59 protein-coding genes and 1 tRNA gene (1 of these 60 running past the window's edge) are annotated in these 54,575 nt (G+C 64.5%); 28 read left to right on the plus strand and 32 right to left on the minus strand.

Features of this window, described 5'->3' with window-relative positions:
* From ACFSUD_RS12020 to ACFSUD_RS12060, 9 genes are all read right to left on the minus strand, one after another.
* Positions 1-181, minus strand: a 181-nt coding sequence (locus tag ACFSUD_RS12020; protein ID WP_386374737.1) for a transposase, incomplete at its 3' end; no start/stop codon positions are given.
* A 175-nt stretch (positions 182-356) separates the two neighbouring features.
* Positions 357-446: transfer RNA gene (locus ACFSUD_RS12025), tRNA-Ser, on the minus strand.
* 256 nt (positions 447-702) lie between these two features.
* Positions 703-1,848: an iron-containing alcohol dehydrogenase gene (locus ACFSUD_RS12030; RefSeq protein WP_386374739.1), complete on the minus strand. Its 1,146-nt coding sequence runs from the start codon at positions 1,846-1,848 to the stop codon at positions 703-705.
* A gap of 4 nt (positions 1,849-1,852) precedes the next feature.
* Entirely contained in the window at positions 1,853-3,229 is a 1,377-nt protein-coding gene (locus ACFSUD_RS12035; protein WP_386374741.1) for an aldehyde dehydrogenase family protein, read from the minus strand.
* A complete protein-coding gene (locus ACFSUD_RS12040; protein WP_386374743.1) occupies positions 3,229-4,593 on the minus strand; it encodes a glutamine synthetase family protein in 1,365 nt (454 codons plus the stop codon). The genes ACFSUD_RS12035 and ACFSUD_RS12040 overlap by 1 nt, the downstream gene beginning before the upstream one ends.
* Before the next feature lie 57 nt (positions 4,594-4,650).
* On the minus strand, positions 4,651-5,688 hold the full coding sequence (locus ACFSUD_RS12045; protein WP_386374745.1) for a TRAP transporter substrate-binding protein: 1,038 nt from the start codon (positions 5,686-5,688) through the stop codon (positions 4,651-4,653).
* Between the two features lie 52 nt (positions 5,689-5,740).
* Positions 5,741-7,066 (minus strand): TRAP transporter large permease, encoded by a 1,326-nt coding sequence (locus ACFSUD_RS12050; RefSeq protein ID WP_386374747.1) that lies wholly within the window; start codon positions 7,064-7,066, stop codon positions 5,741-5,743.
* Complete coding sequence (locus ACFSUD_RS12055; RefSeq protein ID WP_386374749.1) at positions 7,066-7,635, minus strand: TRAP transporter small permease subunit; 570 nt, start codon at positions 7,633-7,635, stop codon at positions 7,066-7,068. Before ACFSUD_RS12055 ends, ACFSUD_RS12050 begins: the two co-directional genes overlap by 1 nt.
* The gene (locus ACFSUD_RS12060) at positions 7,628-8,386 is read right to left on the minus strand and encodes an N-formylglutamate amidohydrolase (protein WP_386374751.1); all 759 of its coding nucleotides are present in this window, start codon (positions 8,384-8,386) and stop codon (positions 7,628-7,630) included. Before ACFSUD_RS12060 ends, ACFSUD_RS12055 begins: the two co-directional genes overlap by 8 nt.
* A 124-nt stretch (positions 8,387-8,510) precedes the next feature.
* Between ACFSUD_RS12060 and ACFSUD_RS12065 the strand changes: the two genes are divergently transcribed.
* On the plus strand, positions 8,511-9,386 hold the full coding sequence (locus tag ACFSUD_RS12065) for a MurR/RpiR family transcriptional regulator (protein ID WP_386374753.1): 876 nt from the start codon (positions 8,511-8,513) through the stop codon (positions 9,384-9,386).
* A gap of 258 nt (positions 9,387-9,644) precedes the next feature.
* Positions 9,645-9,920, plus strand: a complete 276-nt coding sequence (locus ACFSUD_RS12070) for a hypothetical protein (protein ID WP_386374755.1) — start codon at positions 9,645-9,647, stop codon at positions 9,918-9,920.
* 71 nt (positions 9,921-9,991) lie between these two features.
* On the opposite strand, the gene ychF is transcribed toward ACFSUD_RS12070, so the two are convergent.
* Together ychF and ACFSUD_RS12080 are read right to left on the minus strand one after the other, a co-directional pair.
* Complete coding sequence (gene ychF, locus ACFSUD_RS12075) at positions 9,992-11,089, minus strand: redox-regulated ATPase YchF (RefSeq protein ID WP_386374756.1); 1,098 nt, start codon at positions 11,087-11,089, stop codon at positions 9,992-9,994.
* Between the two features lie 82 nt (positions 11,090-11,171).
* The gene (locus ACFSUD_RS12080) at positions 11,172-11,363 is read right to left on the minus strand and encodes a hypothetical protein (protein ID WP_386374758.1); all 192 of its coding nucleotides are present in this window, start codon (positions 11,361-11,363) and stop codon (positions 11,172-11,174) included.
* A gap of 180 nt (positions 11,364-11,543) precedes the next feature.
* Here ACFSUD_RS12080 and trpA point away from each other — a divergent pair, with 180 nt between their 5' ends.
* The 6 genes from trpA (at position 11,544) to ACFSUD_RS12110 (ending at position 16,305) form a co-directional block, all read left to right on the plus strand.
* Positions 11,544-12,335: a tryptophan synthase subunit alpha gene (trpA, locus tag ACFSUD_RS12085; protein WP_386374760.1), complete on the plus strand. Its 792-nt coding sequence runs from the start codon at positions 11,544-11,546 to the stop codon at positions 12,333-12,335.
* Positions 12,336-12,395: 60 nt separating this feature from the next.
* On the plus strand, positions 12,396-13,562 hold the full coding sequence (locus ACFSUD_RS12090; protein WP_386374762.1) for an alpha-hydroxy acid oxidase: 1,167 nt from the start codon (positions 12,396-12,398) through the stop codon (positions 13,560-13,562).
* Between the two features lie 19 nt (positions 13,563-13,581).
* Entirely contained in the window at positions 13,582-14,208 is a 627-nt protein-coding gene (locus ACFSUD_RS12095) for a hypothetical protein (protein ID WP_386374764.1), read from the plus strand.
* Positions 14,209-14,334: 126 nt separating this feature from the next.
* A complete protein-coding gene (locus tag ACFSUD_RS12100) occupies positions 14,335-14,994 on the plus strand; it encodes a 50S ribosomal protein L25/general stress protein Ctc (protein ID WP_386374766.1) in 660 nt (219 codons plus the stop codon).
* A 109-nt stretch (positions 14,995-15,103) separates the two neighbouring features.
* Positions 15,104-15,814 carry an aminoacyl-tRNA hydrolase gene (gene pth / locus ACFSUD_RS12105; protein ID WP_386374768.1) on the plus strand — a complete coding sequence of 237 codons (711 nt, stop codon included), beginning with the start codon at positions 15,104-15,106 and terminating at the stop codon, positions 15,812-15,814.
* An 86-nt stretch (positions 15,815-15,900) separates the two neighbouring features.
* A complete protein-coding gene (locus tag ACFSUD_RS12110; protein ID WP_386374770.1) occupies positions 15,901-16,305 on the plus strand; it encodes a DUF2237 family protein in 405 nt (134 codons plus the stop codon).
* Positions 16,306-16,393: 88 nt separating this feature from the next.
* On the opposite strand, the gene trpB is transcribed toward ACFSUD_RS12110, so the two are convergent.
* Together trpB and ACFSUD_RS12120 are read right to left on the minus strand one after the other, a co-directional pair.
* Positions 16,394-17,626: a tryptophan synthase subunit beta gene (gene trpB / locus ACFSUD_RS12115; RefSeq protein ID WP_386374772.1), complete on the minus strand. Its 1,233-nt coding sequence runs from the start codon at positions 17,624-17,626 to the stop codon at positions 16,394-16,396.
* A gap of 109 nt (positions 17,627-17,735) precedes the next feature.
* Entirely contained in the window at positions 17,736-19,763 is a 2,028-nt protein-coding gene (locus ACFSUD_RS12120; protein ID WP_386374774.1) for an AsmA family protein, read from the minus strand.
* Between the two features lie 65 nt (positions 19,764-19,828).
* Between ACFSUD_RS12120 and rimO the strand changes: the two genes are divergently transcribed.
* From rimO to trhA, 3 genes are all read left to right on the plus strand, one after another.
* Positions 19,829-21,205 carry a 30S ribosomal protein S12 methylthiotransferase RimO gene (rimO, locus tag ACFSUD_RS12125; RefSeq protein ID WP_386374776.1) on the plus strand — a complete coding sequence of 459 codons (1,377 nt, stop codon included), beginning with the start codon at positions 19,829-19,831 and terminating at the stop codon, positions 21,203-21,205.
* Positions 21,206-21,325: 120 nt separating this feature from the next.
* Positions 21,326-21,673: a hypothetical protein gene (locus tag ACFSUD_RS12130; RefSeq protein ID WP_386374778.1), complete on the plus strand. Its 348-nt coding sequence runs from the start codon at positions 21,326-21,328 to the stop codon at positions 21,671-21,673.
* Between the two features lie 216 nt (positions 21,674-21,889).
* The gene (gene trhA, locus ACFSUD_RS12135) at positions 21,890-22,540 is read left to right on the plus strand and encodes a PAQR family membrane homeostasis protein TrhA (protein ID WP_386374780.1); all 651 of its coding nucleotides are present in this window, start codon (positions 21,890-21,892) and stop codon (positions 22,538-22,540) included.
* A 19-nt stretch (positions 22,541-22,559) separates the two neighbouring features.
* Here trhA and ACFSUD_RS12140 read toward each other — a convergent pair whose 3' ends face one another.
* On the minus strand, positions 22,560-22,928 hold the full coding sequence (locus ACFSUD_RS12140) for a YigZ family protein (protein WP_386374782.1): 369 nt from the start codon (positions 22,926-22,928) through the stop codon (positions 22,560-22,562).
* Between the two features lie 4 nt (positions 22,929-22,932).
* The gene (locus ACFSUD_RS12145; protein ID WP_386374997.1) at positions 22,933-23,676 is read right to left on the minus strand and encodes a M48 family metalloprotease; all 744 of its coding nucleotides are present in this window, start codon (positions 23,674-23,676) and stop codon (positions 22,933-22,935) included.
* 246 nt (positions 23,677-23,922) lie between these two features.
* Here ACFSUD_RS12145 and ACFSUD_RS12150 point away from each other — a divergent pair, with 246 nt between their 5' ends.
* The 12 genes from ACFSUD_RS12150 (at position 23,923) to ACFSUD_RS12205 (ending at position 34,039) form a co-directional block, all read left to right on the plus strand.
* On the plus strand, positions 23,923-24,153 hold the full coding sequence (locus ACFSUD_RS12150) for a hypothetical protein (RefSeq protein ID WP_386374784.1): 231 nt from the start codon (positions 23,923-23,925) through the stop codon (positions 24,151-24,153).
* 32 nt (positions 24,154-24,185) lie between these two features.
* Positions 24,186-25,064, plus strand: a complete 879-nt coding sequence (locus tag ACFSUD_RS12155; RefSeq protein WP_386374786.1) for a branched-chain amino acid aminotransferase — start codon at positions 24,186-24,188, stop codon at positions 25,062-25,064.
* 138 nt (positions 25,065-25,202) lie between these two features.
* Positions 25,203-25,661 (plus strand): universal stress protein, encoded by a 459-nt coding sequence (locus ACFSUD_RS12160; protein ID WP_386374788.1) that lies wholly within the window; start codon positions 25,203-25,205, stop codon positions 25,659-25,661.
* A gap of 141 nt (positions 25,662-25,802) precedes the next feature.
* Positions 25,803-26,363, plus strand: a complete 561-nt coding sequence (locus tag ACFSUD_RS12165) for a NifU family protein (protein ID WP_386374790.1) — start codon at positions 25,803-25,805, stop codon at positions 26,361-26,363.
* Positions 26,356-26,967, plus strand: coding sequence for a tRNA (adenosine(37)-N6)-threonylcarbamoyltransferase complex dimerization subunit type 1 TsaB (gene tsaB / locus ACFSUD_RS12170; protein WP_386374792.1), 612 nt, complete (start codon positions 26,356-26,358; stop codon positions 26,965-26,967). The genes ACFSUD_RS12165 and tsaB overlap by 8 nt, the downstream gene beginning before the upstream one ends.
* Positions 26,964-27,419, plus strand: coding sequence for a GNAT family N-acetyltransferase (locus tag ACFSUD_RS12175; RefSeq protein ID WP_386374794.1), 456 nt, complete (start codon positions 26,964-26,966; stop codon positions 27,417-27,419). Before tsaB ends, ACFSUD_RS12175 begins: the two co-directional genes overlap by 4 nt.
* A 112-nt stretch (positions 27,420-27,531) precedes the next feature.
* On the plus strand, positions 27,532-28,527 hold the full coding sequence (locus tag ACFSUD_RS12180) for a BMP family lipoprotein (RefSeq protein ID WP_386374796.1): 996 nt from the start codon (positions 27,532-27,534) through the stop codon (positions 28,525-28,527).
* 2 nt (positions 28,528-28,529) lie between these two features.
* The gene (locus ACFSUD_RS12185) at positions 28,530-30,158 is read left to right on the plus strand and encodes an ABC transporter ATP-binding protein (protein ID WP_386374798.1); all 1,629 of its coding nucleotides are present in this window, start codon (positions 28,530-28,532) and stop codon (positions 30,156-30,158) included.
* Between the two features lie 3 nt (positions 30,159-30,161).
* Entirely contained in the window at positions 30,162-31,292 is a 1,131-nt protein-coding gene (locus ACFSUD_RS12190; protein ID WP_386374800.1) for an ABC transporter permease, read from the plus strand.
* Complete coding sequence (locus ACFSUD_RS12195) at positions 31,292-32,260, plus strand: ABC transporter permease (protein ID WP_386374802.1); 969 nt, start codon at positions 31,292-31,294, stop codon at positions 32,258-32,260. The genes ACFSUD_RS12190 and ACFSUD_RS12195 overlap by 1 nt, the downstream gene beginning before the upstream one ends.
* A gap of 85 nt (positions 32,261-32,345) precedes the next feature.
* Positions 32,346-33,260, plus strand: coding sequence for a sulfite exporter TauE/SafE family protein (locus ACFSUD_RS12200; RefSeq protein WP_386374804.1), 915 nt, complete (start codon positions 32,346-32,348; stop codon positions 33,258-33,260).
* Positions 33,260-34,039 (plus strand): TIGR02186 family protein, encoded by a 780-nt coding sequence (locus tag ACFSUD_RS12205; protein ID WP_386374806.1) that lies wholly within the window; start codon positions 33,260-33,262, stop codon positions 34,037-34,039. Before ACFSUD_RS12200 ends, ACFSUD_RS12205 begins: the two co-directional genes overlap by 1 nt.
* 64 nt (positions 34,040-34,103) lie before the next feature.
* On the opposite strand, the gene ACFSUD_RS12210 is transcribed toward ACFSUD_RS12205, so the two are convergent.
* From ACFSUD_RS12210 to ACFSUD_RS12220, 3 genes are all read right to left on the minus strand, one after another.
* Positions 34,104-34,802: an SDR family oxidoreductase gene (locus ACFSUD_RS12210; RefSeq protein ID WP_386374808.1), complete on the minus strand. Its 699-nt coding sequence runs from the start codon at positions 34,800-34,802 to the stop codon at positions 34,104-34,106.
* On the minus strand, positions 34,799-36,349 hold the full coding sequence (locus tag ACFSUD_RS12215) for an ATP-dependent DNA helicase (RefSeq protein WP_386374810.1): 1,551 nt from the start codon (positions 36,347-36,349) through the stop codon (positions 34,799-34,801). Before ACFSUD_RS12215 ends, ACFSUD_RS12210 begins: the two co-directional genes overlap by 4 nt.
* Positions 36,350-36,500: 151 nt before the next feature.
* Complete coding sequence (locus ACFSUD_RS12220; protein WP_386374812.1) at positions 36,501-37,220, minus strand: helix-turn-helix transcriptional regulator; 720 nt, start codon at positions 37,218-37,220, stop codon at positions 36,501-36,503.
* Between ACFSUD_RS12220 and ACFSUD_RS12225 the strand changes: the two genes are divergently transcribed.
* Positions 37,219-37,380: a hypothetical protein gene (locus tag ACFSUD_RS12225; protein ID WP_386374814.1), complete on the plus strand. Its 162-nt coding sequence runs from the start codon at positions 37,219-37,221 to the stop codon at positions 37,378-37,380. The two genes, ACFSUD_RS12220 and ACFSUD_RS12225, sit on opposite strands and share 2 nt — an antisense overlap.
* A 208-nt stretch (positions 37,381-37,588) precedes the next feature.
* Here ACFSUD_RS12225 and ccrA read toward each other — a convergent pair whose 3' ends face one another.
* The gene (ccrA, locus tag ACFSUD_RS12230) at positions 37,589-38,869 is read right to left on the minus strand and encodes a crotonyl-CoA carboxylase/reductase (protein WP_386374816.1); all 1,281 of its coding nucleotides are present in this window, start codon (positions 38,867-38,869) and stop codon (positions 37,589-37,591) included.
* Between the two features lie 121 nt (positions 38,870-38,990).
* The gene (locus ACFSUD_RS12235) at positions 38,991-40,385 is read right to left on the minus strand and encodes a 1-acyl-sn-glycerol-3-phosphate acyltransferase (RefSeq protein WP_386374818.1); all 1,395 of its coding nucleotides are present in this window, start codon (positions 40,383-40,385) and stop codon (positions 38,991-38,993) included.
* 222 nt (positions 40,386-40,607) lie between these two features.
* Here ACFSUD_RS12235 and ACFSUD_RS12240 point away from each other — a divergent pair, with 222 nt between their 5' ends.
* From ACFSUD_RS12240 to deoD, 3 genes are all read left to right on the plus strand, one after another.
* Complete coding sequence (locus tag ACFSUD_RS12240) at positions 40,608-42,575, plus strand: methylmalonyl-CoA mutase family protein (RefSeq protein WP_386374821.1); 1,968 nt, start codon at positions 40,608-40,610, stop codon at positions 42,573-42,575.
* A 93-nt stretch (positions 42,576-42,668) separates the two neighbouring features.
* The gene (locus tag ACFSUD_RS12245) at positions 42,669-43,007 is read left to right on the plus strand and encodes an H-NS histone family protein (RefSeq protein ID WP_386374998.1); all 339 of its coding nucleotides are present in this window, start codon (positions 42,669-42,671) and stop codon (positions 43,005-43,007) included.
* Positions 43,008-43,255: 248 nt separating this feature from the next.
* Positions 43,256-43,966, plus strand: a complete 711-nt coding sequence (gene deoD, locus ACFSUD_RS12250) for a purine-nucleoside phosphorylase (RefSeq protein WP_386374822.1) — start codon at positions 43,256-43,258, stop codon at positions 43,964-43,966.
* Between the two features lie 12 nt (positions 43,967-43,978).
* Here the strand turns inward: deoD and ACFSUD_RS12255 are convergent, their stop codons facing one another.
* From ACFSUD_RS12255 to ACFSUD_RS12310, 12 genes are all read right to left on the minus strand, one after another.
* Positions 43,979-44,821, minus strand: coding sequence for an urea carboxylase-associated family protein (locus ACFSUD_RS12255; RefSeq protein WP_386374824.1), 843 nt, complete (start codon positions 44,819-44,821; stop codon positions 43,979-43,981).
* A 61-nt stretch (positions 44,822-44,882) separates the two neighbouring features.
* A complete protein-coding gene (locus ACFSUD_RS12260) occupies positions 44,883-45,101 on the minus strand; it encodes a hypothetical protein (protein WP_386374826.1) in 219 nt (72 codons plus the stop codon).
* A gap of 75 nt (positions 45,102-45,176) precedes the next feature.
* On the minus strand, positions 45,177-45,956 hold the full coding sequence (locus tag ACFSUD_RS12265) for a succinate dehydrogenase iron-sulfur subunit (RefSeq protein ID WP_386374828.1): 780 nt from the start codon (positions 45,954-45,956) through the stop codon (positions 45,177-45,179).
* Between the two features lie 73 nt (positions 45,957-46,029).
* On the minus strand, positions 46,030-46,890 hold the full coding sequence (locus ACFSUD_RS12270; protein ID WP_386374830.1) for an FkbM family methyltransferase: 861 nt from the start codon (positions 46,888-46,890) through the stop codon (positions 46,030-46,032).
* A gap of 4 nt (positions 46,891-46,894) precedes the next feature.
* Complete coding sequence (locus ACFSUD_RS12275; protein WP_386374832.1) at positions 46,895-47,224, minus strand: hypothetical protein; 330 nt, start codon at positions 47,222-47,224, stop codon at positions 46,895-46,897.
* A gap of 3 nt (positions 47,225-47,227) precedes the next feature.
* Positions 47,228-49,033, minus strand: a complete 1,806-nt coding sequence (gene sdhA, locus ACFSUD_RS12280) for a succinate dehydrogenase flavoprotein subunit (RefSeq protein ID WP_386374834.1) — start codon at positions 49,031-49,033, stop codon at positions 47,228-47,230.
* Positions 49,034-49,086: 53 nt separating this feature from the next.
* Positions 49,087-49,458 (minus strand): succinate dehydrogenase, hydrophobic membrane anchor protein, encoded by a 372-nt coding sequence (sdhD, locus tag ACFSUD_RS12285; RefSeq protein WP_386374836.1) that lies wholly within the window; start codon positions 49,456-49,458, stop codon positions 49,087-49,089.
* A 10-nt stretch (positions 49,459-49,468) separates the two neighbouring features.
* Complete coding sequence (gene sdhC, locus ACFSUD_RS12290) at positions 49,469-49,852, minus strand: succinate dehydrogenase, cytochrome b556 subunit (RefSeq protein WP_386374838.1); 384 nt, start codon at positions 49,850-49,852, stop codon at positions 49,469-49,471.
* A gap of 160 nt (positions 49,853-50,012) precedes the next feature.
* A complete protein-coding gene (locus ACFSUD_RS12295; RefSeq protein WP_386374840.1) occupies positions 50,013-50,675 on the minus strand; it encodes a DUF1194 domain-containing protein in 663 nt (220 codons plus the stop codon).
* 155 nt (positions 50,676-50,830) lie between these two features.
* Positions 50,831-51,793, minus strand: a complete 963-nt coding sequence (gene mdh, locus ACFSUD_RS12300) for a malate dehydrogenase (protein ID WP_386374842.1) — start codon at positions 51,791-51,793, stop codon at positions 50,831-50,833.
* Between the two features lie 154 nt (positions 51,794-51,947).
* Positions 51,948-53,024: a PRC-barrel domain-containing protein gene (locus tag ACFSUD_RS12305; RefSeq protein ID WP_386374844.1), complete on the minus strand. Its 1,077-nt coding sequence runs from the start codon at positions 53,022-53,024 to the stop codon at positions 51,948-51,950.
* A 203-nt stretch (positions 53,025-53,227) separates the two neighbouring features.
* A complete protein-coding gene (locus ACFSUD_RS12310) occupies positions 53,228-53,563 on the minus strand; it encodes a hypothetical protein (RefSeq protein WP_386374845.1) in 336 nt (111 codons plus the stop codon).
* A 178-nt stretch (positions 53,564-53,741) separates the two neighbouring features.
* Here ACFSUD_RS12310 and ACFSUD_RS12315 point away from each other — a divergent pair, with 178 nt between their 5' ends.
* Positions 53,742-54,575, plus strand: partial view of an HpcH/HpaI aldolase/citrate lyase family protein gene (locus ACFSUD_RS12315; RefSeq protein ID WP_386374846.1) — the 5' portion only. 24 nt of this gene lie beyond the right edge of the window; 834 of the gene's 858 nt are visible here — the first part of the coding sequence; it begins with the start codon at positions 53,742-53,744; the stop codon falls past the right edge of the window.

Here is a 54,575-nt window from a genome sequence, read left to right on the forward strand (position 1 = left end):
AATACAGGCTGTCAGAGATACCCTCGCGGCGACATAACGCCGAGATGCTTTCCTCCCCGCGCAATCCGGCCAAAACAATGCGGATCTTCTCCTCCGCCGAGTAGGTCTGGCGGGTCTTGCGGCGGAGGTTTTTGACCAGCTTGTCAGCTGCGTCTTTCGATGTTCCGGGCTTCTTGTTCATCTTCGCTCCTTAACGGCTACGATGAACCAGAAACCCTCCGTTGTTCAAATCATCAAATCTGTCCCACAGGCGCTGACGTCAGACAACCAATGAGATTCTGATGGCGACAAGGATGGTGGCAATGCGTTATGTTTTACGAATTAAGTATATAAAATCAACTACATAAGCCATATATTGGCGGAGACGAAGGGATTCGAACCCTCGAGACCCTTCCGGGCCTACTCCCTTAGCAGGGGAGCGCCTTCGACCACTCGGCCACGTCTCCACTGACGCGTATAGCCAAGCGTGGGTCGGGAGTACAAGGCGAAATCTTCGGTCCGGGGAAATATCTTGCGTGGCGGCGTCTTTAGGCGTCCTGCTCGGCATAGAAGTGGCCGATCGGTGGGGCATTGCAGGAAGCCGTGTCGGCCCTGCGCGTCACTTGCGGGTTCTGCAGTAACTCTCGCCGGATCTCTCGCTGCAAAGTCAAACAAGCCGCCGGGCCTGATGGTTTGGCGGCTTGCTCAGGCGCGCGGGCCGGTTCAGAGACAGGCGCGCAGCAGTGCCGTGGTGTTCTCCGCATTCATCTCGATCGGATTGCCGCCGGTGCTCGGGTCGTTGAGCGCCGAGGCGACAAGGGCGTCGATGTCGGGATCCCTGATGCCAAGCTCACCGAGCGATGCCGGGATCCCAAGCTGCCGGTTCAGCTCCCCGACGAAATCATAGAACCCGTCGAACCCCCCCTCGATGCCGAGATAGGCCGCCGCCCGTGCCAGCCTGCCCTCGATCGCCGGACGGTTGAATTTCAGCACCTGCTGCATCACCACGGCATTGGTCGTGCCGTGATGCGTGTGATGCACCGCGCCGATCGGGTGGCTCAACGCATGGATCGCGCCGAGTCCCTTCTGGAACGCCGTGGCGCCCATCGCGGCGGCAGACATCATCTGGCCGCGTGCCTCGATATCATTGCCATCGGCATAGGCGCGCGGCAGATATTCCTTGACCAGCCGCAAGCCTTCCAGCGCGATGCCCTGGCTCATCGGGTGATAATGCGGCGAGCAATAGGCTTCGAGACAATGAGCAAAGGCATCCATGCCGGTACCCGCGGTGATGCTCCTGGGCATGCCGACGGTCAGCTCGGGGTCACAGATCACCACGGCGGGCAGGATCTTGGGGTGGAAGATGATCTTCTTTTCATGGGTCTGCGAATTGGTGATCACACTGGCGCGGCCCACTTCGGAGCCAGTGCCCGCCGTGGTCGGCACCGCGACAATCGGGGCGATGGCATCGGCATCGGCACGGGTCCACCAATCGCCGATATCCTCGAAATCCCACAGGGGGCGGCTCTGCCCGGCCATGAAGGCCACCACCTTGCCAAGGTCGAGCCCGGAACCGCCGCCAAAGGCGATGACACCGTCATGCCCGCCATCGCGATAGGCCTTTACCCCGGCCTCGACATTCTGCTCGGTCGGGTTCGGATCAACCTTTGAGAACATGGCGCGGCCAAGCCCCGCCGCCTCCATCAGATCAAGCGTCGCAGCGGTGATCGGCAGGGCGGCGAGGCCCTTGTCGGTGACCAGCAGCGGCTTCTTCATACCCGCGGCGGCACAGGCCTCGCCGATTTCCGAGATGCGGCCCGCACCCAAGCGGATGGCGGTGGGATAGGACCAGTTTGCGTAAAGAGACATGGGCTCAGGCTTTCTTGAGGTGGTAGGATTTCGGACGGGTCAGGGCGTGATAGCCCAATTCGGAGAGGCCGGCACCGCGGCCGGTCTGTTTGCAGCCTGTCCAGCACAGCGCCGGATCGAGATAATCGGCGCGGTTCATGAACACGGTGCCGGTTTCGAGCTGCGCACCGATCTCGTTGGCGGCGTCAAGGTCGGCGGTAAAGATCGCGGCGGTCAGACCGAACTTGCTGTCATTCATCAGCGCGATGGCTTCCGCATCGTCCCTGACCGGCATGATGCCGACCACCGGGCCAAAGCTTTCGTCGCGCATCACCCGCATGTCATGTGTCACATCCGTCAGCACCTGCGGCGTCAGATAGGCGCCGCCGTCATCCGCCGCCATCGGTGCGATATGCGCCTTGGCCCCCGCCGCCACGGCCTCGTCAATCTGCGCGCGCACTTCGCGGGCGAAACGCACATTGGCCATCGGGCCAAGCGTCGTGGCTTCCTCCAGAGGGTTGCCGAGGTTCAGGGCCTTGACCCAATCGACCGCTCTGGCGGCGAAATCATCGTAAAGGCTCTCATGGACATAGATCCGCTCGATCCCGCAGCAGCATTGCCCGGCGTTGAACATCGCCCCGTCCATCAACGTATCAACCGCCGCGTCGAGGTTTGCATCCGCCCGCACATAGGCCGGGTCCTTGCCGCCGAGCTCGGTCGCCACGCCGGTAAAGGTGCCCGCCGCAGCGCGCTCCATCGCCTGCCCGCCACCGACCGAACCGGTGAAATTGATGAAATCGAAGGCGTTCTCGGCGATCAGTGCCGAGGTCGTGTCATGGTCGAGCACGATGTTCTGAAACACGTCCTCGGGCACTCCTGCCGCATGATAGGCCTCGGCGAGATGTTCGCCGACCAGAATGGTCTGCGCCGCATGTTTCAGGATCACCACATTGCCCGCGATCAGCGCGGGCGCGATGGTGTTGTTGGCGGTCATGTAGGGGTAATTCCACGGCGCCACGACGAAGACCAGACCATGCGGTTCGCGCAGGATCTTGCGGCTGAAACCGGCGCTGTCCTCGATCACCTTCGGCGCCAGCGCCTCTTCGGCGATCTTCGCCATATGGCTCGCGCGTTCCTGCAAGCCGCCGAATTCACCGCCATAGCGGATCGGGCGCCCCATCTGATGCGCCAGTTCCTCGGTCATCCGGTCCTTGCTGCGCTCGATCTCGCCAAGCGCGCCCATCACCAGATCGATGCGTTCCTGCAGGGGCCGTGCCGCCCAGGCCTTCTGCGCCGCGCGGGCGCGCTTTACCGCGCCCAGCGCTGCATCCTTGCTCAGGCACTCACGCTCGGCATAGACCGATCCGTCGATCGGCGAGATACATTTTGTCGTGCTCATCATCAGGCCCTTTCAAAGCCACGGGCGATTTCCCAATCGGTCACCACCCGGTCAAATTCTTCCAATTCCCATTCCCCGGCCCGGGTATAATGGTCAACCACGTCTTCGCCCAATGCTTCGCGCAGGAAGGTCGAGCCGCGCAGGTTCACGACGGCGCTCCGCAGGTTCTGCGGTATGTCACCGGCCTTGGCATCCTCATAGACATCGCCCTTGGTCGGGGCGGCGAGGGTCATCTTCTCCTCGATTCCCCTGATCCCGGCGGCCAGCATCACCGCCTGCGCCAGGTAGGGGTTGAGATCCGAGCCGCCGATCCGGCACTCGACCCGCACACCCTTGGTCCCTGCCCCGCAGAGCCGGAAACCGGCGGTACGGTTGTCCACCGACCAGACCGTCTTGGTCGGCGCGAAGGTGCCCTTGGCAAAGCGCTTGTAGCTGTTGACGTAGGGCGCCAGGAAATAGGTGTAATCCGGCGCATAGGCGATCAGCCCGGCCATGTAATGCTTCATCAGTTCCGACATGCCGAGGCTGTCGTCACTGTCAACGAACGCCGGCTCGCCATGCTGCCACAGCGACTGGTGCACATGGCTCGATGAGCCCGCGCGGTTGTGATGCCATTTCGGCAGAAAGCTCGCGGCATGGCCCTGCTGCCAGGCGATCTCCTTGATTGCGTGTTTGGCGATGCTGTGATAATCGGCGCAGTCGAGCGCGGCGGAATAGCGAATGTTGAGCTCTTCCTGCCCGGCCTCGGCCTCGCCCTTGGAATTCTCGATCGGCACTCCGGCGGCAAACAGATGATTGCGCACCGGCCGCATCACCGCCTCTTCCTTAGTGGTCTGGAAGATGTGGTAATCCTCGTTATAACCGCTGATCGGCTCCAGATCACGGAAACCACCCCGACGGATCTCATCGAAAGACTTGGCGAACAGGAAAAACTCCAGCTCGGTCGCCATCATCGCGTCAAAACCAAGCGCCTTGAGATGGGCGATCTGCTTTTTCAGCACCGCGCGCGGCGAATGCGGTACCGGCGCATGGGTGTCGTGATCCAGCATGTCGCAGAGCACCATCGCCGTACCCTCAAGCCAGGGCACCGGGCGGATCGTTTCCAGATCCGGCTTCATCACGTAATCGCCGTAGCCCGCCTGCCACGAGGTCGCGGCATAGCCCTCGGGCGTGGCCATTTCGAGATCGGTGGCGAGCAGGTAATTGCAGCAATGGGTCTCGCGGTACGAAGTCTCCACAAAGTTCACCGCATGAAACCGCTTGCCCATCAGGCGGCCCTGCATGTCCACCGTGCAGACCAGAACCGTGTCGATCACCCCGTCGGTGACCTGATTTTTGAGGGTGTCGAAAGAAAGCGTGCCGGGCATGTTCTCGTCCATTCCTGAAAGATCGGGGGCCGCCCGCAGGACCGCCCCCGGTAGGGTTTAGGCCTTGCCGTAGCGGTAGGGCCGTCCGGCCTTGACCATGTCGGCATTGTATTTCTTGAGGATTTCGACCACCCGCGCCTTGACCGGGCTTTCGGCGGCGATCTCGTCCCAGAACTCGAGCGCGGCGTCTTCGACCGTCTGCCATTCCTCATCCGGGATCGTCGTCAGCTGCATCTTTTCGCCATTGACCCGCAGCGAGGCTTCGCCACCCCAATACCACCATTGGCGGTAGTAATGCGACTGGTCCATGCAAACCCGCAGCAGCTCCTGCAGATGCGGCGGCAGCTCGTTCCAGCGTTCCATATTGGCAAAGAACGACCCGGCCCAGGCACCGGAAATGTTGTTGGTCAGGAAGTAATTGGTCACATCGGCCCAGCCCACCGTGTAATCCTCGGTGATGCCCGACCACGCGATGCCATCAAGCTCGCCGGTCTGCACCGCGACCTCGATGTCCTCCCAGGGCAGGTTGACCGGCACCACACCGAATTGCGCCATGAAGCGCCCGGCGGTCGGGAAGGTGAAGACCCGCTTGCCTTCGAGATCCTTCAGAGAGCGGATCGGATCCTTGGTGGCGAAATGACACGGATCCCAGGCCCCGGCGGAGATATGCTTGACCCCGAGCGCGGAATATTCCTCGTCCCAGATCTCATTCAGACCGTATTGGTTGAACAGCACCGGCACGTCGAGCGAATAGCGCGAGGCGAAGGGGAAGTAGCCGCCGAAGACGGTCACATCGGTGGGTGAGGCCATGGAATCGTCATCCGACTGCACCGCGTCGATGGTGCCGCGCTGCATCGCCTGGAACAGCTCGCCCGTCGGCACCAGCTGATCGGCGAAATAGAGCTCGATCTGCATCTCCTCACCGGCGATCTTGTTGAAACTGTCGATCGCGGGCTTGATCACATGCTCGGCCAACGCTGCACCGGCATAGGTCTGCAGGCGCCAGGTGATCTTGGATTGCGCCAGCGCCGGCGCGGCCAGCCCGGCAGCGGGCAGGATCGCGGCGCCCTTGATAAACTTACGTCTGGTTGTCATGTCATCTCTCCTTTGTAGAATGATTGCCGTCTTGGCGCGGCTTTCGGGGGAATTATTGGCCGTAGATGTAACCGGGCAGCCAGGTGGCGATGCCGGGGAAGACCATCACCAGCACCAGCGCGAGGACCATGACCAGCACGAAGGGGGTAATCGAGCCGTAGATGTCGCGCAGCGAGATCTCTGGCGGGGCCATGGCGCGCATCAGGAACAGGTTATAGCCGAAAGGCGGTGTCATATAGGCAATCTGCGTGGTGATCGTGTAGAGGATCCCGTACCAGATCAGGTCGAACCCGAGCGCCCCGACAAGCGGCACGTAGAGTGGCGCGACGATCACCAGCATCGCGGTGTCATCGAGAAACGTGCCCATCAGGATGAAGCTGAGCTGCATCAGGATCAGGATCATCCACGGGGAAAGATTGAGCCGCTCGGTGAACAGCCCTTCGATCGCCTTGACCGCCCCAAGCCCGTCGAACACCGCCCCGAAGGCCAGCGCCGCGAGGATGATCCACATGAACATGCAAGTGATGCCGAGCGTATTGCGCACCGAATTCTCGAATACTTCGCGGGTCATCCGCAGCTTCAGCACCGCCGCAAGAAAAGCCGCTAGCGCGCCGATTGCCGAACTTTCGACAAGGCTGGTCCAACCATTGACGAAGGGCACCATCATGGTTGCGAAAATGATCAGCGGCAGCAAGCCCGCACGCAGCAGCCGGAGCTTCTCAGCGCGGGGGATGTCGCGCTCGGAGGCGTCCAGCACCGGCCCGAGCACCGGGTTCTTCCAGCAGCGGATCACGATATAGCCGATGAACATCGCCGCCATCATCAGCCCCGGCACCACACCTGCCAGCCACAGCTGCCCGACGGGCTGACGCGCGATCATCGCGTAAAGCACCAGCACCACCGAAGGCGGCACAAGGATGCCCAGGCTCGATCCCGCCTGGATCACTCCCGTCACCATGCGCTTGTCATAGCCGCGTTTCAGCAGCTCCGGCAAAGCGATGGTCGAACCGATCGCCATGCCTGCCACGCTCAGCCCGTTCATCGCCGAAATCAGCACCATCAGGCCAATCGTCCCGATCGCCAGCCCGCCGCGCAGCCCGCCCATCCAGACGTGGAACATCTTGTAGAGATCGTCGGCGATCTTGGATTCCGACAGCACATAGCCCATGAAGATGAACATCGGCAAGGTCAGCAGCGGATACCATTTCATCAGCTTCATCGCCGCCGAAAAGCCGATGTCATAGCCGCCCTTGTCTCCCCAGAGCAGCAGCGCCGCCACCACGGCGACAAAGCCGATCGCCCCGAACACCCGCTGCCCGGTCAGCAGCATCAGCATCATGGTCGCGAACATCAACGTCGCAATCACCTCATACGACATCAAATCGCCTCACCCTTGAGCCGCAGCATGTCTTTCAGCAACTCGGAAACACATTGCAGAAGCATCAGGAACAGCCCCAGGATCATCACCGACTTGATCGGCCACAGCCACGGGCGCCAGGCCGAGGAGGACGTCTCCATCCGCCCGATCTCCTCGCTGCCGGTCACCAGCCCGCCAAAGAACGAAAACGGCTCGGTACCCCAATAGCCCAGCGAATAGGCGGTCGAGCCGACAGCACCATAAAGCAGCACGCCGAGATAGAAGATCAGGAACAGCACTGTGATCAGGTCGGCCCAGGCCTTGCGGCGCGGCGACCATTCGCCATAGAGCAGGTCCATCCGCACGTTCGATCCCATCTGGATCGAATAGGGACCACCGAGGATATAATAGGCCACCATGGCGAACTGCGCCAATTCGAGGGTCCACAGCGACGGCAGGAAGAAGGTCTTGGAGACTGAAGACCACAGCAGGATCCCCATCAGCACGAAGATCCCGTACATGACGATCCGCCCGAGCCGCCGGTTCAGCGCATCGACGCCGTTGATGTAGGAATAGGCCAGTCTAATCATCGCGCGCGCTCTCCGTTTTCGCCAGCGCATCGGTCAGCCACTCGGCCAGCAGGTCGCCGAAAGACCGCTGCTGCGCCTCGCTGGCGATCAGGTCGTTGCGGATCTCGATCATCACGTTGAGATGGCCCATGCCCAACGCATGTGCTCGCAAGGTATGGGTGACCCCGTCCTGCGGCCCATAGGGCGCGTTGCGTTGCACGTCATGGCGGGTGTGTTCTGCCGCGCAGGCCAGCATCGCATCGGCGAGCCGCGCGTCACTGTCATGCAGCAGCCCGATTTCGACCTCTCGGGGTTGGTTATTGTAGACCGGCGTGAAACTGTGGATCGTCACGATCACCGGCGCCGTCCGTGCCGCCACTTCGCGTGCCAAGGCGTCGCGGAACGGCTGGTAATAGGTCGCGACCCGCGACGCGCGTGCCGCTGCGCTCAGCCCGACATTGCCCGGCACCGCGATCAGCTCACTGCGCGCGGGCACGGCATCCGGCGCTTCCGGCGGTCGGTTGCAATCATAAACCAACCGCGACACGCCGCCCGCGACCAAAACGGAATCGAGCAGCTCGGCCATCCGCAAAGCGACCCCGCGCGCGCCCGGATCCCAGGCGGCGTGGCTGTAGCGGTCCTGATCCGACAGGCCAAGCCGGTGCAGTTCGGGGGGGATATAGGCAGAGGCATGTTCGCAGACCAGCACCAGATCGCCCGGCGCCCCGGCCCAGTAAACCTCGACAATGTCATGGCTCCTGCCTTTTGGCATTGCGCTTCCTTCCCCCCTGTTGGAGCAACACTCGAACGCGCCTGCACCCATGTCAATGAATTTATGTACTGACACTTACATCTGCGCTAAACCTGTAACGGAAACCGTCAAGAAAGATGCACACATGGCCCAAGCTGACCTGACCATCGCCGAACGCATCCAGAATCACCTCGACAAAAAGCTGACCCGCGCCGAACGCCAGCTCGCCCATGCGATCCTCGAGAATTACCCGGCCAGCGGCCTCGGCCCGCTCTCGGCACTGGCCCGCAGCGCCGAAGTTTCCGGCCCGACGGTGCTGCGCATGGTCCAAAAGCTCGGCCTTTCCGGCTATCCCGAATTTCAGGCCGCCCTGCGCGAAGAACTCAGCGCCAAGGCCCAGAACCCGATCGCCAAATACGACACCCGCGCCGAAGGCCTGCCCTCGGATCACGTGCTCAACCGCTTCACCGAGGCGGTAACCGACAACATCCGCCATTCGCTGGCGCAGATTGAACCCGAGGCTTTCGATGCCGCCTGCGCGCTGATCGCCGACCCGTCGCGCGGCGTACATATCGTCGGCGGCAGGATCAGCCATACGATCGCGGAATATCTCTACCTGCACATGCAGGTCATCCGCCCTGGCGTCAGCCATATCCAATCGACCTCCAACACCTGGCCGCATCACCTGCTCGACGCGCTGGCGGGCGATGTCTTCGTGATCTTCGACATGCGCCGCTATGAGAACAACACGCTGAAACTGGCGGAAATGGCCCATGACCGGGGGGCCAAGATCATCCTCTTCACCGATCAATGGCGCTCGCCGGTCCATGCCCTGGCCGACATCTGCCTCAGCTCACGGATCGTCGTGCCCTCGGCCTGGGATTCGCTGGTAACGCCGATGCTGCTGGTCGAGACGATGATCTCGGCGGTGCAGGACATCCTCTGGCAGGACACGCGACACAGGATGGAAGTGCTCGAAGACATGTTCGACCAGACCAAGCTGTTCCGCAAATTCACCTGAGCGGGCGCCCCGCGGCACCGCTTTGTCGGAGGTACGGGAGGGCGAAGCCACATTCCCGTGACCAGCCTCACACAGCCATTGCCGGGACAACGGCGGCGCGGGCGATCCCGTCTCGTCCCGCACCGGTCCGAACTCCCAAACCGTCACGGCAGGGTGAGAGCTTGTGCTTTGCCTTTGCGGCTCCGAACGACCAGTGTCACATCAGCGACGGCCCTGTCGCTGTCGTCTCCGCCATCCTTTCACGCAGGAGGAATTTCCGTGAAACTGCTCATCACCAGCCTCGTTCTCGCCCTGCTCGCCAGCACCGCGAGCGCCGGGAACTCGGACCGCTACAATGACATGCGGCTCGACACGTCGAGACCGGCGCAGAACGCCGAAACCGCTCGCCCCGAGACGACGGGCCCGGCCGTCACCCGCCGCGCATCGCCCGATCGGCGCCTGCCCCGGAATGCGGTCCGCAGTCCCGACAACCCGACGCCCTTCTATGCCTATGATTCACCTTTCGGCGTCGGCCCGAACAACGACAGCCGCTGAGCCCGGCCCCGGCCAGACGAAAAGGGCTCCCGCCGGGAGCCCTCGTGTCGTGATACCTGTGATGCCGATAATCAGGTGTTGAACAGGAAATGCAGCACGTCGCCATCCTTGACGATATAGGACTTGCCCTCGGATCGCATCTTACCGGCCTCCTTGGCCGGATTCTCACCGCCGAGCGAGACGAAATCGTCATAGGCGATGGTCTCGGCGCGGATGAAGCCCTTCTCGAAATCGCCGTGGATCACCCCGGCGGCCTTCGGTGCCGAGGTGCCCGTCTTGATAGTCCAGGCCCGCGCCTCTTTCGGGCCGACGGTAAAATAGGTCTCCAGATGCAACAACTCGTATCCGGCACGGATCAGACGGTCGAGCCCGGCTTCCTTCAGTCCCATTTCCTCGAGGAACATCTCTGCCTCCTCGCGTTCAAGCTGCGAGATCTCCTCCTCGATCTGGGCGGAGATAACCACATGGGCATTGCCCTGCGCTGCTGCCATCTCGGCCACCCGCGCGGAGAATTCATTGCCCTCCGCCGCCTCGGATTCACCGACGTTGCAGACATAGAGCACCGGCTTGGTCGTGAGCAGCTGCAGCATCCGCCAGGCCTTGCGATCCTCGTCATCGACCTCGACCACGCGAGCGGGCTGGCCCTGTTCGAGCACGTCGAGCGCCCGACGCATCAGCCGTTCCTGCTGTACCGCTTCCTTGTCGCCGCCCCGCACCTTGCGCACGATGTTCTGCAACCGCTTCTCGATGCTCTCGATATCGGCGAGCATCAATTCGGTATCGATGGTCTCGGCATCGGCCACCGGATCGACGCGGCCCTCGACATGGGTCACATCGCCATCCTCGAAACAGCGCAGCACATGGGCGATCGCATCGACCTCGCGGATGTTTGCCAGAAACTGGTTGCCCAGCCCCTCGCCCTTGCTGGCGCCCTTCACCAGCCCGGCAATATCGACGAAGGTCATCCGCGTCGGAATGATCTGCTTTGACCCGGCAATCGCCGCGAGCCGGTCGAGCCGGGCATCCGGCACCGCCACTTCACCGACATTCGGTTCGATCGTGCAAAACGGAAAATTCGCTGCCTGCGCCGCCGCCGTGCGGGTCAGCGCGTTGAAGAGCGTCGATTTACCCACATTCGGCAGGCCGACGATGCCCATCTTGAATCCCATGATCGATCTCCACGTTCAGAACAGGCCGCTTCTAGTGGCCCGGACGCAGAGGCGCAAGCCGCGCCGCGCGGATCGGGCAGCGCTAATCGGCGCGCCTGTCCTGATGGGCCTGGTAGATCAGGATCCAGGCCAGCAGGATGAACATCGGATGGGTGAGACCGCCGGAAAAGATGATGGCGGGCACCCAGATCACGAAAACGACAATGCTGAGAATGACCCGGCCAATGAGCAGGATCGACAGCGGCGGCAGGAACAGGGCGAGGACATAATTCATGCCACCCCAGATAGGGTGTCCGCGTCCGAAGGGAAGCCCCCGGCGTCGCCGGGAGCGGAAAATTGCGATTTTCCGCACCGGAATTTTCAAGAAATTCCGTCACCCACCGCAGAGGTCCTCCATTGATTTCCGCCGTCATATTCGGCATTCCCTGAACAACATTGCAGAAGGCAGCCTGACATGACCCGTATCGACGCCAAATTCGCCGATCTCAAATCCCGCGGCAAGAAGGCCTTTGTCGCCTATGTGATGGCCGGAGACCCCGATTTCGACCGTTCGCTGGAGATCGTGCGCGGCCTGCCCGGCGCCGGGGTCGACGTGATCGAGCTCGGCCTGCCCTTCACCGATCCGATGGCCGACGGCCCGACCATCCAGCTCGCCGGACAACGCGCGCTTGAGGGCGGCATGACGCTGACCCGCACGCTCGACCTCGCCCGCGCCTTTCGCGAGCAGGATCAGGAAACGCCGATCGTGCTGATGGGCTATTACAATCCGATCTATTCCATGGGCGTCGACAAGTTTCTGCCCGCCGCCAAGGAGGCCGGTATCGACGGGCTGATCATCGTCGATCTGCCCCCCGAGGAAGATATCGAGCTGTGTCTGCCCGCGCAGGACGCCGGGCTCAACTTCATCCGCCTGGCCACCCCCACCACCGATGACAAGCGCCTGCCGCGGGTGATGCAGAACACTTCCGGTTTCGTCTATTACGTCTCGATCACCGGTATCACCGGCGCGGCGCAGGCCGAAGCCGCGGATGTGCGCCCCGAGGTCGAACGGATCAAGGCGGCGGCCGACCTGCCGGTGATCGTCGGTTTCGGCGTCACCACCCCTCAAAAGGCCCGCGCCATTGCCGAGGTCGCCGATGGCGTGGTCATCGGCTCGGCCATCGTCAACAAGATCGCCGGGGGCGAAAGCACCGAGGACGTGCTGCGCTTCGTCGCGTCGCTGGCCGAGGGCGCCCATTCCGCTTGAGCCCCTGACGATTTTCCCCGGGCTGTCCCGTTCCGCCGCATTCCAAATCCGAGTAGCCCCATGCCCGTCATCACCAATATCGACGATCTCAAACGCATCTACCGGCGCCGCGTGCCCAAGATGTTCTACGATTACGCCGAGACCGGCAGCTGGAGCGAACAGACCTTCCGCGACAATTCCACCGATTTCGCCGAGATCCGCCTGCGCCAGCGTGTCGCCGTGGACATGACGAACCGCAGCACCGCCTCGCGGATGATCGGCGGGGACGTGGCGATGCCGGTGGCGCTGGCCCCCGTCGGTCTGACCGGGATGCAGCACGCGGACGGAGAGATCAAGGCCGCCCGCGCGGCCGAGACATTCGGCGTGCCCTTCACCCTCTCGACCCTGTCGATCTGCTCGATCGAGGACGTGGCCGAACATACGAGCCGCCCCTTCTGGCTGCAGGTCTACACGCTGACCGATAACGATTTCATGCAGCGCCTGTTCGACCGCGCCCGCGCCGCCGGATGCAGCGCCATCGTCATCACGCTCGATCTGCAGATCGGCGGCCAGCGCCACAAGGACATCAAGAACGGCCTCTCCGCCCCGCCCAAGCTGACCGCGAAATCCATCGCCAACATGATGACCAAGCCGCGCTGGGGCCTTGGCATGCTCGGCACCAAGCGGCGATTCTTCGGCAATGTCATCGGTCACGCCAAGGGCGTCTCCGACCCTTCGTCGCTGTCGAGCTGGACCGAGGAAGCCTTCGATCAGGCGCTCGACTGGGACCGAGTGCGCGAGCTCATCCGCATGTGGGGCGGCAAGGTGATCCTCAAGGGCATCCTCGATGCCGAGGACGCGGTGAAGGCGCTCGATGTCGGCGCCGATGCGATCATCGTCAGCAACCACGGCGGTCGCCAGCTCGACGGCGCGCTGAGCGCGATCCGCGCCCTGCCCGCGATCCTCGATGCCGTGGGCGACAGGATCGAAGTGCATCTCGACAGCGGCATCCGCTCCGGCCAGGACGTGCTCAAGGCGCTCGCCCTCGGCGCAAAGGGCACCTATGTGGGCCGCGCCTTTGTCTACGGCCTGGGCGCCATGGGCGAGGCGGGCGTGACCGCCGCGCTTCAGGTGATCCACAAGGAACTCGACACCACCATGGCCCTTTGCGGCGAGACCCGCGTGCAAAATCTCGGACGACATAACCTCCTGATCCCCCGGCATTTCTCCGGGGATTGGCAGGGCTGACCCGGGCTCGGCAGACGCAATGCTGATCTTCCTGCGCCACGAACTGACGTTCCTCGCCACCCCCAAGACCGGCACCACCGCCGTCGAGATGGCACTGCGCCCGCGCGCCGAGATCGTCTTCGCCAGGGGTCGCAAACACATCACCGCGCAGCGCTATCACGCCCGCATCGCGCCCTTTCTCGAGCAGACCTTCAATGCCCGGCCCGAAACCTGCGCCGTGATGCGCGACCCGGTCACGCAGATTCGCAGCTGGTACCGCTACCGCAGCACCGCGGCGCGCCGCGGCGTGGCCGAGGTCAGCACCAGCCACATGAGCTTTGATGATTTCGTGCGCGCGGTGATCGCCCCCGCGCCCCCCGCCGCCGCCCGGATCGGCAGCCAATTCGCCTTCCTGACGTCACACGAAGGCATCCCGCTGGTCGATCACCTCTTCGCCCATGACGCACAGCCCGCCTTCCGTTCCTTTCTCGAAGAACGGCTGTCAGGGCCCATCGAGCTGAAACAGCGCAATGTCTCCCCGGAAATCGCCGCGTCGCTGTCGCCGTCGGTCGAGGCGGAACTGCGCGAAGCCCGGGCGGCGGAATTCGCGCTTTACGACCGGCTGCGCGCCGCGGGCGGGTATCTGCATATTCCGCAGCGGGGCTGAACCGCGGATCGCCCCGCCCACACTGCCGATTTGCCCTTTTCACCTGCCCCGATCCCGTCTATACGCGCGGCTTCACGCGGACATACAGCCTTGGAGGATGTCCGCCCTAACATATTGGAGATTACAATGGCCGGAGAGATTCCCGATCTTGAAGCCGAGGTCCGGACGGGGACAGGCAAGGGCGCCGCTCGTCAAGCACGCCGCGATGGCAAGACCCCTGGTATCGTTTTCGGTGGCGACAAGGAGCCGCTGCCGATCAACCTGGATTTCAACACCCTGCTGACGCGCCTGCGGGCTGGTCGCTTCAAATCGACCCTGTTCAACCTCAAGGTCGAAGGCCATGAAGACGTCCGCGTGATCTGCCGCGACGTGCAGCGCCACGTGGTGAAGGACCTGCCGACCCATGTCGACCTGATGCGCCTGAAGCGCACCACCAAGGTCAACCTGTTCATCCACGTCGAAGTGGAAGGCGAAGAGGTATCCCCGGGCCTGAAGAAGGGCGGCGTGCTGACCCTGATCCGCCCCGAAGTCGAACTGGTCGTGACCGCGGCGGACATTCCCCAGAGCATCACCATCGACGTGTCGGAAATGCAGATCGGCGACAACCTGACGATCTCCTCGGTCAAGCTGCCGGAAGGCGCCAAGCCGACGATCGACCGCGACTTCGTGATCGCGCAGATCTCCGCCCCCTCCGGCTTGGCTTCTCAGTCGGACGACGAGGAAGAGGAAGATACCGCGGCGGACGAAGTGCCGACCACCGAAATGGGTCCGCCCGACGGCGAATGATCGACAAGCCCGCCATTCCGGCGCTTGTTCACGGGGTCGCATCTGCGGCCCCGTATTTCGTTCACAGTCCGGGCTTGCTATGCTCGCGCCCCAGAAGCAGGAGTATGCCATGAAACTGATCGTCGGCCTCGGCAACCCGGGTGCCAAATATGCCCGGAACCGCCATAATATCGGCTTCATGGCCCTCGACCGGATCGCCTCGGATCACGGTTTTACTCCTTGGAAGGGCAAGCATCTCGGCGCGATCAGCGAAGGGCGTTTCGGCGCCGCCCGCGCGCTCCTGCTGAAGCCCGAGACCTTCATGAACAATTCCGGCCAGTCGGTGCAGGCGGCGATGCAGTTCCACAAGCTCGAACCCGCCGATGTGATCGTGCTCCACGACGAGATCGACCTCGCGCCCGGCAAGGTCAAATGCAAGACCGGCGGCGGCCATGCCGGGCATAACGGCCTGCGCTCGATCCATGCCCATATCGGCCCGGATTATGACCGGGTGCGCCTCGGCGTCGGCCATCCCGGCCATAAAGACGCGGTGCCGGGCTACGTGCTGCGCGACTTCGCCAAGGCGGATGCCGACTGGCTCGACGATGTACTGCGCGGCATCAGCGACGGCGCGCCCTACCTCGCCGAAGGCGATACGGGGCGTTTCATGAACGCCGTGGCCCTGCGCGTCGCCCCGCCCCGTTCCGGTACTGGCAACGGCAACCGTACTGGCATCGCGTCGTCCAAGCAGCCCGCCAGGACACCGCCGCCGCCCCCGGCAGACAGCGAGGAGCCCGACAATCGTTCCGCCCTGCAGAAGCTCGCGGACCGGTTCCGCTAGGCCCGACCGGCATTTTGCTTCCGCGGACAGGAGACCTATACTTACCCCGTGGCCCGCGTGCGCCCGGCCGAACCAATGAGGTAGACATGGAACCAGACGCCCCGATCAACGTGCTGAACGGCCCGCTGCAGATCTGCGGTCTCGATCCGGTGACCGGTTTCTTCCGCGACGGCCATTGCAACACCTGCGCCGCCGATCAGGGCAGCCACACCGTCTGCGCCATCATGACCGCAGAATTCCTCGCCTATTCGAAATATGTCGGCAACGACCTCAGCACCCCGCGCCCAGAGCTGCAGTTCGACGGGCTGAAACCCGGCGATTCCTGGTGCCTCTGCGCAGGCCGTTTCCTGCAGGCGGCCGACGAAGACTGCGCGCCGCGTGTCGATCTCGCCGCCACCCACCGCCGCGCCCTGGCCATCATCCCGCTGGAAACGCTGATAGCCCATGCCCATGACGGCGGAGAGGATTCGCGGAGCGACCAGGGGCGCTGAGTGGGTACTTTTCTTTATGCCCTGAAAACTCCGGGGGCGTGGGGGCCGGCCCCCACTCCACCCCCTGCCCCGCACACGCGTCCGCCGGTCAGCCGAATTCGCCCATTTCAAAACCCAGCGCCTTGGCGACGGTGAAGATATCCTTGTCGCCGCGCCCGCACATGTTCATGCAGATGATGTGATCCCTGGGCAGCTCCGGGGCGATCTTCATCACATGGGCCAGCGCATGGCTCGGCTCCAGTGCCGGGATGATACCCTCGAGCTTGCAGGAAAGCTGGAACGCCTCCAGCGCCTCGACATCGGTGATCGCGACATATTTGGCGCGGCCGATCTCGTGCAGCCAGGCATGTTCCGGTCCGATGCCCGGATAATCGAGCCCCGCCGAGATCGAGAAGCCTTCGAGGATCTGCCCGTCGTCATCCTGCAGCAGATAGGTCCGGTTGCCATGCAGCACGCCGGGCCGCCCGCCGGTCAGCGAGGCGCAATGTTCCATCTTGGCGTTGACGCCCTTGCCCCCGGCCTCGACGCCGATGATGTTGACGTCCTTGTCATCGAGGAAGGGGAAGAACAATCCCATGGCATTCGATCCACCGCCGATCGCCGCGATCACCGTATCGGGCAGCCGCCCCTCTGCGGCATTCATCTGCTCGCGCACTTCCTTGCCGATGATGCTCTGGAAATCGCGCACCATCGCCGGATAGGGATGCGGCCCGGCCACCGTGCCGATGCAATAGAACGTGTCGCGCACATTGGTCACCCAGTCGCGCAGCGCATCGTTCATCGCGTCCTTCAGCGTGCCGCGCCCGGAGGTCACCGGGATCACCTCGGCCCCGAGCAGCCGCATGCGGAAGACGTTGGGCGCCTGGCGCTCGACATCATGCGCGCCCATGTAAACCACGCATTGCAGCCCGAACTTGGCACAGACCGTCGCGGTGGCGACGCCGTGCTGGCCCGCGCCGGTCTCGGCGATGATGCGCTTCTTGCCCATGCGCCGGGCCAGGATGATCTGCCCGAGCACGTTGTTGATCTTGTGCGCGCCGGTATGGTTGAGCTCGTCGCGCTTCATATAGACCTTGGCCCCGCCGAGATGCTCGGTCAGCCGCTCGGCGAAGTAGAGCGGGCTGGGGCGGCCGACGTAATGGGTCCAGAGATCCTCCATCTCCGCCCAGAAACTGTCGTCGGTCTTGGCCTTCTCGTATTCCTCCTGCAGCTCCAGGATCAGCGGCATCAGCGTTTCGGACACGAAACGCCCGCCGAAATCGCCGAAACGGCCGTTCTCGTCGGGTCCGGTCATAAAGCTGTTGAATAACTCGTTGGCCATGAGGCTCTCCTGATCTGCGCCTGTCTTCCCTATCGCCCCGTCCGCGCCGGGACAAGTATTCCCCGCGGGGAACCGGAGATTCCGGCCTTCCCCGCGGCGCTGCATTCGGTCAATCGAAGATCTTCAGCAATTCGCGCGCCAGACGGTCCTGGATCTCGTCCTTCAGAATGTCCTCGAGCGAGCGTTCCGGTACTGGCTGCGGCTGCGGCACCGGCTGCGGCTGCTGTGGCGCGGCGGGTTCGGCGGGCAGGGGCGCCTCCAGCGCCTCGGCGGGTGCCTCGACCGGTTCGCCCATCTGCTCGCGCAATGCGTCTTCCAGCTCGCGGCGCGCCTTCTCGGCCCGGCGTTTCTTCTGCTCGGACAGGTTCAGATCGAGCGCCCCCTTCACATCGGGGCGAATCTTCGGGTCCGCCCAGGGCCCGGCGATCCGCACCGGGATCGCCAGGCCGCGCCCCGAATTGACCCGCAGCGCCCGGGGGATCACCGTGTAGTCGATCTCCCGCGCGCCCAGCCCGATCTCGCCCCGCCCTGTGGCATTGAGATTCGGCAGGGTCAGCAAGAGGTCATCGTTGCGCAACACCCCGTTCTCGATGGCAAAGCTCCCGGCCAGCGAGTCGAACACCGTGCTGCCGCCCTTCACATCGACCGAGCCGAGCAGCGCGTCGAGGTCGATCCCCTTTATGGTCCCGCGCCCGGCCTCGAAGGAGCCCGATCCGCTGAGCGAATTCATGATCGCCTCGACGTTCTGTCCCGAGCCGAGGAAGGACAGACGCGCATCGCCGCTGCCGCTGAACCGCGTCACCCCGAAAAGCGCTTCGAGCAGCGGGTTCATCTCCACCCCGCGCGCCCGCAGATCCCCGCCGACCGACAATCCGCGGCGGTTGTTCATCACGAATTCACCAGTCAGCGACCCGCCATAGGCCGCCACCTCCTGCAGATCGAAGACCATCCGCGCCCGCTCGTTGCGCAGCGCCACCTTGGTTGCGCCTAATTCGAGCGCGCCGAGGCGGATGCTCTCGGCCTGCAATTCGATATCCCCGTCAAAGGCGGCCAGCAGGGCAGCGTCGATATCCTCGCGCGGCCAGCCCTCGCTGCGCTGTTCATCGGTAGCGGCTTCGCCACCCCGCGACGGCGCTGTCGCGAGAGCGGAGAAATCCAGCGCCCCGGCCTGCAGCTTCGCCGCGATCTTCGGCGTCGCTCCGAAACTGCTGTCGAACGTACCGCGCAGCACGTTGCCGCCGATATCCGCCACCAGATCGCGCAGGGCCAGATCGCCGTCATCGGTCAATGTCATCTGCGCCTTGATATCTCCCGTCCGGCCGAGCCAGGGCGGCAAGGTACCCGGCGCGGCTCCGAGCCCGGTGGCGAAAGCCTGCAGATCGTCGGCTTCAAACGCCAGGTTCCCCGCCAGCGCGCCCTGCAACGTCGCCCGCCCGCCGAGCGACAGCGCGCCCCCTGGTCCCGTCAGCCGCGCTTCCAGCCGTTCCAGCTTGCCGTCAAGGAACGAGGCGAAATTTTCCACATCCACGTCCAGCGTCACCGGCGACCCGGCCGGACGCAGCGCGGCGGTGAGCGTCGCCGGTCCCTGCGGCTCGGGCCAGTCCATGGCCAGATCGACCCCGTCGATCCGCATCGCCGCCTCGCCCTCCCGCGCATAGACCAGCGTCGCGTTGGTGAGCTGCAGCCGCTCGATGCTCAGCGCTCGGCCGCCCTGCCCGGTCTCGCTGCCCCCGGCCGCGGTGTCGCCCGCGCCCTCGATGAACCGCCAATTAGCACGCCCGTCCTTGCGCTGTTCGAGCCGCAGCGTCGGGCTCAGCGCCTCGATATGGGTTATGCGGATTTCCCCGCCCAGCAGCGCCAGCGCATCGAGCCCGATCTCGGTCCGCGCGCTCGACAGCATCGCGCCCTCCCCGGCCCAATCGGCATCGGCGATCTCCAGCCCCCCGGCACTGAGCCCCAGTACCGGAAAGAGGCTCAGCTCGACATCCCCGGAAAGACTCACCTCGCGGCCCGTGGCTTCGCCGAGACGTGCGACGGCGAGCCGCGCGATACGCTCGGAGGGCACCAGCAGCAGCGCCACCAGCGCCAGCACCGGGATCAGCAACAAGCCGCCGACGATCCACTTGATCCATTTCATTCCCGTACTCCTGCCCCTCTGCTCGGCTCTTTCCCAGCGCCCCGGCTTGCCGTATAGCGCAGTCCATGAGCACAAACCCACCCGATCTGCGCCCCGACCTCGCCCCGCAGGCGAAATTCAGCAACCCTGCCCGCCCCGGCCAGCCGAGCATCGGCATGGTCTCGCTCGGCTGCCCCAAGGCGCTGGTGGACAGCGAACGCATCCTGACCCGGCTCAGGGCCGAAGGCTATGGCGTTTCGCCGGATTATCAAGGTGCCGATGCGGTGATCGTCAATACCTGCGGGTTTCTTGACAGCGCCAAGGCCGAAAGCCTCGATGCGATCGGCGAGGCGCTGAAGGAGAACGGCAAGGTGATCGTCACCGGCTGTCTCGGCGCCGAGCCCGATTACATCCGCGAGCATCACCCAAAGATCCTCGCGGTGACCGGCCCGCATCAATACGAACAGGTGCTCGATGCAGTGCATGAGGTAGTGCCGCCGAGCCCCGATCCCTTCATCGACCTGCTGCCCGCCTCGGGCGTCTCGCTGACCCCGCGCCATTACAGCTATCTGAAGATAGCCGAGGGCTGCAATCACAAGTGCAAGTTCTGCATCATCCCCGACATGCGCGGACGGTTGCAAAGCCGCCCGGCCCATGCGGTGCTGCGCGAGGCCGAGAAGCTGGTGAGCAGCGGCGTCAGGGAGCTCTTGGTGATCAGCCAGGACACCTCGGCCTATGGCGTGGACATCAAACATGCCGAGGATCGCGGCCATCGTGCCCATATCACCGATCTGGCCCGCGATCTCGGATCGCTTGGCGCTTGGGTGCGGTTGCATTACATCTACCCCTATCCGCATGTGCGCCAGATGATCCCGCTGATGGCCGATCCGGCAAGCGGCCTGTTGCCCTATCTCGACATTCCGTTCCAGCATGCGCATCCCGATGTACTCAAACGCATGGCCCGCCCCGCGGCGGCCGCGCGCACGCTCGACGAGATTGCGGCCTGGCGCGACATCTGCCCGGACCTGACCCTGCGCTCGACCTTCATCGTCGGCTATCCCGGCGAGACCGAGGCCGAGTTCCAGACCCTGCTCGACTGGCTTGATGAGGCGCAGCTCGACCGGGTCGGCTGTTTTCAATATGAGAACGTCGCCGGGGCGCGCTCCAACGCGCTGCCCGATCATGTCGCCCCGGAGGTCAAGCAGGAACGCTGGGAACGGTTCATGGAAAAGGCGCAGGCCATTTCCGAGGCCAAGTTGGCGGCCAAGGTCGGGCAGGTGATCGAGGTCATCGTCGATGAAATCGACGATCAGGCCGCGACCTGCCGCACAAAGGCCGATGCGCCGGAGATCGACGGTAACCTGTTCATCGACGAGGATTTCGAAGACCTCTCGGTCGGTGATATCCTGCCGGTCGAGGTCGAGGAAGCAGGCGAATACGATCTTTGGGGGCGGCTGGCCTAGGGCGCACCCGGCGGCTGAGGCCACGCGAGACACCGCTCGCGAACGGCGCGCGGCACGCCGACCCTTGATTTGTTCCACTTATGTTCTAGATTTATCTCAGAGCAGCAGGAGGAATATATCATGTCCTACCAACCGCAGTTTCCCGGCATCTTCAGCCCCGCAGAGGGTGCCGCCCCGGTCACCGCGACGCCGCCGCGACCGGCCACCGATAAGCAATTGCATTACGCCCGGGCCCTGGCCCGTAAATCCGGCGCGGCGCTCCCCGATGCGCTGACCGAGGACCGGGCCGCCCTGTCGCGCTGGATCGAAGCACATAAGGCGCCGGAGGGACCGTTTTCGGCCTATCCCTCGGCCAAACAGGTTGCTTTCGCCGAACGTATCGCAAGGATCAAACGACGCGCGATCCCGCAGGAATGTTTTCGGGACAAGGTGATGATGTCGCGGTGGATTGACGGGAACAAGCCGTGAAGATGGGTGGGGGTATTTAGCGTCTGGGGCATTTTGAGGTTGGGGTTTGATGGGTGGGATCACCCATCCCACAACGTCGGAATGGGCAAAGTCATCGTTTCCGAGCCCGTAGGATGGGCGCTCGCACCCATCACCCGCAAAATCACTCCATCAACCCCCACAGCGCTGACGCCAAGTCACCCCTGTCGCCTGCCGCCACCGTGCTATCTTGAACTCATGGCCTATCCGACCTCGCCCGCCGAAACCCTCGCCGATGCAGCGGTGCATCTCATCGGGCTCGCCTTCGCGATCCCGGCGGCGCTGGTCCTGCTCACCATGGCGGCGGACCTGTCGCTGCCGGTCCTGCCGACGGCGCTCTATGCCGCCTGCATGGTCTTCGCCTTCGCCGCTTCGGCGATCTATCACCTGCTGCCCTTCGAGAGGATCCGTCCCGCGCTCGGACGGGTCGATCACGCCGCGATCTATTTCAAGATCGCCGGCACCTATACGCCGCTGGTCATGCTGATCGGCACCGGATTTGCCTATGCCATCCTCGGCGTCGTCTGGGCGCTGGCGGCCTGCGGGGCGCTGGCCAAGCTGTGGTTCTGGCGTACCGATGCGCGCGGCTCTCTCGCGCTCTATCTCGGCATGGGCTGGCTCAGCGTGCTGCTGGTCTATCCGATGTGGCAGAACCTGCCGGGCGCCGCGCTGGCGCTGATCGCCCTTGGCGGTGCGCTCTACTCGCTGGGCACGATCGTCTATGCGCGCGACGGGATGCGCTATCAGAACGCGATCTGGCATGTCTTCGTGCTGCTCGCCTCGGTGCTGTTCTTCGCCGCGATCCACCTCAGCCTTTCCGCGCATGGGCTACAGGTGCCGGGCCTCTGACCCAAGCGCCCTGCTCCGCTCAGATCGCGTCGAGATAATCGCGCACGCAGCTCTGGACATGGCGGAACCTGTCGCCGCCCAGATGCTTGCCGCCGAACCAGCGGGTGACGATCACGAGATGATCCTGCAGCGCCTCGCGCTCCAGCATACGGATGATCACCATCCCGGCGCCGGCCTCCCCGTCGTCACCCTTCAGTGGTCCGCTGTCCGACAGCAGCGCCGCCCAGGTGTTGTGGGTCGCCTTGGCGTAGGATTTGTCGCGTTTGAGCGCCTTCAACGCGGCGTCGATCTCGGCCCGGCTGGCGACCGGGCAACCGGAGACCGCGTATTTCGATCCCCGGTCGTTGAGCACGATCCCGAGTCGCCTGAGCTCTCGCAGCGGCGCCACCGGGTCAGAGCCCGGCCATGGTCCGGCGCACCGTGTCGAGCCGCTGGGCATTGGGCGGATGGGTGCCGAGGAAACGGTCGCCCGGATCGGGAATGCGCGCGAAGAACTCGGCGCCGCGCAAAGGATTGTAACCGGCGCGCGCGGTGATGATCGTGCCCAGACCATCCGCCTCGAGCTCGAAATTCTTCGAATAGCTGCGCGCGCCCACCTGTGCGCCGAGCCGCTGCGCGCTCTCCACGGCGGAATTGTTGCCCCCCGTCAGGGCCGCCAGACCGCCGAAGATCACCGCGCCCGCCACCGCGTTCTGCTGCTGGCGGCCGATGTGTCCGGCGATATGATGCGCCGCCTCGTGGCCCATGACGAAGGCCAGTTCGTCGGCATTGCGCGCATCCGAGATCAGCCCCAGCGTGAAGGCGATCACCGGGCGTCCGGCCTTGTCCAGCGTCTGATAGGCATTGGCGGGCTGGCCGGGCCGGTCATCGACGACGATGTTGAAATCGCAGTTCACCCCGCGGGTGCGGGCCCGGCATTCACGCTCGGCCACCGGTTCCACGGTGCGCACGACCTGGGCAAAGGTCCGCGCCGCCTGCGCGGTGGACATGCTTCCGGGGCGGTCCGACGCGCTCGCCACCGGGGCGGGCGCGCGCGGCGCCGGGCCGGGCGCGGGCCCGACCGGGCCGGAATAGGTAGTCACTTCACAGGCACTCAACAGCACCATCGCGGCAATCGCGCCGGCGGCTTTCATCATCATCGGCAAGGTCCTCTCGACGTGCAGTTCACGTAGGCAATTTCCGGGGCTTCGTCCCGGCCTCCTGTCACAAACTCTGTTCTCTCACGGGCATGCGTCACCTTTCACCGTTGCGGGCGGTTTATCAACCTCTTGCGACGTGCACCTCCGCCTTGTTCTAGCATGGCCGTTGCACGGGACCACCCCCGCCGCGCGGACTTTCAGACGACCACTTGCAATGATCCGCCGAAAGCATAATGTGAGATCATGTTTACCATCGAGCACGAATTCGACGCCACGATCATCACCCTGATCGACGAGGGCGATGCCCCGCAACGCGAGGATGTCACCGTGCAGGCCTTCGAGAGCGAGATCACCGTCGAGCAATGGGATCCGCGCACCGACAAGGTAAACAGGATTTCCTTCTCGCCAGAACAGCTACGCGATCTGGCGGCGGCACTGAACCTGCCGGAAGGCACCTACCGCAGCGCTCCCTGACCCCCCAGGAACTTTTTCAGACAGGACAGCAGATGGCCACCGGCACGCATATCAAGACCTATTTCAACGGCCGGTGGCATGACGGCGACGTCTCCGTCATCAACGCCGCCGATCATGGCGCCTGGCTCGGCACCACCGTGTTCGACGGGGCGCGGCTGTTCGACGGGCTGACCCCGGACCTCGAGGCGCATTGCGCCCGCATCAACCGATCGGCAAAGGCGCTGATGATCACCCCGACGGTGCAAACAACCGACATGATCGAGATGGTGCGCGAAGGGTTAGAGAGCTACCCGCGCGAGGCGGCGGTCTATATCCGGCCGATGTACTGGGCGCTGGAGGGCGACGAGCTCGGCATCGTGCCGCGCGAGAATGCCACCGGCTTCGCGATCTCGCTGGAGCAGATTCCGATGGCCCCGCCCGAGGCCGCCACGACCCTGACCCGCACCCGTTTCCGCCGCCCGGTGCTGGAGGACAACGTGGTCAACGCCAAGGCCGGCTGTCTTTATCCCAACAACGCGCGCATGATGGTCGAGGCGCGGGCCAAGGGCTTCGGCAACGCACTGGTCGCCGATGCGATGGGCAATGTCGCGGAAAGCGCCTCGGCCAATGTCTTCATGGTGCGCGACGGCGAGGTCTTCACCCCGATCCCCAACGGCACCTTCCTCGCCGGGATCACCCGCGCGCGGCATATGCGCAACATGCGCGACGCCGGGATCGCGGTGCATGAGACCGTGCTGGGCTTCGAGGATTTCCACGCGGCCGACGAGGTGTTCCTGTCGGGCAACATGATGAAGGTCACCCCGGTCAGCGCCTTTGACGAGACGCAATACGAGATCACCGCCAATGGCAATCCGATCACCCGTCGGGTGCGCGAGATGTATTGGGACTGGGCCGCCTCGGAACGCGCCTGAGCCTCGGCGCGGCCGCCATGCGGCTGCGATAATGTCACGCTGCCGCAGCACGCGGGATCAGGCGCAGAACGCAATTGCATGAAAGCGCCCCCCGCGCCATGATCGCGCTGCCCGGGAGGGCGCCGAACGGAGATCAAGATGCGTAAATTTCTGGTGGTTCTCGATGACAGCAGCGAATGTCTCAACGCGATGCGCTTTGCCGCGCTGCGTGCCGCCCATACCGGCGGCGGAGTGACCGTGCTGTCGGTCATCCCACCCGATGAATTCAACCACTGGATCGGCGTCGGCGAGGTGATGCGCGAGGAAGCCCGCGAGCGGATCGAGGTGCATTTCGAGGTCTTCGCCAAATGGATGCGCGACAAGCAGGGCGTCGATCCCGAGCTGGTGATCCGCGAAGGCGAACCGGCCGACGAGATCCTCCAGCAGCTCACCGACGATCCCGAGATCGGGGTTCTGGTGCTCGGCGCGAGTTCGGACAAGAAGAAGGGACCGGGACCGCTGGTCACGCAATTGTCGCGCAATGCCGGCTTGCTGGCAGTGCCGATCACCATCGTGCCCGGCCATCTCAGCAAGGAACGGCTCGAAGCGATCACCTGAACCGCACCGCGGTTTCTGGCGGCCGCAAGACGGGCGGCGACGGGGGAGGCAGCAAGGTGGCCACAGTTTAGAATCATTCCAATCCTTGACTTGCCGCCGCCGCGCCCGCATATCTGGAGCACCCCTACCGAGGAAGCTGCCATGTTCATCCAGACCGAATCCACCCCCAACCCCGCGACGCTGAAGTTCCTGCCCGGACAGACCGTGCTGGAGATGGGCACGGCCGATTTCCCGAATGCAGACTCCGCCAGCGCCTCGCCGCTCGCCACCCGCCTCTATGCGGTCGATGGCGTGACAGGCGTGTTCTTCGGCACCGATTTCGTCACCGTGACCAAGGCCGATGCGGTCGAATGGGACCATATCAAACCGGCCCTGCTCGGCGCCATCATGGAGCATTTCCAATCCGGCCAACCGGTGATGGCGAGCGGCCACGAGGCCGCCTCGGGCCATGCCGCCCACGAGGGTGCCGACAGCGAGATCGTCAACCAGATCAAGGAATTGCTCGACAGCCGGGTGCGCCCGGCCGTGGCCCAGGACGGCGGCGACATCACCTTCCACGGTTTCGAGCGTGGCGTGGTCTATCTGCACATGCAGGGCGCCTGCGCGGGTTGCCCCTCCTCGACCCTGACGCTGAAGATGGGCATCGAGAACCTGCTGCGCCATTATATTCCCGAAGTCACCGAGGTGCGTCCGGTTGCCTGACGCGCCGCTGGTCCTTGGCTTTGACACATCGGCCGCGCATTGCGCGGCCGCTTTGCTGTCGGGTGACGAAATCATCGCCAGCGCCGAGGAACCGATGGCCCGCGGCCAGGCCGAACGGCTGCTGGTGCTCTGCGAAGAACTGCTGGCCAGCGCCGCTGTCAGCTATGACCGGCTCGACGCGCTCGGCGTCGGCACTGGGCCGGGCAATTTCACCGGCATCCGCATCGCGGTTTCGGCGGCGCGCGGTCTGGCGCTCGGGCTCGGCATCCCGGCGGTCGGCATCCCGATCTTCGACGCCTTGCGGTTCGGCACCGAGGGGCCCTGCGCCTGTGCCGTCGATGCGCGCCGGGATCAGGTCTATCTGCAGGGTTTCGGCAATTCACATCTTGACGAACCTCGGGTCGTGGCGCTCGACAGCCTGCCTGATTTCGACGGCCCGTTGATCGGTACCGGCGGGCGTGCCCCTGCCCTGCCGCTGGCCGAGGCCATCGCGCGCCTTGCAGCCGACCGCTATCTCGATGCGCCCGAACGTCCGGCACCGCTCTACCTGCGCCCCGCCGATGCCGCCCCGGCGCGCGACGCGCCGCCGGTGATCCTGCCGTGACACCCGCCGACATGGCCGAGCTCCATGCCGCCGCCTTTCTGCAGGAACGCCCCTGGAGCGCCGGGGAATTCGCCGCGCTCGGCGACAGCCCCTTTGTCAGGGTATTTCCCCATCAGCACGGCTTTGCCCTGACCCGGATACTGGCCGGAGAGAGCGAGTTGCTGACCCTCGCCGTGCATCCCGCCCACCAACGCCGCGGCATCGCCCGGATGCTGCTCGCCGACTGGCTCGCTGCGCTCCCGGGACGCGCCGAAACCGCCTTTCTCGAGGTTGCCGCAGACAATGCAGCCGCGATCGGGCTCTACGCATCCTGCGGTTTCGAGACCATCGCCACGCGACGCGGATATTACCGCCGTGTTGGGACCGCAGATGTCGATGCGCTGGTCCTGCACCGTCGGCTTACCTCTGGTCAGCCGGGCCGAACGGACGGAATCCGGCTAGAAAGCGGTTGACGCTAGCGCACCGCTGAGCCCTAAATTGCATCTGATCGCGAGATCACCTGCAAGACCCGGGCAGCGGCAGCAAAAAGCCGCGCCCCAACATTTCAATACCGGGAGAGATCTGATGAATCTAATGAGCAAATTCCTTGGCGCCGCCGCTGCTGTCGCCCTCGGCACGGGTGCCGCCTGGGCCGAGCCGGCGCTGATCTTCGATCTCGGGGGCAAGTTCGACAAGAGCTTCAACGAAGCCGCGTTCAACGGTGCGCAGCGCTGGTCCGAGGAGACCGGCGAGAGCTTCCGCGAAATCGAGCTGCAATCCGAAGCGCAGCGCGAACAGGCCCTGCGCCGCTTCGCCGAATCCGGCGCCAACCCGATCGTGATGACCGGCTTCGCCTTCGGCGACGCGCTCGGCCAGGTCGCGGGCGATTACCCGGATACCGATTTCGTGATCATCGACATGGTTGTCGAAGAGCCCAATGTGCGCTCGGTCGTGTTCAACGAACATGAAGGCTCCTATCTCGTCGGCATGCTGGCCGCGCAGGCCTCTGAAAGCGGCACCGTCGGCTTCATCGGCGGCATGGACATCCCGCTGATCCGCAAATTCGCCTGCGGCTATGCCGAGGGCGTGAAGGCCGTGAACCCCGACGCCAAGGTGATCGCCAACATGACCGGCACCACCCCGGCCGCCTGGAACGACCCGGTGAAGGGGTCCGAGCTGACCAAGGCGCAGATCTCCCAGGGCGCCGACGTGGTCTATGCCGCGGCGGGCGGCACCGGTGTCGGCGTGCTGCAGACCGCCGCGGACGAGGGGATCCTGTCCATCGGCGTGGACAGCAACCAGAACCATCTGCACCCCGGCAAGGTGCTGACCTCGATGACCAAGCGGGTCGATAACGCCGTCTATGACGCGATGTCCGAGGGCACCGGCCTGGAAAAAGGCGTGCAGGTCATGGGCGTGGCCAACGAGGGTGTCGGCTATGCACTCGATGAGCATAACGCCGAGCTGATCACCGAGGAGATGAAGGCCGAGGTCGATGCCGCCGCCGCCAAGATCGCCGATGGATCGCTGCAAGTGCATGATTACATGGCCGATGACAGCTGCCCGGCGCTGAGCTTCTGAGCATGACACCGCGCGATGACAGGGAGCAGCCCGACAGGGCTGCTCCCGCGATCGAGCTCAAGGGCATTTCCAAGGCCTTTGGACCGGTTCAGGCCAACAAGGACATTTCCCTGCGCGTCATGCCCGGCACGATCCACGGGATCATCGGCGAGAACGGTGCGGGGAAATCGACGCTGATGTCGATCCTCTACGGGTTCTACAAGGCCGACCGGGGCGAGATATTCATTGCCGGACGCAAGACCGACATCCCCGACAGCCAGGCCGCCATCGCCGCCGGAATCGGCATGGTGTTCCAGCATTTCAAACTGGTCGAGAATTTCACCGTGCTGGAGAACATCATCCTCGGGGCCGAGGACGGCGGGCTGCTGCGCCCCTCGCTCGCCAAGGCCCGCAAGAGCCTGATCGAACTGGCCAAGGATTACGGGCTCAATGTCGAGCCCGACGCGCTGGTGCAGGACATCGGCGTCGGGATGCAGCAGCGTGTCGAGATCCTCAAGGCCCTCTACCGGCAGGCCGATATCCTGATCCTCGACGAGCCGACCGGCGTGCTGACCCCGGCCGAGGCCGACCAGCTCTTCCGCATCCTGGGGCGGCTGCGCTCGGAGGGCAAGACGATCATCCTGATCACCCACAAGCTGCGCGAGATCATGGAGACCACCGACACCGTCAGCGTCATGCGCCGCGGTCAGATGACCGCCACGGTCAGGACCGAAGAGACCACCCCGGCCGAGCTTGCCGAGCTGATGGTCGGGCGCAAGGTACTGCTGCGGGTCGACAAGAAATCCGCCGCCCCCGGCAAGGTCGTGCTCAGGGCCCGCGGCCTGCGGGTCGTCGATGACAAGAAGGTCGAACGGCTGCGCGGCATCGACCTTGACGTGCGCGCCGGGGAGATCCTCGGCATCGCCGGGGTCGCGGGCAACGGCCAGTCCGAACTGCTCGAAGTGCTCGGCGGCTACCGCGACGCCCGCGGCGAGGTGCTGCTGAACGGCGAGGCACTGGCCCTGTCGGGACAGCGCGCCGACGGCCAGTCACGCCGCGCGCAGGGCATCGCCCATGTGCCGGAAGACCGCCAGCGCGAAGGGCTGATCATGGAATATGCGGCTTGGGAAAACACCGCCTTCGGCTATCATCACGATCCGGCCTATCGCCATGGACCGCTGATGGACAACGCGGCGATCCGCGCCGATACCGCCGCCAAGATGGAACGGTTCGACGTGCGCCCGCCGAACCCGAAACTGGCGGCGAAGAATTTCTCCGGCGGCAATCAGCAGAAAATCGTGCTGGCCCGCGAGATCGAGCGCAATCCCGACCTTCTGCTGATCGGCCAGCCGACCCGCGGCGTCGATATCGGCGCCATCGAATTCATCCATCAACAGATCGTCGCGCTGCGCGATCAGGGCAAGGCGATCCTGCTCGTCTCGGTCGAGCTCGAAGAGATCCTGGCGCTGTCGGACCGCGTCGCCGTGATGTTCGACGGCCGGATCATGGGCGAACGCCTGCCCGATCAGACCGACGAGAAGGAGCTTGGCCTGCTGATGGCCGGGATCACCGACACCGATCATGCCCATGATCTCGACGAGGTCGAAGCAAATCTGGCGCATGTGCATGGCGATGCGCATAAGGAGGTCTGACCCATGGACGTGATGCCGAAATGGGCCGAAGTCGTGCTGGTGCCGCTGATTTCGCTGCTGCTCGCCGCCTTCATCTCGGCGCTGGTCATTCTCGGCATCGGCGAAGACCCGGTCGCGGCGGTCAAGCTGATGGTTCAGGGCGCGCTCGGCTCCACCTATGGCTGGGGCTACACGCTCTATTACGCGACCAATTTCATCTTCACCGGGCTCGCGGTCTCCATCGCCTTTCACGCGCGGCTGTTCAATATCGGCGGCGAGGGTCAGGCGATGCTCGGCGGGCTCGGCGTGGCGCTGGCCTGTCTCTATATCCCCTGGCCGCATTGGTCGCTGGCGCTGCTCGGCGCCACTGTCGGCGCGGCCCTGTTCGGCGCGGCCTGGGCGGCAATCCCGGCCTGGCTGCAGGCCAGGCGCGGCAGCCATATCGTGATCACCACGATCATGTTCAATTTCATCGCGGCAGCGCTGCTCAACTACGTGCTGGTGAACCTGATGCGCCCCAAGGGCAGCATGGACCCGGCTACTGCGCGCTTTCCCGACGCCACCAACCTGCCGACCCTGCATGACCTGCTCGCGCCCATCGGCATCGGCTTTTCCAAGGCCGCCCCGGCCAATGTCTCCTTCCTCGTCGCCATCGCCGCCTGCCTGCTGCTCTGGCTGCTGATCTGGCGCAGCCGTCTGGGCTATCAGATCCGCGCCTACGGCTTTTCCGACAGCGCCGCGAAATATGCCGGGATCTCGCCGGTGCGGATCACCATGATCGCGATGCTCATCTCCGGCGGGCTGGCCGGGATGATGGCGATCAACAACGTGATGGGCGAGGCCGAACGGCTGGTGCTCAACGCCACCGAAGGCGCCGGCTTCATCGGCATCGCCGTGGCGCTGATGGGGCGCTCGCATCCTTTCGGCGTGTTCCTCTCGGCGATCCTCTTCGGCTTCCTCTATCAGGGCGGCGCCGAGCTGGCGCTTTGGACCAGCATCCCGCGCGAGCTGATCGTGGTCATTCAGGCGCTGGTGATCCTGTTCACCGGGGCGCTCGACAACATGGTGCGGATGCCGCTGGAGCGGATCTTCCTCACCCTGCGCCGCGCCCGCGACCCCAAGCCCGAGCGCAAACCGGTGGAGCCTGCCGAATAATGGATTACACGACCCTCATCCAGCTGCTTGACAGCACCGTGCGCCTCGCCACGCCGCTGCTGCTCGCCTGTCTCGCCGGGCTGTTCTCCGAACGGGCCGGGATCTTCGACATCGGGCTCGAGGGCAAGATGCTGGCGGCGGCCTTCTTCTCCGCCGCGGTGGCCTCGCTCAGCGGTTCGGTCTGGCTCGGCCTGCTGGCCGGGATCGCCGCCTCGATGACCCTCTCGGCAATCCACGGCGTCGCCTCGATCACCTTCCGCGGCAACCAGCTGATCTCCGGCGTCGCGATCAATTTCCTCGCCGCCGGGATGACCGTGCTGATCGCGCAGGACTGGTTCGCCCAGGGCGGCCGCACGCCCTCGCTCTTCGGCGGCGCCCGGTTCGAGGCGATTACCCTGCCCTTCGCCGAGACCATCGCCCCGCTGCCGGTCATCGGCCCGCTCTATGCCGACCTGATCTCCGGCCATCCGATCCTGGTCTATATCGCCTTCGCCACGGTGCCGCTGACCTGGTGGGTGCTGTTCCGCACCCGCTTCGGCCTGCGCCTGCGCGCGGTGGGCGAGAACCCGGCCGCGGTCGATACCGCCGGCGTCTCGGTAGTCGGCCTGCGCTATGCGGCGGTGGCCATCGCCGGGGTGCTCTGCGGTCTGGCGGGCGCCTATCTCAGCACCGCGCTGCAGGCCGGTTTCGTCAAGGACATGTCCGCCGGACGCGGCTTCATCGCGCTGGCGGCGCTGATCTTCGCCAAGTGGCGGCCCTGGCACGCGCTCTGGGCGACGCTGCTCTTCGGCCTCTTCGGCGCGCTCGAAACCCGCCCCGACGTGATCACCGCGCTTACCGGCATGAAGGTGCAGGGCCAGCTGCTCGGCGCGCTGCCCTATGTGATGACCGTGATCATCCTCGCCGGTTTCGTCGGCAAGGCGATCCCCCCGCGCGCGGGCGGACAGCCCTATGTGAAGGAACGCTAGGGCTTTCGCATCACGGCCGCCCTGTTTCTGCGCGCGCGCGGCGGCGCCGGTTGATTTACCGGGCGGAAGCGAGATAGTGGAGCGCATGCAAATCTACCTGCCCATCGCCGAGGTATCGATCAACGCCTTCCTCCTGTTCGGCATCGGCGGGCTGGTCGGCATCCTGTCGGGCATGTTCGGCGTCGGCGGCGGCTTCCTGATCACGCCGCTGCTGTTCTTCGTCGGCATCCCGCCGGCGGTGGCGGTGGCGACCTCGACCAACCAGATCGTCGCCTCCTCGGTCTCCGCACTCTTCGCGCATCTCAAACGCCGCACCGTCGATTTCCGCATGGGCAGCGTGCTGCTGATCGGCGGCCTGATCGGCTCGGCCCTGGGCATCCTGCTGTTCAACTACCTGCGCGGGCTCGGCCAGGTCGATCTGCTGGTCAAGCTCTGCTACGTGGTGTTTCTCGGCATCATCGGCGCGCTGATGTTCGTCGAATCGCTGAACGCGATCCGCAAGACCCGCTCCGGCAAACGCCCGCCCCGCAAGAAACATCACTGGAGCCACGGCCTGCCCGTCAAGGTCCGCTTCCGGGTCTCGGGCCTCTATATCTCGGTGATCCCGCCGATCCTCGTCGGCGTGCTGGTCGGCGTGCTCTCGGCGGTGATGGGGGTCGGCGGCGGCTTCATCATGGTCCCGGCGATGATCTACCTGCTCGGCATGCCCACCAAGGTGGTGATCGGCACCTCGCTGTTCCAGATCATCTTCGTCACCGGCTTCACCACGATGCTGCATGCCACGACCAACTACACCGTCGATATCGTGCTGGCGATGCTGCTGCTGATCGGCGGCGTGATCGGCGCGCAGGTCGGCACCCGCATCGGCGTCAAGATGAAGGCCGAGCAATTGCGCATCCTGCTGGCGCTGCTGGTGCTGCTGGTCTGCGGCAAGCTGGCGCTGGAACTGCTGCTGCAACCACGCGAGCTCTATTCGCTCGGCCCGGTCGGAGCCTCCTGATGCGCGCCCTGCTGAAGGCCCTGCTGCTGCCGCTCCTCCTGGCAATGCTGCACGTCCCCTCCCCGGCCAGCGCGGAGGAAATCGTGCTCGGGCTGAGCCAGGCCGAAGTCTCGATCACCACCAATTTCGACGGCTCGGAGATCCTCGTCTACGGCGCGGTCAAACGCGAAAGCGCGATCCCCCCGGGACCGGAGCTCGAAGTGGTCCTCACCATCGCCGGCCCGTCGCGCCCGGTAATGGTGCGGCGCAAGGAGAAACGCTTCGGCATCTGGCTGAATACCGACGCGGTCGAGGTCGATCGCGCGCCGAGCTTCTACGCCGTGGTGACCAGCGGCCCGATCCATGAAGTGCTCAAACGCATCGAGGATCTGCGCCACAAGATCTCGATCCCCCGCGCGATCCGCTCGGTCGGCGCGCCGATGAACATCTCCGATTCCCCCAGCTTCACCGAGGCGCTGATCCGCATCCGCACAAGGGCCGGGCTCTATCAGGTGGTGGAGGACGGGGTGAAGGTCGATGAACAGACCCTGTTCCGCGCCGCCGTGCGCCTGCCCGCCGCCCTGACCGAAGGCGAATACGCCACCCGCATCTTCCTCACGAGACGCGGCAACGTGGTGGCGCAATACGAGACCACGATCGACGTGCGCAAGGTCGGGCTCGAACGCTGGCTGTTCAACCTCTCGCGCGAAAACGCGCTGCTCTACGGGCTGATGTCGCTGGCGCTGGCCATCGCGGCGGGCTGGGGCGCCTCGGCAATCTTCGGGATGCTGCGCCGCTGACCCTCTGCCTTCCCGAATTAACCACCTGTTAATAAACAAGGTTTCGCGCGCGAAACCCCTGTCGTCAGCCGCGCCCGACGAAGGGCATTTTCGTTGCCATCACGGTCATGAACTGCACATTGGCCGAGAGCGGCAATTCCGCCATATGCAGCACCGAGGCGGCGGCATGGGCGACATCCATCGTGTCCATGCCCGGATTGGCCGCCTTCAGCTCCGCCACCAGCGGGCTCTCGGCATTGCCGATGTCGATCTGACCGCAGGCGATGTCAAAGGGCCGCCCATCCAGCGACAGCGACTTGGTCAGACCGGTGATCGCGTGTTTGCTGGTGGTGTAGCAGACCGAGCCGGGCCGCGGCGCATGGGCCGAAATCGACCCGTTGTTGATGATCCGCCCGCCGCTCCCCTGCGCGCGCATCGCCGCGAAAGCCAGCCGCGCCGCGATGAACATGCCATTGAGGTTGACCGACAGCACCTGTGCCCAATCCTCCAGCGCGACCTCGTCGATCGGCGCGGAAGGCCCGAAGAGCCCGGCATTGTTGAACAGGACGTCGAGCCGCCCGAACGCTGCGAAACCCGCCTGCATCGCCGCAGCATCGGTGACATCGGCAGGCAGGACAACCGCCCGCTCCTGCCCCGCGGCGATCTCCTCCAGCAGGGAGCGGCGCCGCGCGATCAGCCCGACCCGCCAGCCGCGCGACAGGAACAATTCCGCCGTCGCCCGGCCGATACCCGAACTCGCCCCGGTGATGATGATCGATCTCATGTCTCCCCCGCCAAGTCAGCCCCGGCCGCCGCCTCCAGCGTCAGCGGCGCCGGTGCCAGCGCACGCAGATCATCCACCCGCAGCGGCGTCGTCGGCTTGGCCAGCCGGTTGCGCACCACCCAGTAGAGCCGCTCCTGCGCCCGGGTGATCGCCACATAGGCCAGCCGCTTCCACAGCGCCTGCCCGGCCTCCATCCGCCCCATCCGCGCGGCGGCGTATAGATCCGGCGCAAAGACCTGCACATCGCCCCATTGCGAGCCCTGCGCCTTGTGGATCGTCACCGCCGCCCCATGCAGGAAGGTCGCCCCCATCCGCGCGGCAAAGGGAATGAACGGCTCCTCCTCGCCGGGCTTCTCGATCTTGACGATCGAGGCGGCGCTGACCTGCGGATCCTCGGCACCCATCACATGCAGGCGGCTGAACCCGGGCTTGCGCCCCTCGCCGAGATAGACGACCTGCGCCCCCTTGATCAGCCCGCGTGCCTCCAGATCGAGCCGCTTCTTGCGATGCTTCAGCGGCAGCTCGATCCCGTCACAGATCAACGGCTCCCCGGCCAGCAGCGCATCCTCGGGCGCCCCGTGCACGGCACGAAACGCGTTGATCAGCCGGATCCGCGTGGCATTGCGCCAGACCAGCACCGGCGAGCGCGCCATCAGATCGACCTCGACCCGCTGGCTCCAGACCACCCGCTCATCACGCGCCGCGGCCGCTTCGATCATCCGCTCGAACTGCTCGAAACCGAGCTCGGGATCGGCCAGCGCATGGGCCAGATCGAGGATCGGGTTATCCGCCTGCTGGCGGTGAATGCGGCTGAGGTTCAGCACCCGTTCCTCGGGCAGTTTCTCGAACACCATGGTGCCGGACTGGTTCACCGGCGCCAGCTGCGCCGGATCGCCGAACAGCAACAGGGTCGGAAAGATCTCCTTGAGATCCTCGAATTGCTTGTCATCGAGCATCGAGCTCTCATCGACAAAGCCGATATCGAGCGGCTCCTCGCGGCGTTTCCAGCCGGTGATGAAATCGCTGCCGCGCAGCCCCGCCGCCGCCAGCGCGCCGGGTACCGATTTGTTGGTCGCAAAAAATGCCGCCGCCCGGTCCAGCGCCAGCTCGCTCAACCCCTCGATCTCCGGCCGCTCGCCGCCGCCCGCCAGCCATTCGGCGATTTTCTCGTATTCCGGATCATAGACCGGCGTATAGAGGATGCGGTGAATCGTCGTCGCGGGCACGCCGCGCAGCCGCAGCACACTGGCCGCCTTGTTGGTCGGCGCCAGGATCGCCAGCGTCCGCTTCTCGCGTTTTCTGCGCGATTCGTAATCGCCCGAAACGATCTCCACCCCCGCCGCCTGCAGCGCCTTGTAGAGCTCCGACAGCAGCAGGGTCTTGCCCGACCCGGCCTTGCCCGTCACCGCCATCACCTGATCCGGCCCGCCGCCCGGCGGCTGCAGCAAGGCGTCGCCAAGATCGATCCCGGCATGGCGCAGCATCTCGGCCACGCTGTCAAAGGCGGCGGCTTGGTCATCCGAAAACGTGAGCGCGATATCGTTCATGCCCGGACCCTACGGGAGCCCGCCGCCGGGGACCAGACGGCAAGCGCCGCTTTCGCCCTTCCGCGCTTCTTTATGCCCGAAATACTCCGGGGAAGTCGCGCCCCGCGCGACGGGGGCAGGCCCCCTGCCCGGCCCGCCGCGGGTGCGCCTTTCATACCATGATCAACCCGTGGCTCAGCGCCCGTGCCACGGCATGGGTGGTGTTGAGCGCGCCGAGCTTGAACCGGGCGCTTTCGATATAGGCGCGCAGCGTATGTTCGGATATCGACAGCCGCGCGGCCACCTGGGCGCGGCTGCAGCCGACCGCCAGCAGCGACATGGCATCGCGCTCGCGCGGCGAGAGGGCCTTGTCCGGGGCGTGCTGGCAGACGGGCGCGAATTCCAGCGCCTTCTGGTTGAAATCATGGGCGATCAGGATCAGTTCGCGGCGGTGTTTCGCCGCGAAACGCGCCCAGCTTTCATCGTCGCAGCTGTGATTGCTGGTGAACAGGGCAAACTGCCCGTTGGGGCCGCGGACCGGCACCGTGAACCCCTGGTTGCCGAGCCCGTGGCGCAGCGCCTCAGCCCGGAAGGCGCGGGCGGCGCGGCAGGACCAGTCGAGCCGTTTCCAGTCCACCGGCTGGAATCGCTGGAAACAGCCCCGCACCACGGGATCGACACGCAGGTAGCCGCGCTCCTGGTAGCGGCTGACCCAGGCGCGGGGATAGCTGCCGCAGCCCTGTTGCAGCCCGCCGGAATCGACCCAGTGATAGACCATATGATCGATCGCGAAATGCTTCCGCAGCGCGAGGATGGCGCTCTGCAGTGCGCCGCGGCCGTCAGCCCGTTCGAGCCCCGCCAATATCTCCTCCAGCTGCGGATCCGTCACCATGCGTCTGCCCAGCCTGCCTTTCCTGTCGGGCGGAGATCTCGGCCAGCGCCACAAGGGCCGTGTCATCGAGCTGCTCGGCGAGTCCGGGCAACCCGTTGGTCAGGGCAAAGGTCTTGAGATCGCCGAGAACGTCCAAAATCCAGTCATTTCGCATCCCTAGACTCGCTTCCAAATGGTTAAATCAACGTTAAGGGCCATTCTAGCATCCGCGAAACGCGGCAGAAATCGGGCCAATCGCGCCCCCCGATAATGGCGGGAGACAGAGAGACAAGTCATTGAATCTATTGCCAACGGATCGCTGCAAAAGAAAAAGGCCCGCGAACCGACAATGCGATTCGCGGGCTCTTCGGAACTGGCAGACCGGTGATCTAGCCGCGGGCTTCGAGCGCGTCCTCGAGCGTGCGCAGCCCGGTGGTCGGGGCCTGCACCAGCACCGACATGTTGCCGGGCAGATGTTCGTTGCGCATCATTTTCATATGCGCCTCGGGCAGGTCGGCCCAGGAGAAGACCTCGGACATGCAGGGATCGAGGCGGCGCTCGACCATCAGCTTGTTGGCCGCGGCGGCCTGTTTCAGATGGGCGAAATGCGAGCCCTGCAGGCGTTTCTGGTGCATCCACATGTAGCGCACGTCGAAGGTCAGGTTATACCCCGTCGTACCCGCGCAGATCACCACCATGCCGCCCTTCTTGACCACGAAGGTCGAGACCGGGAAGGTCGATTCACCGGGGTGTTCGAACACCATGTCGACATTGTTGCCCTTGCCGGTGATGTCCCAGATCGCCTTGCCGAACTTGCGCGCTTCCTTGAACCATTCGGCGTATTCCGGAGTGTTCACCGTGGGCAGTTGGCCCCAGCAATTGAAATCCTTGCGGTTCAGCACGCCCTTGGCGCCGAGGTCCATGACGAAGTCGCGCTTGCTCTCGTCCGAGATGACCCCGATCGCATTGGCACCGGCAGTGTTGATAAGCTGGATCGCATAGGAGCCGAGGCCGCCCGAGGCGCCCCAGACCAGCACGTTCTGGCCGGGTTTCAGGTCATGCGGCTCATGGCCGAAGAGCATCCGGTAGGCGGTGGCGAGCGTCAGCGTGTAGCACGCGCTCTCCTCCCAGGTCAGGTGCTTGGGCCGGGGCATCAGCTGCTGGCTCTGCACATTGGTGAATTGCGCGAAGGAACCGTCCGGGGTCTCGTAGCCCCAGATCCGCTGACTGGAGGAATACATCGGATCGCCGCCGTTGCATTCCTCGTCGTCGCCGTCGTCCTGGTTGCAGTGGATCACCACCTCGTCGCCGACCTTCCAGCGTTTCACCTTGTCGCCCACTGCCCAGACGATGCCCGAGGCATCCGAGCCTGCGATGTGGAAGGGTTGTCCGTGGCCGTCGAAGGGGCTGATCGGCTTGCCGAGCGAGGCCCAGACGCCGTTGTAATTGACGCCCGCCGCCATCACCAGCACCAGCACCTCGTTGCTGTCGAGCTGCGGCACGTCGACAACCTCCTGCTGCATCGCCGTATCCGGCTCGCCATGACGTTCGCGCCGGATCGCCCAGGCATACATCTGTTTCGGCACGTGACCCATGGGCGGCATTTCACCGACTTCATAGAGGTCTTTCTCGGGTGCGTCATATTGCGCGATGGTCGTATCCAGTGCCATGCTGGCCTCCTGCGTTATCCGCTCTCGTAGGTCGTGCCGCATTGCAGAATCGCGGCGTCACACCTATCGAATATGAGGCATCGCGCAACATTGCAACCACAGAAGCGCAATATGGGCAACTTTATGACCCAGCAGGTGCAGAAACATCCTTCGGCAGTGCAGCATTGGCCTGCAGGAGATGCGAGATGGAATTCGCGTAATAACGCAACAGCGGTACATGGCCCTCGCCGACGCTCCAGCCCTCCGGCTGCTGCGTAACCACGCCCCGCCGCCGCAATTGCGCCAGCGCCGCCCCAACCTCGCTCCCAAGGTCGCCGCGATCGAATGCACGGTTGGCGGGGGGCACGCGGTCGAACAGCCGCGCGACCTCGCGTTCCAGCGCCGGGCGATCGAGCGGAGCCCCTTCCAGCAGGGCCTGCGCGACCAGCGGCAGGCAGGTCACCGGCATGGCCGCGGCGATGCGTTTCATCAGCTTCTCGGAAAGCGCCGCCACCTGCATTCGCGGCCCCTCCGCGCGCAGCGACAGGGGCGCGCCGAAGGCAACGGCGGCCACGCCGAAACGCGTATCGCGGCCGCGCAGGCGTTTCCACATCTTGCGCAGTATGAAGCGCAGCACCACCGAGATCCGCGCGGCGAAGCGCCGGTCGCCGCGCTGGTGTGCCGCGATCAGCACCCGGTCTTCGAGCACCCGGTCGTAATTGATCGCCACCGGCACGAAGACGACGTCGCGGGAGCCGGAATGATCGAACCCGTCCACTACATAGGTCAGCAGCCCCATGCGCGGCTCCTGCAATTTCCCGTCGAGGCTCAGGCGCCCCTCCGGAAAGATCGCCTGATTGACCCCGCCCGCGGTGGCGAGTTGCACATAGCGGGCCAGCACCTTGCGATAGAGCGCACCGCGCCCGCGCCGGTGGATGAAATAGGCGCCCATCGAGCGGATCAACCGGCTGATCGGCCAGACCTGCGCCCATTCCCCCACTGCATAGGAGAGCGCCGAGGCGCGCGCCGCCAGATAGGTGACGAGCACGTAATCCATGTTGCTGCGGTGATTCATGATGAAGACGACGGTGGCATTGGCCGGGATACTGCGGAATGTCGCGTCGTTGCTGTCGGCGGTGCGGATGGAATAGACCGCATTGGCCAGCAGCCGCGCCAGCCTTATGCCGAGGCTGAAATAGGCGAAGGCCGAGAAGCTCGGCACGATCTCGCGGGCGTATTCGCGGGCCTTCTGGAAGGCGACATTCTCCGGCACGCCGTTGGCCTGGGCGTAGTTGACGATCTCGCGGGTGACTTCCGGATCGTAGATCAGCCGCTGGATCATGTCGTGGCGTCGGGCGAGCTTGAACGGTTCGATCGGCCTTGTGAGCCGGGTGTTGAGCCGCGCCACCGCGCGCTCCAGCCGTCGCCGGAAGAACCAGCGTACCGAGGGCAGCAGGAAATGGCTCAGCGCCGTGACTGCCGCGAACAGCAGGATGAGGACGAACAGCCAGAGCGGCACTTGGACAGTCTGCGTCATGCGCTCACCCTTGCAGCCCCGGCGGCGCAAGGACAATAACTAATAGCGGGAAAGAGCAATGCGCCGCGCTGGCAGGCTGGTGGCGGGGCATTTTCGCCAAATCTAGCGACCCGTCGGGCGCGTCGCTCATGCCGCAATGCAGCGAATTGACATCGGCACAATCTTTCCCTTATCAAGATTTCAACGCAACAATATTACCGAAACTCTCAGACGAGGCCGCCCATGTCGCATTCGCAAAAAGACCGTCCCTGGCTCATTCGCACCTATGCCGGCCATTCCACCGCCGAGGCATCGAACGCGCTCTACCGCTCCAACCTTGCCAAGGGCCAGACCGGATTGTCGGTGGCGTTCGATCTGCCGACGCAGACCGGCTATGACAGCGACCACGTGCTGAGCCGCGGCGAGGTCGGCAAGGTCGGGGTGCCGGTCAGCCATCTCGGTGACATGCGGATGCTGTTCCGGGATATTCCGCTGGAACAGATGAACACCTCGATGACGATCAATGCCACCGCGCCCTGGCTACTGGCGCTCTATATCGCCGTGGCAGAGGAACAGGGCGCCGATGTTTCGGCATTGCAGGGCACGGTGCAGAATGACCTGATCAAGGAATACCTGAGCCGCGGCACCTATATCTGCCCGCCTGCCCCATCGCTGAAGATGATCGCCGATGTTGCGGAATATTGCTATTCCAACGTGCCGAAATGGAATCCGATGAATGTCTGTTCCTATCACCTGCAGGAAGCGGGCGCGACGCCGGAGCAGGAATTGGCCTTTGCGCTGGCCACGGCGACGGCGGTATTGGACGCGCTGAAACCGCGCGTTCCGGCGGAGGATTTCCCGGCGCTGGTCGGGCGAATCTCGTTTTTCGTGAATGCGGGCATTCGTTTCGTCACCGAGATGTGCAAGATGCGTGCCTTTGTCGATCTCTGGGACGAGATCTGCCGCGACCGCTATGGCGTGGAAGATTCCAAGTTCCGGCGTTTCCGCTACGGCGTGCAGGTCAATTCGCTTGGGCTGACCGAACAGCAGCCGGAAAACAACGTCTATCGGATTCTGATCGAGATGCTGGCGGTGACGCTGAGCAAGAAGGCCCGCGCCCGGGCGGTGCAATTGCCTGCCTGGAACGAGGCGCTCGGCCTGCCGCGGCCCTGGGATCAGCAATGGTCGATGCGGATGCAGCAGATCCTGGCCTATGAAACTGACCTGCTGGAGTTCGACGACCTATTCGACGGCAATCCGGCGGTCGATAGAAAAGTTGAGGAATTGAAAGAGGGGGCGAGGGCCGAATTGGCGCATCTCGACGGCCTGGGCGGCGCGATTTCGGCGATAGATTACATGAAAGGCCGCCTGGTGGAGAGCAATTCCGAGCGACTGGGGCGGATCGAGGCGGGCGAAACCGTGGTCGTCGGGGTCAACAAATGGCAGCAGGGCGAACCTTCGCCGCTGATGACCGGGGATGGCGGAATCATGGTCGTGGACCCGGCGGTCGAGGCCGAACAGATCGCGCGGCTGGAGGAATGGCGCGCCGGGCGCGACGCTCAGGCGGTCGAGCGGGCGCTGGCCGATCTGCGCGAAGCCGCCGCCGCCGGACGCAATATCATGGAACCTTCGATCGCCGCCGCCAAGGCCGGGGTGACGACCGGCGAATGGGCCGCGCAAATGCGCGCGGTTCATGGCGAATATCGCGGTCCGACCGGCGTGGCCGCGGGTCGTTCCAACAAGACCGAGGGTCTCGACGATCTGCGCGAAGCGGTCGATATGGTCAGCGACAGGCTCGGCCGGCGGCTGAAGTTCCTGGTCGGCAAACCGGGGCTGGACGGTCATTCCAACGGCGCGGAACAGATCGCCTGCCGGGCGCGCGATTGCGGCATGGACATCGCCTATGAGGGCATCCGGCTGACCCCGGCGGAGATCGTCGCCGCTGCGGAGCGGGACAGGGCCCATGTTGTCGGGCTTTCGATCCTTTCGGGCTCGCATATTCCGCTGGTCGAGGATCTGGTATCACAAATGCGTGAAGCCGGGCTGGGTCATATCCCGATCATCGTCGGCGGAATCATCCCCGAGGAAGACGCCGCGCGGCTTCGGGAAATGGGTGTTTCCCGTATTTATACGCCGAAGGACTTCGAATTGAATATGATCATGCAGGACATCGTGACCCTCGCCGACCCTGCGGCAGTCGCGGCCGAATAGGGCCGCGACATAAAATTAGTAATGCATTGTCAGGATTAATGCGCTACGCCTATTTCCCGGACCGTTTATCACAAAGGAGTACGGGATTTGGAAATGGATCTGAAATCCATGTCGCGCAAGGAACTGGAAACGCTGCAGCAGGATGTTCAGGAAGCACTTGTGCATGCTGAAGAGCGTGACCGCAAGGCGGCCAGAGAAGCGGCTCAAAAAGCCGTGGCTGAATATGGTTTCTCGCTGGACGATCTGTCCGATGAAGACAATAACGGCAAGAAGACCGGGCGCAGGAAAAGCGGCGGCGGCGGCGTTAAATCGGAGCCGAAGTTCGCCAACCCGGCCGATCCGAACCAGACCTGGACCGGAAAGGGTCGCCAGCCGAATTGGTACCGCGCCGAGATCGAAAAGGGCACTGCGCCTGAGTCGATGAAACTCTGACCGCGACGTAATTCCCGCTTTTGGAGGATTGCCATCATTGTGAAATGGCAACTCTACCGAAGCGGGAATTGCCCTGCGTTATTGACTGCCGCACCGTGTATCGACAGCGGTATGTCGGGAATTGGGCGGCCTGTTCCCGTATTCGCTATTCATCGGCGAACGGCAGGCCATGTCTGCCTGCCGCGACTTCCCGCTTGCCCCGTTCCTTTGCGAAAGGCAGGCTGACGGGAAAATCGTGGAGAGATGACATGACCGTGCATATTGGTGCCAAGCCGGGCGAGATCGCCGAAACCGTATTGATGCCGGGCGATCCCTACCGCGCCCGCTGGGCGGCGGAGACCTTCCTTGAAGGTGCAAAGCTGGTCAATGAAGTGCGGGGCATGCTCGGTTTCACCGGGCATTGGAAGGGGCATCCCGTCACCATCCAGGGCTCCGGCATGGGGATGCCGTCGCTGTCGATATATGCCAACGAGCTGATGAAGGAATATGGTGCCAAGACGTTGGTGCGCATCGGCTCCTGCGGCGGGATGCAGGAACATGTGGCGATCCGCGACGTGATCATCGCGATGACCGCCAGCACCCTGACCTCGCCCTCTTCGGGTTTCTTCCGCGAGATGAACTTTGCCCCCTGCGCCGACTGGTCGCTGCTGCGCGCGGCGGTGGCGGCGGCGGAAGCACGTGGCACCCGCACCCATGTCGGCGGGATCTATTCCTCGGATGTCTTTTACGCCGAACGCCCTGATCTCGACGAGCAGATGGTGCGTCACGGTATTCTCGGCGTCGAGATGGAGGCGGCGGAGCTCTACACGCTGGCGTCCCGGCACAAATGCCGGGCGCTGGCGGTGCTGACCGTGTCGGACCATCTGCAGACCGGCGAGGCTTTGCCCGCCGAGGACCGCGAGAAGACCTTTGGCGACATGGTCGAAATCGCGCTGGAAGCGGCCTTCGCCCCGGAGTGAGCCCTGCGCCGTTCAGCTGCCGTGGCTGCGGTCATAGCCGTTGCGCAGCGGCGGGGTCCAACTGCTGAGCGCGCCTTTCTCGGGCGCGAAGACCTCAACCAGCAACGGATGGCAGGCCGCGCTGTCGGAGGAATGTTCCGCCGAGCAATCGCCGCCCGGACAGGTGCTGAGCGCGCCGAGCAGGTCGATCTCGGCGAACATCTCGAGATAATCGCCGGGGCGCACCGGGCTTGCCTTCATGAAATACTGGCCGGTGTCGCGGGTGAAGCCGGTGCACATGAAGACGTTGAGCACATCATGCACATGCGGCTCAGCCTCGACAGGCGGCACGCCGAGATGCGCGGCCAGCGCACGGGTCAGGTTGGAATGGCAGCAGTGATGATATTGCCCGCCCTTCAGCAGGTTATGCGTATAGGGGTCGCAGCGGGTGCCGATCACGTCATGTACCGAGCCGCCGAATTCATCCTTGCCGTACCAGTCGAGCGTGTCGCCCGTGATCGTCGCCATCGGGCGCAGGGCGGGAAAGCTCGACCAGAGCCGCGCGCCGGTGCTGACATGGGTGGCATGGAGCGCGCGGGTCTTGCCGGAATAGAAACGCTCGGACAGATCCCCGGCGTTCCAAAGGTTGAGATCGCCGACCTGCGGCCCTTCGACGGAGGTGATGCGAAAGAAATGCCCGGCCGGGACGCTGAACGTCCGCGCATCGCGTGGCGGCGCCAACACCTCGTCGATCTTTCGCGCCGTCTCGCGGGCGGTCACATAGAGCGCCATGTCCGGCTGTGGCAGGCTTTCGACCGGGTAGCAGATCACCGGCTTCACGGCGCGGCGCGCCTCGGCGTCGGGAGGGGTATTCATGTTGCGGCTCCGAAGTGATTGCGGCGCAGATTAGACCGCGGCCCGCCGCCCTGTCGAGGCGTCAGAGCGCGGGCGGTCGTCCCTGGGCCTTGCAGGTCACGGGCGGCCCCTCGCTGGCGGTGAACGCTTCGGCGCCGCAGGCCATGCAGCGGTACTTGCGCAGGCTGCCCTTGTCGCCGGTGCGGTCCTCGCGCCAGCGGCAGCCCCGGGTCGCGGCACCGCGCCGGGCGAAGATCGCCACGATGATGAAGGCGATGATGAAACCGATGATGAGCAGCATGTCTCGTCCTGCGACCGGGCGACGATAACCGGCGGCGCCCTGCCCGGCGCAACGCCGGGCCGGGTTCGCGCGCGATCAGACCGCGCGTTCGACCAGCAGCTTCTTGATGTTCTGGATCGCCTGCGCGGGGTTCAGCCCCTTGGGGCAGGTGCGCGCGCAGTTCATGATCGTGTGGCAGCGGTAGAGCTTGAACGGATCTTCCAGATCATCGAGCCGCTCGCCGGTCGCCTCGTCACGGGAATCGATGATCCAGCGATAGGCATGCAGCAGCGCGGCGGGACCGAGGTAGCGGTCGCCGTTCCACCAATAGGAGGGGCAGGAGGTCGAGCAGCAGGCGCAGAGGATACATTCGTAAAGCCCGTCGAGCTTGGCGCGGTCCCCAGTCGACTGCTTCCATTCCTTGGCCGGTTCCGGTGTCTCAGTCTCGAGCCAGGGCTGGATCGCGGCGTGCTGGGCGTAGAAATGGGTGAGATCTGGGATCAGGTCCTTGATCACCGGCATATGCGGCAGCGGATAGATCTTCACCACGCCCTTGATCTCTTCCATGCCATAGGTACAGGCCAGCGTGTTGATCCCGTCGATGTTCATCGCGCAGGACCCGCAGATCCCCTCGCGGCAGGAACGCCGGAAGGTCAGGGTCGGATCGATCTCGTTCTTGATCTTGATCAGCGCGTCGAGGATCATCGGGCCGCAGGTGTCCATGTCGACGAAATAGGTGTCGACCGCGGGGTTCTTCCCGTCATCGGGATTCCAGCGATAGATGTGGAATTCGCGCAGATTGCTTGCGCCCTGCGGTTTCGGCCAGGTCTTTCCGCTGGTCATGCGGGAATTCTTGGGGAGCGTCAGTTGGACCATTTCGCGTCTCCTGTCGTTGCGGGCCACTGCCCGATGTTGCCACCCCTGCCCACGGCAGCGGTCAAGTTGATATTCAGCCCCTGCCCTGCCGGACAAAGAGCGTATTGCCTTCGGCCTCGAACACCGGGGCATAGCCGCAGGCGGTGATCCGGCCGATGAGGTCGCCCTGCCAGTGGCGGGCATGTGCGGTCTCGATCAGCATTGCCTCGGGCAGGAAACCGCACTCGGCCCCCTGCGCCAGCAAAGGCGCCAGCGCGGCGTCCTCGCCGCCCTCGATATCGATCTTCAGCACCGTCACCTCATGCGCCTCTGCCGTACCGAGGAAATCGCTCAGGGGGCGCAGCGGCACCAGCGTCGCGTCCGTGGCAGGCGCGGCGAAGATCGGTTCCAGCGCCGACTGCCCGTGATTGCCGCGGCGCAGATGCAACATCGCCTCGCCCGGCGCACCGGCGATCGCGCAACCCTCGATGCGGATCACATGGCCCAGATTGTTGAGCGCGATGTTATGGCCGAGCCGCCCGATCATCACCGGGTTCGGCTCGAACGCGATGACCCGGCTGCCCGGGCCGGCGGCGAGCCCCAACGGCACCGCGAAAGCACCGCAATTGGCGCCGATGTCGAAGATCAGCGCGTTGCGCCCTTCGATCCGCTCCATCAGCGCGGTCAGCGAGCGCATTTCCGGCGGATGCCCGTCGAGCCAGATACGCCGGTCGGTGTAATTATCGCGCGGATCGACATACATGTGGATCCCGGCAAATTCGATCTCCGTCGGGCGCAGATGCGGCACCAGCGCCCGGCGCGTCGGCTTGTCGGCCTGCCGGAACGCCTCGCGCAGGGCGGCGAGCTCGGCAGGGACATGCGGCCCGTCGTCCTGTGCGACGTTCACCGCCGTATCGGCGGTGATCTCGTTCAGATGCGGGCGGATCAGACGCATCGGTTCAGAAAATCCCCTTTGCCGCCGCACGCTGCGACAGACATTGCTGGGTCTCGGGCCGGGCGAGGATGTTGCGGATCGTGCCGATCATCGCATCATCGACCCCGACCACGGCCGCCCGCGCGAATTCGCGCACTTCCAACGCCGCGGCATTGTCGATCACGCAATCGGTAAAGGGTGTCAGCAGTTCCTTGGGCACCTGGGGAAAGCGGGTCGCCAGCGCTTCGGCGACCGCGCCCTTGGCGACCTGTCGCCCGGTGTTGTCCGCCGCCTGTTCGATCTCGGTACAGGCGGAAAGGCTGAGCAGGGTGGCGGCGATGACGAGCGGACGCATGGCTCAATACACCCGTGCTTTGGGCGCGATCTTCTTGAGGTCGATCCCGCCTTCGTTGTGGCTGGTCAGCGGCTGCAGATGCACGCCGCGGTAGCCGAGGCTGGCCTCGTTGCCCTTGAACCAGACGAGGCTGTGCTTGCGCCAGTTCTCGTCGTCCCGCTCGGGATAATCCTCATGGGCATGCGCCCCGCGGCTTTCCTTGCGCGCTGCGGCGGCGGTGATCGTGGCGACCGCGTTGGGCATCAGGTTGGTCAGTTCCAGCGTCTCCATCAGGTCTGAGTTCCAGACCAGCGACGTGTCGGTGACATGCAGATCGCTCAGCTTGCCCGCGACCTCGTTCATCTTCACGCGCCCCTCTTCGAGGGTCTTGTCGGTGCGGAACACGGCGGCATCGGCCTGCATGGTCTTTTGCATCTCGAGCCGCAGATCGGCGGTCGGCACATGGCCCTTGGCATAGCGCAGCCCGTCAAAACGGCTGAACGCGGCATCGACCGAGCGCTGGTTCGGCGTCGGCACCGGGGCTTCCGGGTCCACCACCTTGGCGGCACGGATCGCAGCGGCGCGGCCGAAGACCACAAGGTCGATCAGCGAGTTGGAGCCAAGCCGGTTGGCGCCATGCACGGAGGCACAGCCCGCCTCGCCGACGGCCATCAGACCCGGCGTGACATTGTCGGGCTTGTCGTCGGTCGGGGCCAGCACCTCGCCCCAGTAATTCGTCGGGATGCCGCCCATGTTGTAGTGCACCGTCGGCAGCACCGGGATCGGCTCTTTCGTCAGGTCCACCCCGGCGAAGATCCGCGCGCTTTCGGAAATGCCCGGCAGGCGCAGGTCCAGCGTCTCGGGCGGCAGGTGATTGAGGTGCAGATGGATGTGATCCTTGTTCTCGCCCACCCCGCGACCCTCGCGGATCTCCATGGTCATACAGCGGCTGACCACATCGCGCGAGGCGAGATCCTTGTAGGTCGGCGCATAGCGTTCCATGAAACGCTCGCCCTCGGAATTGGTGAGATAGCCGCCCTCGCCGCGCGCGCCCTCGGTGATCAGGCAGCCCGCGCCATAGATGCCGGTGGGGTGGAACTGGACGAATTCCATGTCCTGCAGCGGCAGCCCGGCCCGCGCGGTCATGCCGCCGCCATCGCCGGTGCAGGTATGCGCGGAAGTGGCGGAGAAATAGGCCCGGCCATAGCCGCCGGTGGCCAGTACCACCATTTTGGCGGCGAACAGATGCATGGTGCCGTCATCGAGCTTCCAGCACAGCACGCCCTGACAGACGCCGTCCTCGGACATCACCAGATCAATGGCGAAATACTCGATGAAGAATTCCGCCTTCTGCTTCAGGCTCTGACCATAGAGCGTGTGCAGGATCGCGTGGCCGGTCCGGTCGGCGGCGGCACAGGTGCGCTGCACCGGGGGGCCTTCGCCGAATTCGGTAGTGTGACCGCCGAAGGGCCGCTGGTAGATCTTGCCCTCCTCGGTGCGCGAGAACGGCACGCCGTAATGTTCCAGCTCATAGACCGCCTTGGGCGCCTCGCGGGCGAGATATTCCATCGCATCGGTGTCGCCGAGCCAGTCGGAGCCCTTGACCGTGTCATACATGTGCCACTGCCAATTGTCCGGGCCCATGTTGCTCAGGCTGGCGGCGATGCCCCCCTGCGCGGCCACGGTATGCGAGCGGGTCGGGAAGACCTTGGAGATACAGGCCGTGCGCAGGCCCTGTTCCGCCATGCCGAGCGTGGCGCGCAGACCGGCACCACCGGCGCCGACCACGACGACGTCATATTCATGGGTTTCATAATCATAAGCAGCCATTCGTCGGTCTCCCGTTAGGCGGATTGGAGGTCGGTGCCCGGAGCACCGGAATGTCAGAGCGCGAGGCGCGCGATCGCGAAAACGCCCACGGCGGCGGCGCCGTAGCTGAGCACGCGCACCAGGATCAGGGTGATCTTGCCGGTGAGTCCATGCACATAATCCTCGATCATGATCTGCGCTCCATCGGCGAAATGCTTGAAGCCGACCACCAGCGTCAGCGCCGCGACGATCGCCGGGAAGGGCCGTGCATAATAGGCCAGCACCTCCTCATAGCCGCCGCCGAGCGCGCGGCCGAAGGTAAAGACGAAGAGCGGAATCAGGATCAGCAGCGAAACCGAGCTCAGGGTCATGGCCCAGTGATGGTCGGTCCCGGATTTGGCGGAGCCGAGACCCTCGGCGCGTTTGCGGGCGGTCAGATAGCGCATGTCGGTCCCCTCAGAGAATGATCACGGTCAGGATGGTCAGCACGACCGATCCGATCAGGCAGGCCCAGCCGAGCTTGGTGGCGGTCTCGATCTCGAGCCCGATCGCCTGGTCCCAGATCAGATGGCGGATGCCCGCCAGCGTGTGATACCACAGGCCGAGCACCGATAGCGCCATCACCAGATCGCCGAACCAGCCGGTCAGCAGCCCGTTCACCGTGTCGAAATAATCCGCGCTGGTCGCGGCCGCGAGGAACCACCAGACGATCAGCAGCGCCGCTATGCCCATGGCATTGCCGGTGATGCGCGTCAGGATCGAGGTGATCGAGGTGAGCTGCGGTCGGTAGATCGACATATGAGGTGACAGCGGGCGGTTGCCCCGGTTCACGTCGGCCATGGCGGAATCCTTTTCGTTGCTGCCTACTTGATAGCGCTTTTTGCGCCGGTGTCACGGGGCCAGCCGGGGTTTGGCCGCAGAATGTTGCCGGTCTGTCAGGCGATTGCGGGAAAGTTCCGCCGCGACTACCGATTTGTGATCACACGTCCGGAGGCTGTGATCACGGTCGACCGTTTGCGCTGATCTGCCTTGTCGTTTCGCGCTGCAGCTTGCGGCGGATCTGGGCCGGGTAATCCTCGAATCCATTGGCGGTGATCACGAAGGCGCCCTCGCCATGGATCAGGTTTTCGAAGAAATATGCAGTGAGATCGGCCTCGTCGGTCTCGATTGCCAGCGCATTGACCACGATCCCGGCATCGCGCAGCAGCCCGCGCAGCTCCCCCGGGGCGATCCCCTCGTTCGAGACCCCGTCCCCGGAGACGTCGATGACCCTGCGGCGACATTCAGGCACTGCTTCGAAGCTTGCGATGGCCAGGTTCAGCGCCTCGCCGATGGCAGTGGAGAAGTTGCGCCAGCGTCGCGGCGTTGCGACAATCTGCCTCGCCAGGCGTTCCACGTCGGCAGGCTGTGCAAGCCCGGTCCAGGGCACCACCTGCGCCTGGCGAGAACTGCCCGACCATTGGATCAGCGTCACCTCGGCGCGCTGATCGACCAGCGCCTCGGCGACGATCCCGTCATTCAGCGCGGCGGCGAGTCCGTCCATCTGGATGCGGTATTCCTCATGATCCACGGAGCCCGAAACATCGACCGCCAGCACCAGCGCGAGGTCGCAGGCGGCAATCGGCAGGGGCCAGAGGGAAAGCAGGGCAAAAAGGCGCAGCATGGGCGAAGCCTAACGCAGAATCGCACCCGGGTCGCGCAGATTGGACCTTCGCATGCGCGGCAGCGACGGAACGCTCCGCGGGGAGTATTTGACGCATAAAGACGCGAAAGGCGCGCCGTTTCGGGCGCGCCTTGATCCTTGCGGGGCGGTCTTTTTCAGCCCAGCGTGCTGTCGATACCCTTGCAGGCTTCGACCAGGCCTTTGACGGCCTTAACCGAATTGTCGAACATGCCCTGCTCGTCCTTGTTCATCGAGATTTCGACGATGCGCTCGATGCCACCGGCACCGATCACCGTCGGCACGCCGACATAGAACCCGTTGAGACCATAGGCGCCGTCCACATAGGCGGCGCAGGGCAGGACGCGCTTTTGATCCTTGAGGTAGCTCTCGGCCATTTCGATGGCGGAGGTGGCCGGTGCGTAGAAGGCCGAGCCGGTCTTCAGCAGGCCGACGATCTCGGCGCCGCCGTCGCGGGTGCGCTGCACGATCGCGTCGAGCTTCTCCTGGCTGGTCCAGCCCATCTTCACCAGGTCCGGCAGCGGGATGCCCGCAACGGTGGAATAGCGGACCAGCGGCACCATCGTGTCGCCATGGCCGCCGAGCACGAAGGCGGTGACGTCCTTCATCGAGACGTTGAATTCGCTGGCGAGGAAGTGGCGGAAACGCGCGGAATCGAGCACGCCCGCCATCCCGCAGACCTTCTCATGCGGCAGGCCGGAGAATTCGCGCAGCGCCCAGACCATCGCATCCAGCGGGTTGGTGATGCAGATGACGAAAGCGTCCGGCGCGTGTTTGGCGATGCCCTCGCCGACCGATTTCATCACCTTGAGGTTGATGCCGAGCAGGTCGTCGCGGCTCATCCCGGGCTTGCGGGCGACACCGGCGGTCACGATACAGACATCGGCACCCGCGATATCCGCGTAATCCTGCGTGCCGGAAAGGGTCGCGTCGAATTTCCCTGCCGGACCGGATTCTGCGATGTCCAGCGCCTTGCCTTCGGGCGTACCCTCGGCAATGTCGAACAGGACGACGTCGCCCAGTTCCTTCAGTGCTGCGAGGTGAGCGAGCGTGCCGCCGATCTGCCCGGCGCCGATCAGGGCGATTTTGGGTCTGGCCATTGTGGTATCTCCAACAAGGTTGCGTTGGCGCCGGCATACCGAAATGCGCGGCACCGTGCAAGTTGCGCGTCGGGCGTTGCCACAAAGTGTTGAGTTAAAACAAAAAAGGCTGCCCGCACGGGGCAGCCTTCGAGATGTGAGCTTTCAGGCTCTATCAGTCGACCTGATACTCGGGCTGGGATTCCAGCGCTTCTTCGGTGCTGTCGATATAGATGCGGATATCGTCGCCTTCGGCGTTCTTGAGGATCTGCAACTCGTCGAAGGTCACGGCGACCGGCTTTTCGCCAAGCCCCAGGAAGCCACCCACGTTGATTACAACGCGCTCGACCTTGCCGTCTTCAGACATGATCAGGGTGTCCACTTCGCCGACGGATTCGTCATTCACGCCATAGACGCTGGTGCCTTCGATATCTTCGGCGGTCATTGCCTGAACCTCTTCCATCGGCGCTTCGGCATAGCCTTCACGCTCGACCTGCGGACGGGTCAGCAGGGGACGGTCAGTGGTGGTGACGACGGTATTGTCCTCGGCCATGGTCTCGGTTTCGACAGCTTCGCCTTCGACATTGGCTTCAGCTTCGGCGGCCAGTTCCTCGGTCTCGGCTTCAGCGTTCTCGGCCATCTCCTCGGTTTCGGTCTCGACATTCTGAGCCATCTCTTCGGTCTCGGTCTCGACGTTCTGAGCCATTTCCTCGGTCTCGGCCTCGGCATTCTCGGCCATCTGCTCGGTCTCGGCTTCGGCGTTCTCTGCCATCTGCTCCGTCTCGGCTTCCATGTTTTCGGCCGATTGCTCCATGCTCGCGTCCATCGGACGTTCGAACTCGGGCGATTGCTCCAGCATTTCCTTGGACGTGTTCACCACGAGGAAACGCTCGTTGCTGTCGCCTTCCTCGCGCAGGATCTTGATCTTGTCCATCGAGATCGACACGTCGCGCTCGCCCATGCCGAGGAAGCCACCGATCCCGAGGATCACGGCGGAAACGTCACCTTCGGGGGTGATGATGATATCGTTGATCTCGCCGATATCGTCCCATTCCTGTTCAGCGCCATCGGCGATACGGGCTTCGGCATCAACCTCTGCTTCGGAATTATAAATGCGCATACCGATCAGATCGGAGGCGAAGAAATCATCTTGCTGAACCTGTACGGAGCCGAACCCTTCGGTATGGGTTTCGGCATAGGCCGCGCCGGTCATCGTCAGCAGAACTGCGGTAGTGCTTAGAAAACGTTTCATTTCGTGTACTCCTGGTTCTTTCGCGAGTGTCGATCACTCTCCTGTGTTCCCAACACCCAGCCCTGCCGCCGGTTCCGCGCGAACTTGCCAATTTCTGTCCCACACTCGCTTTTTGCTTGCCGCGCGCTCATCCGACTCAGGCGCGCCGCAAAGCGCATAGCCCTGACGGCGGGACCTTCTTTCCCGCGATGCGCGAAGTTGACTCAGGTCTCGGAGGTTTCATGCGACAAGGTTTCGGCCAATTTCTCGAAAGCGCGGCCCGAGGCGATCATGCAGGTCTGGCCGCGCGGATCAGTCATGGTGATCGTCCAGCTGCCGGTCGTATCGGAAGCGAAAATCTCGACCAGCACATCGCCGCCGGTACTGGCGCCGAGCCCGACCGAATGCCGCGTCTCGCCATAGCCCTCCGCCAACCGGGTCACCACCGTCTCGCGGGGCGCACAATTCTGCGGGGCCGCCGAAGCTTCGCCCAGCGTCATCAGAAGGGCCACCGCGCTGCTCAGCCCGGTCAGGTGAATGGATGTGATTCTGCTGTTCATGACGTTCTGCCTTTCCCTGGATGGCAAAAGCCTGCTGCCCGGCAGCTGAAAATCGGGTTAACGCGGCGTTCGGCAGCGCTATTCGCTGCAGTGCGGCGAAATGGGTCTTGAGTTTTTCGGGCAAAAATGCCCCTTTTGCGCGCAATATTGTTGCCAAGTCAGACTGCGGAGTCCCTCCATGTCCAAAATCACCCGTCCGTTGCGCTCCGTGCTGTATATTCCGGCGTCGAAATCGCGCGCGCTCGACAAGGCCCGGAACCTGCCCTGCGACGCGATCATCTTCGATCTCGAAGACGCGGTCAGCCCGCAGGAGAAACCCGCCGCCCGTGCACCGCTGGCCGAAGCGCTGGCCCAGGACGGTTTTGGCGCCCGGCTCAAGGTGGTGCGCATCAACGGGCTCGACACCGAATGGGGCCGTGCCGATGCCCGCGCCGTCGCAGAGATGCGGCCTGACGCGGTGTTGCTGCCCAAGGTCGGTACGCCTGACGACCTGCAGGCTCTTGCGGAAATCACCGGGGATTTGCCGCTCTGGGCGATGATGGAGACGCCGGGCGGTGTGCTCAACGCACCCGCCATCGCCGCGCATCCGCTGTTGCAGGCGCTGGTCATGGGCACCAATGATCTTGCCAAGGATCTCGGCAGCCGCGCCCGCCCGGACCGACTGCCGCTGCAGTCGGGTCTCGGGCTGTGCCTGCTGGCCGCCAAGGCGCAGGGCCGCGCGGTTATCGACGGCGTCTATAATGCCTTCAAGGACGAGGACGGGCTGCGCGCGGAATGCGAGCAGGGCCGCGACTTGGGGTTCGACGGCAAGACCCTGATCCACCCGGCGCAGCTCGCCATCGCCAACGAAGTCTTTTCCCCCAGTGACGCCGATGTCGAGCTCGCCACCCGGCAGATCACCGCTTTCGAGGCGGCAGAGGCCGCCGGAGAAGGCGTGGCCGTGGTCGAGGGGCGGATCGTCGAGAACCTGCATGTTGCCACTGCGCGCGAAATACTGGCAAAACACGCTGCA

It is taken from the genome of Sulfitobacter aestuarii (assembly GCF_042685005.1).
Lineage (GTDB): Bacteria > Pseudomonadota > Alphaproteobacteria > Rhodobacterales > Rhodobacteraceae > Sulfitobacter > Sulfitobacter aestuarii.

What these genes read in the sequence shown, in the direction of transcription:
- ACFSUD_RS12030 (WP_386374739.1), bottom strand. Translation starts at nt 1,848, where the DNA reads ATGTCTCTTTACGCAAACTGGTCCTATCCCACCGCCATCCGCTTGGGT.
- ACFSUD_RS12035 (WP_386374741.1), bottom strand. Translation starts at nt 3,229, where the DNA reads ATGATGAGCACGACAAAATGTATCTCGCCGATCGACGGATCGGTCTAT.
- ACFSUD_RS12040 (WP_386374743.1), bottom strand. Translation starts at nt 4,593, where the DNA reads ATGCCCGGCACGCTTTCTTTCGACACCCTCAAAAATCAGGTCACCGAC.
- ACFSUD_RS12045 (WP_386374745.1), bottom strand. Translation starts at nt 5,688, where the DNA reads ATGACAACCAGACGTAAGTTTATCAAGGGCGCCGCGATCCTGCCCGCT.
- ACFSUD_RS12050 (WP_386374747.1), bottom strand. Translation starts at nt 7,066, where the DNA reads ATGTCGTATGAGGTGATTGCGACGTTGATGTTCGCGACCATGATGCTG.
- ACFSUD_RS12055 (WP_386374749.1), bottom strand. Translation starts at nt 7,635, where the DNA reads ATGATTAGACTGGCCTATTCCTACATCAACGGCGTCGATGCGCTGAAC.
- ACFSUD_RS12060 (WP_386374751.1), bottom strand. Translation starts at nt 8,386, where the DNA reads ATGCCAAAAGGCAGGAGCCATGACATTGTCGAGGTTTACTGGGCCGGG.
- ACFSUD_RS12065 (WP_386374753.1), top strand. Translation starts at nt 8,511, where the DNA reads ATGGCCCAAGCTGACCTGACCATCGCCGAACGCATCCAGAATCACCTC.
- ychF (WP_386374756.1), bottom strand. Translation starts at nt 11,089, where the DNA reads ATGGGATTCAAGATGGGCATCGTCGGCCTGCCGAATGTGGGTAAATCG.
- ACFSUD_RS12080 (WP_386374758.1), bottom strand. Translation starts at nt 11,363, where the DNA reads ATGAATTATGTCCTCGCCCTGTTCCTGCCGCCGCTGTCGATCCTGCTC.
- trpA (WP_386374760.1), top strand. Translation starts at nt 11,544, where the DNA reads ATGACCCGTATCGACGCCAAATTCGCCGATCTCAAATCCCGCGGCAAG.
- ACFSUD_RS12090 (WP_386374762.1), top strand. Translation starts at nt 12,396, where the DNA reads ATGCCCGTCATCACCAATATCGACGATCTCAAACGCATCTACCGGCGC.
- ACFSUD_RS12095 (WP_386374764.1), top strand. Translation starts at nt 13,582, where the DNA reads ATGCTGATCTTCCTGCGCCACGAACTGACGTTCCTCGCCACCCCCAAG.
- ACFSUD_RS12100 (WP_386374766.1), top strand. Translation starts at nt 14,335, where the DNA reads ATGGCCGGAGAGATTCCCGATCTTGAAGCCGAGGTCCGGACGGGGACA.
- pth (WP_386374768.1), top strand. Translation starts at nt 15,104, where the DNA reads ATGAAACTGATCGTCGGCCTCGGCAACCCGGGTGCCAAATATGCCCGG.
- ACFSUD_RS12110 (WP_386374770.1), top strand. Translation starts at nt 15,901, where the DNA reads ATGGAACCAGACGCCCCGATCAACGTGCTGAACGGCCCGCTGCAGATC.
- trpB (WP_386374772.1), bottom strand. Translation starts at nt 17,626, where the DNA reads ATGGCCAACGAGTTATTCAACAGCTTTATGACCGGACCCGACGAGAAC.
- ACFSUD_RS12120 (WP_386374774.1), bottom strand. Translation starts at nt 19,763, where the DNA reads ATGAAATGGATCAAGTGGATCGTCGGCGGCTTGTTGCTGATCCCGGTG.
- rimO (WP_386374776.1), top strand. Translation starts at nt 19,829, where the DNA reads ATGAGCACAAACCCACCCGATCTGCGCCCCGACCTCGCCCCGCAGGCG.
- ACFSUD_RS12130 (WP_386374778.1), top strand. Translation starts at nt 21,326, where the DNA reads ATGTCCTACCAACCGCAGTTTCCCGGCATCTTCAGCCCCGCAGAGGGT.
- trhA (WP_386374780.1), top strand. Translation starts at nt 21,890, where the DNA reads ATGGCCTATCCGACCTCGCCCGCCGAAACCCTCGCCGATGCAGCGGTG.
- ACFSUD_RS12145 (WP_386374997.1), bottom strand. Translation starts at nt 23,676, where the DNA reads ATGATGAAAGCCGCCGGCGCGATTGCCGCGATGGTGCTGTTGAGTGCC.
- ACFSUD_RS12150 (WP_386374784.1), top strand. Translation starts at nt 23,923, where the DNA reads ATGTTTACCATCGAGCACGAATTCGACGCCACGATCATCACCCTGATC.
- ACFSUD_RS12155 (WP_386374786.1), top strand. Translation starts at nt 24,186, where the DNA reads ATGGCCACCGGCACGCATATCAAGACCTATTTCAACGGCCGGTGGCAT.
- ACFSUD_RS12160 (WP_386374788.1), top strand. Translation starts at nt 25,203, where the DNA reads ATGCGTAAATTTCTGGTGGTTCTCGATGACAGCAGCGAATGTCTCAAC.
- ACFSUD_RS12165 (WP_386374790.1), top strand. Translation starts at nt 25,803, where the DNA reads ATGTTCATCCAGACCGAATCCACCCCCAACCCCGCGACGCTGAAGTTC.
- ACFSUD_RS12180 (WP_386374796.1), top strand. Translation starts at nt 27,532, where the DNA reads ATGAATCTAATGAGCAAATTCCTTGGCGCCGCCGCTGCTGTCGCCCTC.
- ACFSUD_RS12185 (WP_386374798.1), top strand. Translation starts at nt 28,530, where the DNA reads ATGACACCGCGCGATGACAGGGAGCAGCCCGACAGGGCTGCTCCCGCG.
- ACFSUD_RS12190 (WP_386374800.1), top strand. Translation starts at nt 30,162, where the DNA reads ATGGACGTGATGCCGAAATGGGCCGAAGTCGTGCTGGTGCCGCTGATT.
- ACFSUD_RS12195 (WP_386374802.1), top strand. Translation starts at nt 31,292, where the DNA reads ATGGATTACACGACCCTCATCCAGCTGCTTGACAGCACCGTGCGCCTC.
- ACFSUD_RS12200 (WP_386374804.1), top strand. Translation starts at nt 32,346, where the DNA reads ATGCAAATCTACCTGCCCATCGCCGAGGTATCGATCAACGCCTTCCTC.
- ACFSUD_RS12205 (WP_386374806.1), top strand. Translation starts at nt 33,260, where the DNA reads ATGCGCGCCCTGCTGAAGGCCCTGCTGCTGCCGCTCCTCCTGGCAATG.
- ACFSUD_RS12210 (WP_386374808.1), bottom strand. Translation starts at nt 34,802, where the DNA reads ATGAGATCGATCATCATCACCGGGGCGAGTTCGGGTATCGGCCGGGCG.
- ACFSUD_RS12215 (WP_386374810.1), bottom strand. Translation starts at nt 36,349, where the DNA reads ATGAACGATATCGCGCTCACGTTTTCGGATGACCAAGCCGCCGCCTTT.
- ACFSUD_RS12225 (WP_386374814.1), top strand. Translation starts at nt 37,219, where the DNA reads ATGCGTCTGCCCAGCCTGCCTTTCCTGTCGGGCGGAGATCTCGGCCAG.
- ACFSUD_RS12220 (WP_386374812.1), bottom strand. Translation starts at nt 37,220, where the DNA reads ATGGTGACGGATCCGCAGCTGGAGGAGATATTGGCGGGGCTCGAACGG.
- ccrA (WP_386374816.1), bottom strand. Translation starts at nt 38,869, where the DNA reads ATGGCACTGGATACGACCATCGCGCAATATGACGCACCCGAGAAAGAC.
- ACFSUD_RS12235 (WP_386374818.1), bottom strand. Translation starts at nt 40,385, where the DNA reads ATGACGCAGACTGTCCAAGTGCCGCTCTGGCTGTTCGTCCTCATCCTG.
- ACFSUD_RS12240 (WP_386374821.1), top strand. Translation starts at nt 40,608, where the DNA reads ATGTCGCATTCGCAAAAAGACCGTCCCTGGCTCATTCGCACCTATGCC.
- ACFSUD_RS12245 (WP_386374998.1), top strand. Translation starts at nt 42,669, where the DNA reads ATGGATCTGAAATCCATGTCGCGCAAGGAACTGGAAACGCTGCAGCAG.
- deoD (WP_386374822.1), top strand. Translation starts at nt 43,256, where the DNA reads ATGACCGTGCATATTGGTGCCAAGCCGGGCGAGATCGCCGAAACCGTA.
- ACFSUD_RS12255 (WP_386374824.1), bottom strand. Translation starts at nt 44,821, where the DNA reads ATGAATACCCCTCCCGACGCCGAGGCGCGCCGCGCCGTGAAGCCGGTG.
- ACFSUD_RS12260 (WP_386374826.1), bottom strand. Translation starts at nt 45,101, where the DNA reads ATGCTGCTCATCATCGGTTTCATCATCGCCTTCATCATCGTGGCGATC.
- ACFSUD_RS12265 (WP_386374828.1), bottom strand. Translation starts at nt 45,956, where the DNA reads ATGGTCCAACTGACGCTCCCCAAGAATTCCCGCATGACCAGCGGAAAG.
- ACFSUD_RS12270 (WP_386374830.1), bottom strand. Translation starts at nt 46,890, where the DNA reads ATGCGTCTGATCCGCCCGCATCTGAACGAGATCACCGCCGATACGGCG.
- ACFSUD_RS12275 (WP_386374832.1), bottom strand. Translation starts at nt 47,224, where the DNA reads ATGCGTCCGCTCGTCATCGCCGCCACCCTGCTCAGCCTTTCCGCCTGT.
- sdhA (WP_386374834.1), bottom strand. Translation starts at nt 49,033, where the DNA reads ATGGCTGCTTATGATTATGAAACCCATGAATATGACGTCGTCGTGGTC.
- sdhD (WP_386374836.1), bottom strand. Translation starts at nt 49,458, where the DNA reads ATGCGCTATCTGACCGCCCGCAAACGCGCCGAGGGTCTCGGCTCCGCC.
- sdhC (WP_386374838.1), bottom strand. Translation starts at nt 49,852, where the DNA reads ATGGCCGACGTGAACCGGGGCAACCGCCCGCTGTCACCTCATATGTCG.
- ACFSUD_RS12295 (WP_386374840.1), bottom strand. Translation starts at nt 50,675, where the DNA reads ATGCTGCGCCTTTTTGCCCTGCTTTCCCTCTGGCCCCTGCCGATTGCC.
- mdh (WP_386374842.1), bottom strand. Translation starts at nt 51,793, where the DNA reads ATGGCCAGACCCAAAATCGCCCTGATCGGCGCCGGGCAGATCGGCGGC.
- ACFSUD_RS12305 (WP_386374844.1), bottom strand. Translation starts at nt 53,024, where the DNA reads ATGAAACGTTTTCTAAGCACTACCGCAGTTCTGCTGACGATGACCGGC.
- ACFSUD_RS12310 (WP_386374845.1), bottom strand. Translation starts at nt 53,563, where the DNA reads ATGAACAGCAGAATCACATCCATTCACCTGACCGGGCTGAGCAGCGCG.